Raw genomic sequence first — 57,671 nt, forward strand, 5'->3', positions numbered from 1 at the left:
AGTGGACGCACCTCTGGTGTACCGGTTATGACGCCAGTCGTATCGCCGGGTAGCTAAGTGCGGAAGAGATAACCGCTGAAAGCATCTAAGCGGGAAACTTGCCATAAGATTAGATTTCCCGGGAATTAAATTCCCCTAAAGGTTCGTTGAAGACTACAACGTTGATAGGTCGAGTGTGTAAGCGTAGTAATACGTTAAGCTAATCGATACTAATTGACCGTGAGGCTTGATCCTATAATCTTGAAAATTAAATTTTGATGGTAGTAATTTTACTGCCGTAAAGTTACCTGATATTACAAGTTTTTGCTTGGCGGCCATAGCGCTTTGGACCCACCTTTTCCCATCCCGAACAGAGAAGTGAAACGAAGCAGCGCCGATGATAGTGTGTTTACACATGTGAAAGTAGGTCACCGCCAGGCACCCTATTTCTATACCAACATACAAGTCACTAGAAATATACTGTTTTTTGGTATTTTATTTATTGATAGTGAGTTGTGTTTGTAAAATAAAAAATATTCTTATTTATTTTTTCACTTGGATCAGGTGGTTTTTTGCTGCGTTGATCTTTTAGTTTTCTCATATTTCAATGCCAGTTAAACAACCGGCTGGTAAAATAGAGCAGCTAATTCTTCTTTTTTCAAAAAATAAATTTTATTGGAAAGCATTGATGCCAACGTTGGTTGTTGGTGTCTTTTTTTCCATTTCGGTGGCGTTGGTACCGTTAGTGATTGGGCAGCTGTTTGCTCAAATGACATCTGATGGTAATCAACGTGTGCTGGAATTCCTGCCAATATTACTTGCTGTCCTTTTATTAACAATTATCTTCACGAGTAGCGTCATCGCTTATATTCATGAGCGGCTGCTAAGTAGGATCGTACTTGGTTTGCGTGTGGAGATATTTGAAAAACTGCTGACCCTGCCTCCGGCCTTTTCTGATTTTACAACCGAGATAATTTCTTTATATTTTTTTCAGTCGATTGAAAAACTGTGCCATAGCGTTACGCTGCTGGGACTCAATTTTTCACGAGATTTCCTGATTGCAATTGGGTTATTGAGTGTGATGGTTGGGTTAAATTTGGAAATGTCCTTATTTATTACTGCAATCCTTATTTCTTTTTTTTTAATTCGACAGATATCTTATTTTGATGCTGGCCAGCAAAATAAACTGGAACAGAAGCAACATGAAATATCTGGGAGTATAGCCAAAATATTAAGGCTTCGCCGATCTGTTGATTTGGATAACAGTTACGCACAACAAGTCAGACACGTTCAGAATAGTTTTGATCAATGGCAATCATCTTTGTACATACAATCTAGGCAAAAAAGAATACTGGAATTGTTCTCTTATAGTCTTTTGATAGGGATATTTACGATATCCTTTTACTATTTACTGCAGCAACATACCTTGAACAGGCTGACTATTGAAGATATGGTCGCCTTCGTTACTGCAGGAATCATGCTGGTTTTCCCATTATGGCGGCTTGTTAATAGTAATTTTTTATTAAAACAATGTAATGAAGCATTACAGGTAGTTTTTTCTCTTTTGAACCAGACTTCTGGAACTGTGGAGGATGATTACCATATTATTTGTTTAAATCATTGTAAAGGGAAGTTGCAGTTTGAAGGAATCAGCTTCCAGGGTAGGCAGTCTGATCCCCGGCTTCCTTGCTTTAACCTTGAAATTGCATCCGGGCGAAAAGTTGTATTGATAAATCAGGATCCGGGTATCAATCGATTGTTTGCAGACCTCATTTGTGGTTTTGCGCAACCTTCAACAGGTAGAATTTTGCTTGATGGTAATGATACCAGGCAGATAATTTCATCCGAATTATATAAGCACATTGCCTGGATTTCACCTGACCAGGATTTGTTGAGTGATACGATTGCGGCAAATATTGCTTACGGCAGTTTTAGTTGCAGCAGGGAAATAGCGATAACAGCAGCAGCCCATGCCGGATTGGCAATGGAGTTTATCAGGGAACTACCACAGGGGTTGCAGACTAAAAATGATAACACTTCGCGGATGCTTTCAAATGATCAGCGTCAGCGTATACTTATTGCTCGTGCACTGTTAAAAAACCCAAGTATTGTTATTCTCGATGAAACTACGGCCTATTTTGAAACTGATAATGCTGCTTTATTACAGGCATTGCGAGTATTGCTCAATAATCGTACATCGTTAATACTTTCATCAAGGTCGGTGATGCGTGGCCTTGCTGATCAGCAGTTTGACCCGGGTAATCCTGTTTCCTTATGTACTGCTTGATCGTACTTACCCTGATATTCCGCATATGCTTTGTTGTTGGATGTCGATGTTTTATCGGTAACCTTAAAGGTTTTTCATGAAGTTTTTTTTTGATCTTTTTCCGATAATCCTTTTTTTCATTACCTATAAAGTTTATGGTATTTACAACGCGACTGCGGTTGCGATCGTAGCAACATTTGCTCAAATCGGTTGGGTGTGGCTGCGTTATCGCAAGGTCGACCATATGCTGTGGATGAGTCTTGCAATCATCCTCCTTTTTGGAGGAGCCACCCTGATTTTTCAGGATGAAACTTTTATTAAATGGAAGCCAACAGTCCTCTACTGGCTGTTTTCCACTGTTCTACTGCTGGCAAACCAGATTTTTGGTAAAAATCTGATACGCGTTATGATGAAAGAGCAGGTTAAATTACCAGAGATAGTGTGGACTCGACTCAACATAAGCTGGGTGGTATTTTTTACATTGATGGGGGCGGTTAACCTTTACGTGGCCTACAACTATTCGACTGATACCTGGGTGAATTTCAAGTTGTTTGGTTTTATGGGGTTGATGTTCGTTTTTGTTATTCTGCAGGCAATGCTGTTGGGAAAATATATTGAAAACAAGGATGACCGGTAATCCTAACCATAGATACCCTGATTAGTTATTGCGCGAACTGAATAGTCCTGCAGACAGCTTTCCGTGTAGTCTTTTGCCAGCCAATACGCCAACTTCTTTTGCCGGCCGGCTGATTTGCTGGCAACTTGAGAATGGACGACATTCCCTACCTTGGCAGGGTACCAGAGATCCTTATGCGATATGGGTGTCTGAGGTCATGTTGCAACAGACACAGGTTACAACAGTCATTTCCTACTATGAGCGTTTTATGACGGTTTTTCCGGATGTTGAGTCGTTGGCGGCTGTACCGGTAGAAGACGTGCTTACGTTATGGAGTGGTTTGGGCTATTACTCACGCGGCCGTAATCTACACCGCACTGCATGTATCATTATGGAGCAGCACGGCGGTATTTTTCCACGGGATGCGGCTACACTTCAGCAGCTACCAGGGATTGGCCGTTCTACTGCGGCTGCCATCGCTGCTTTTGCGTTTGGTGAGCGCTGTACGATTCTTGACGGAAACGTCAAACGCATTCTGGCGCGTTATTTCGGTGTCAAAGAATATCCAGGTAAAAAAACGGTGGAAGGGCAGCTGTGGCAGTTGGCAGAAAGCTTGCTGCCCGCCGGAAAGGATCACTACCACCCGATCATTGCATCTTATATACAAGCACTGATGGATTTGGGAGCACTGATCTGCATACGTGGCAGGCCACGTTGTCAATACTGCCCGTTACAAGCAGATTGTGTTGCTTACCAGCATAATCTGACAACTGATTTGCCGGTGCCCAGGCCCAGGAAGGTGCTTCCTGTTAGAGAAACGGTACATTTGATTCTTATCGATGACCGCAAACAAATTCTTCTGGAGAAACGACCTGCTTCCGGTATTTGGGGCGGGTTGTGGTGTTTTCCGGAAATGCCGGTCGATCAGGATAGTACCGATTACTGTGAAAAAAAATTACATGTACGGGCGACAAAATTTACTGAGCTTCCCCGCGTACAGCACACTTTTACGCATTTCAAACTGAGTATTCAGCCACAGTTGTTGCAATCAACGATACATCATCAGTCAGCATGTACAGAGATGAGTGAAAAAAATAATTATATCTGGTTAACAATTGAGCAGGCTTTGCAAAGGGCAATACCCGCTCCGGTTAGAACACTTCTGTTAAAAATACGATCCATAGATGGTAAATAACCCGGCCTTCCAGCAGTGGAAACAGCAGCAGCGCGCCTGTTTACGTAAATTACGGCAGCAGATATCAGCAGAACAGCGTACGCTTTGGAGCGATGCTATTACTGTTGCGCTTACACAAGGATTCCCCCTTCTGGAAAAGCATCGGATCGGGTTTTACTGGCCACATCAGGGTGAATACGACCCTCTCCCGGCGATGACATTTCTGAGAACACGTGGTGCCACGCTTGCTTTGCCGGAAGTCGTTAATAAAGGTGAGCCACTGAGGTTTGTCGAATGGTGGCCGGAAGCACCGATGAAAAAAGATATTTACGGAATTCCATCTCCTGATAACACCCGTGAAATGGTTGTTGACAGTATTATTATCCCGTTGCTTGGTTTTGATGAACGGGGCTACCGACTCGGCTATGGCAGCGGCTATTTTGACCGGACACTGGCTGCACTGAGTCCGCGCCCGCTGACAATTGGAGTGGCATTTGAAATATTTCGGCTGCCAACGATTCATCCGCAGCAACACGATATTCCGATGGATTATATTGTGACGGAGCGGTCCGTTTTACGTCGGCCAGGTTCCGGTGCTGATCTTGTACCGCTGACAGTGGCTGATTGTGCAGCGATAAACAGACCGATCAGGAATTAACCATTTTTGCTGAAAAACTGAGCAGCATTAAGTTTATTCATCATTTCCCCAGCGCGGTATCAGGGTATGTTCTACACCGAGCTGGTCCAGTATGCGTGCAACAATAAAATCAACGATATCCTGAATACTCTCAGGCAAGTGATAAAAACCGGGATTGGCAGGTAATATCACCACACCACTGCGCGCAAGTTTCAGCATATTTTCCAAATGGATGGCAGAAAACGGGGTTTCCCGGGCAACAATAATAAGTTTACGCTGTTCTTTCAGCATCACATCAGCTGCACGCTCGATCAGTTTCTGTCCCAGACCGGCTGCCACGGCCGATAAAGTGCCCATAGTACAGGGACAGATCACCATTGCATCAGCTGGATTGGAGCCGGATGCAACAGGCGCAAACCATTCTTCCCGGCCAAAAACCTTGAGCAGACCCGGTTCAACATTAAAATAGCCGTTTAAGAAAACTTCCGTTTCTTTAGGGCGTGGAGACAGTGTCAGCGCCATTTCCTGTTGTGCTACGATTTGTGCCGCCTGTGAATAGAGTAGATAAACCCGGTGGCCCTGCTTCAGCAAAATCTCCAGTAAGCGAATACCGTATGGCATGCCAGATGCACCAGTCAGGGCAACAGTAATGGTTTTCTTTGTGCGCATACTTTTTTCAGGAAATACGCCGGAAATGGCGCTTTGTTTTATTCGTTATGTGGATCATCAAAACGTTCTGCGGTATTACCCGCCATCTCTGATTCATGTCTGCGGACAAATTCCTGGGTGCTGTCAATTCCTCGCAGTTGCAATATGTAATTTCGAACGGCAGCTTCCACCAGCACTGCCAGATTACGGCCGGCAGCAACCGGGATAATGACTTTACGTATGCTGACGTTCAGAATGACTTCATTGAGGTTGCTCAGTGGCAGCCGTTCGTAAGCATTGATACTGCTGCCAATTGTTTTTTCAAGATGTACGATCAGCTTCATGTTCTTATGCCGGCGCACCGCAGTTTCTCCAAAGATGGTGCGGATGTTCAACATTCCCAGTCCGCGTACTTCAAGAAAATCACGCAGCAGTGGCGGGCACTGACCTTCGAGGGTTTCCGGTCCGATACGATGCAGTTCAACGACATCATCTGCAACCAGCCCGTGTCCGCGGCTGATGAGCTCCAGCGCCAGCTCGCTTTTACCAACACCACTTTCACCCGTGATCATGACGCCCATACCAAGAACATCCAGTAGTACGCCATGACGAGTGACTGCAGGCGCCAGCATTCTTACGAGATATGACTGTAACCCCCAGATAATTTCAAGGCTTGTCGTAACGGACTGAATCAGCGGAATGGACTGTTTATCTGCAAATTGTCTGAGTGCATCTGTGACTGGCGCATTATCTGTCACAATCAGACAGACAAGCTGACTTCCGGCAAGCTGGTTCAGTCGTTTTTGCCGAGAGGCATCATCAAGCTGTTCGAGATAGTCGACGGATGTCTGGTTCAGCACCTGTATCCAGTTCGGGTGGACAAAATTGAGATGACCAATCAGCTCCTGCGCTGAATTGTTTATTTCGAGACTGTCAAGCTGTCTGTCAAAAGCAGCAGGTAACCCGGCCCACTGCAAGCCCAGTTTTTTCTGATTTTCTTCAAATAGCTGTGTGATGCTAACCTGGGACATGTTCTGGTACCCAGTCCGAGATGAGCTGACGAACCTCTTTGGTATTCTGGCCGTGGAGCAGTTTCTCACGGAAATTTTTGTTGCTGAACATCTGTGCCAGCTCGCTCAGTATCAGCAAATGCTGGTCAGTTGCCTTTTCCGGCACCAGCAAAATACAGGCAATGCTGACTGGCAGGCCATCCGGAGCATCAAAAGGAATCGGCTCTTTCATCCTGACGAGTGCGGCAGCAGCTTCACGCAATCCCTTAATGCGGCCATGGGGAATGGCCACCCCTTGGCCCAGTCCGGTTGATCCGAGTTTTTCGCGTGCGAACAGGCTGTCAAATACCTGAGTGCGCGCGATATGCAGGGAATTTTCAAATAACAGACCAACCTGCTCAAATACACGTTTTTTGCTGGTTACATCCAGATCAATAATGATGTTGGATTCCGGCAATAATTGAGCAATGAGATTCATAGATACGCAAACCCCTTGGAAATCAGGCGGTATAAAAACATTGAACGGGAAACGGGGCCGGTTATTTGACTTGTATTACTGTCTTCCATGCTGTACCAGCACAGCCCGAGCAGCTGGAGGATATTGTGCCGGTATTACCCCGTTATATTGTTCCAGCATGGCTGCTGGGTTTTTGGCAGATAAGCGAGGCGTGATATTTTACTCGGATTGTTCAAATTCCTGATCTTTTAATCCACCATGGTTATCACGTCGATCAATATTTTTTTCCTTGTACTTGAGGATCTGGCGATCAAGTTTATCTACCAGACTGTCAATGGAAGCATACATATCGAGACCGTCCGCTTCCACAAAAATTTCTTTTCCCCGAAGGTTAACTGTAACTTCAGCTTTTTGCTTGAGCTTATCGACTGAAAGGATCACGTTGATATCAATAATATGGTCAAAATGACGTGTAATCCTCTCAACCTTGGATAAAACGTAGTCGCGCATGGCCGGTGTAATTTCTACATGATTGCCGGTGAGGTTCAGATTCATTCTTTCTCCTTATTCCTTATATGAGAGGATCGTATTCAAAGATATTTCAGGGAAGTGCCCGGCAGATTGTTGAAGATGACTATTCCTGCTGTATTTCTCAACAGTCTGCTAGAGCATTTTGCGTAAATTAGTCGGGGGAATATGCATGAACTCCCGATATTTTGCAACCGTGCGGCGAGCAATCACAATACCTTGTTGCGCCAGTATTTGTGAGATTTGACTGTCATTGAGCGGTTTCTTGCGATTTTCATCCTGGATCAATCGCTTGATTAGCCCGCGGACAGCGATAGCTGAATGGGCTTCACCCGTTTCTGCCGGGATATGACTGCCAAAAAAATATTTGAGCTCAAAAATACCATGTGGTGTCCATATATATTTCTGGGATGTGACACGAGAAATGGTCGATTCATGCAGCTCAAGCATTTCAGCAATTTCGCGCATAACCAGAGGGCGTATGGCTGTTTCCCCCTGCTCCAGGAAAGCGTGCTGGCGATCGACTATCGCCTGACTGACCCGCAGTATCGTAGCTGTTCGCTGATCAAGATTTCTGACCAGCCAGCGGGCTTCTTTCAGCTGGCCCATCAGCATCGAAGTGGCCTCACTGCGATGGCGTTTCAGGATGCCCGCATACAAGTCATTGATGCGAAGGCGCGGAACCGAACCAGAATTAAGTTGCACTACCCAGCTGTTATCTGATCTGGCCACAATCACATCAGGGATGACGTGACGTGCTGTGGTCACATTGAAATCATCACCAGGTTTGGGGTTAAGTTGAGTAACCAGCTGATAAATCGATTGCAGGCAGGCTTCATTGCAGCCAAGCACCCTCCGGAGTAACGGAAAATTTTTAGCAGCGAAATTTTCCAGATGCGTATTTACCAGTTTAAGCGCTTCGTCCCGCAGTGGCGTGTTGTCTGGTAATGCCAAGAGCTGCAGGGACAGACACTCACGCAGATTGCGAGCACCTACGCCCGGGGGATCCAGTTGCTGAACGTAATCCAGGGCAGATTCCAGATCATCAACACTGATTTCCAGTTCAGCCGGGAGCAGCCCCGCAAGCTCTCCCAGATCTTGAGACAGATAGCCATCATCATCGAGACTGTCCACCAGGAGTTCTGCAATTTTCTTTTTGCGTTCATCGCATTGTCCTAAACTGATTTGTGCAAGCAGGTGTTCACGCAGACTGGTGGGGTGACTGATTAACCGGGAGAAATCCTGATCTTCATCTCCCCCCTGCCTATGGGTATCGAAAAAAAGTTCCTGGTCAGCGTGTATCGGTTCATCTGGCCAATCATTCTGGAGATCTGTCTCTTTCCCGGTTTCTGCGATGCCATCGGTTTCTGCTGCCGCAGATAATTCCGGAGCGGATAAGGAAGTATCCTGCCCATCAGTTTCATAGCTTTCCCGATCTGCTCCCTCATCCAGTTCGAGCAGGGGGTTTTCCTGGACAAGACGTGTGATTTCCTGGTTAAGCTCAAGCGTGGACAGTTGAAGCAGTCGGATAGATTGCTGTAACTGTGGCGTTAGTGTTAATCCGGCATGAAGCCTGAGCTGCAGAGTTGGCTTCATGGTTCAGAGCCTGAAATTTTCACCGAGGTAAACTTCCCTGACACGCTCATCTGTGATGATTTCAGCAGGGGCGCCACTTGCCAGTACGGTTCCGCCGCTGATGATATAAGCGCGATCACAGATTCCCAGTGTTTCCCGAACATTGTGATCCGTGATTAGTACACCGATGCCACGTAACTTGAGGAAACTGATGATGCGCTGAATATCCATGACGGCGATTGGATCTACTCCGGCAAAAGGTTCATCCAGCAGAATGAAGCGTGGCCGGGAGGCCAGTGCCCGGGCAATTTCAACCCGTCGCCGTTCGCCGCCGGATAAACTCATTCCCAGGCTGTCACGCAGATGGCTGATATGCAGATCGTGCAACAGCTCATCGAGATACTGCTGAATTTCATCCTGCTGCAGGTTTTGTAATTCCAATACGGCCAGGACGTTTTCTTCCACTGTGAGTCGGCGAAAAACAGAAGCCTCCTGAGGAAGATAGCTCAACCCAAGGCGGGCACGCTTATGAATGGGCAACTGGCTCAGGCTGTGCTCATCCAGAAAAATTTCCCCGCCATTTAGTGGAACCAGTCCGACCACCATATAAAAACAGGTCGTTTTTCCGGCACCGTTGGGACCAAGCAAACCAACGACCTCGCCACTGCGAACGGAAAAAGATACATCCGTTACCACTTTGCGGGCCTGATAATTTTTTTTCAGATTTTCAGCACGTAATTCACTCATATGTCTGAGCCAACCGTAGTTCAGTCCCGGACAGGCTTATTTTTCGTCTTCAGTAGAGGGTTGTTTTGCTTTGGGCTGAATCACAGCACGTACGCGATGATCAGATTTTTTGTCGTTTTCCGGCTGCGGCTGACCCAATACCTGGAAAAAATCACTCGCAATATCGTAGGAAATGTAGTCGCCTTCTACCTCATCAGTGCCGCGTTTCAGACGGGCACTGCCGAACAGTTCTATTTTGTCGGTTTTGTCGTCATATTCCGCCCGCTTGCTCCATGCTTCCACATATTCATTGACACCATCCCGTTTCTGCCGGTAGCTGACCAGATCACCGTACGCTGTGGCGTGCCGGTAACCGGTTGTGTCCTCTTTCATGATGACTTTGTCTGCCCGTACAATCAGTGTTCCCTGGGTCATGATGACGTTCCCAATGAAAACACTGGTCCGGAATTCTCCTTTACGCTTGTAATCCTCTACCGTGGCACGATCCGCCTCCAGGTGAATCGGTTTGTCGCGATCAGCGCGTTCAGCTGAAACAATGGCTGGCAAAAACAGAAGGAACAAACTTAACAGCGTGCTTAAAACCTGCATAAACCGGTGCTCACGAAAATTAAATAAAAAAACCTGTCCGTCTTCTGTCTGGTCCGGGAAAACAAAATTATGCGGGTGAAGTCAGCCGTTAACGGTTTGTACGTGGTGTGCGGTCATCATGTGCAGTAACCCTGGACTGAAGCAGAATCTCTCCAGTCTGATTATTTACGAACAGTCCAACGGCACTAGCAGTACTGTTCATTCTGATTACGGTAACAGGCTGATCAGTTTTAGCAATATCTGTATCCGGGATCACATGCAAAAAATCGGTCAGCATCGTTACTTTATCCTTATCCTCGTCTTTTCCTCTGATAATAATCACATTTTTGCGCAGAAAAATATCATTGCTGCCCTCGGTCAGCTCGGCCTGATCGGAGGTGACTCTGAGCAAAGGTTTATCCGGTTCAACGCTGATAAGGCTGACATGCTCCAGCTGTGAGATATCTCCCGCCGGATAATGAGTCAGTTTATCCGCAGAAAAAAAACGATTGGCCTTCAAATCGTGATTAACCTGTACGCCATTCATGTTTTCGATAATGTAGTCCACTTCCAGTTGCGAATGACTGTCCTGTTGCGGATTCGGGTGCTGCAAATTGCTGTCCAGCCAGAGTGTGAGCAAGAGTAAAACGACCAGCCACACGGATGGCCTCAGGAAAAATGAGCGCCCCATGTTAAAACATCGCTTGCCTGGAGTTCGTTACGAACATAGATTGTTTTTTCGGTTATTTCCGGATGGATAATATGACTGGAAAGAGGCAACACACTGTTAATACGCTGTTTTCCAGGATTATAACAGAACCCTGCTCACATAATGGTTATGACACCCGTGACTTGTCTCTGCTGTTTTACAGCAAACTGTAAAAAGATTGGCACAATTTCATTTTTACAATTTGCACTTTATGCTTGAATAAGCGTTCCAATGTGATTATGGTCATCATTTACGATAAATAAAGTAAAGCTGGGTTGACAATGCAAGCAAATGCCACTGATTTTGAAAATTACGAGTTACTGCAGGACGATGTATGCGCCCGGCGGGTGATTGCGGCTAAAGAGAAACTTGGGAAGCGTGCCATCATACTGGCACATCATTATCAGCGTGCAGATGTTTACCGCCACGCTGATTTGACCGGGGATTCACTCAGGCTTTCTTATCTTGCCGCGCAGACCGACGCCGAATTTCTGGTTTTTTGCGGGGTGCACTTCATGGCCGAGGTGGCAGATATTCTTTCCGGCCCGGAGCAGATTGCCATATTGCCTGACCTTTCTGCCGGTTGTTCCATGGCGGATATGGCCAATCTCGCCAAGGTGGAGCGCGCCTGGCGTGAGCTGGCAGAAGTGCTGGATCCGGATGCACTGGTAACCCCTGTTACCTATATCAATTCCAGTGCCGATCTGAAGGCTTTTTGCGGTCAGCATGGCGGTATTGTCTGTACTTCCAGTAATGCTGTAAAAATTTTGCAATGGGCGTTTTCCCGGCGTGAAAAGGTCTTGTTCTTTCCTGATCAGCATTTGGGGCGCTGGAGTGGCTACAAGCTGGGTCTGACACCGGAGGAAATGCCGGTATGGGATTTTGACGAGCCCATGGGCGGACTGACATCTGAACAGATTGAAAAAGCCAAAATTCTGTTGTGGAAAGGACATTGTTCAGTTCATCAGATGTTCCAGCCGCAGCATATTCTCCGTTTCCGTAACCAGCACCCGGACGGACTGGTTATTTCTCACCCCGAATGCAGCTTTGAGGTATGCAAGGCATCCGATTATGTCGGTTCGACCGAATACATCATCAACACCATCCGGGAAGCAAAAGCCGGTACCCGCTGGCTGGTCGGCACCGAACTGAATCTGGTCGGGCGGATTGCCGGGGAATTCAAAGCAGAGGGGAAAATCGTCCAGTTCATGTCGCCAATGGTATGCATGTGCTCAACCATGGCGCGGATCGATCCGCAGCATCTGGCCTGGTCACTTGAAAACCTGGCAGAAGGACATGTCGTCAACCAGATAAAAGTGCCAGAGCCACAGGCCGGCCTGGCTAAACAGGCACTGGAAAAAATGCTGGAGGTTTCAAAATAATACCTATGCCCGGCGCCTTTCCTGATCTCGATAAACCGGTTTTTTTGCCTGAAAACGGGAAGAAGCATGAGGCCGGGCGGGTACTGCACATCGCAACTTACAATATTCACAAAGGGCTGTCGTTTTTCAATCAGCGTGTGATTCTGCATGAATTGCGCGATCAGCTGCGAAACCTGAATGTGGATATCGTTTTTTTGCAGGAGGTGGTGGGAGAACACGTGCTGCACGCTACCCGTTTCCAGGATTGGCCGAAGAACGCCCAGTATGAATTTCTGGCAGACTCGGTATGGTCAGATTTTGCTTATGGAAAGAATGCGGTTTATGACCATGGCCACCACGGTAATGCCATTCTCAGCCGTTTTCCCATTGTGAGCTGGGAAAATGAAGATATTTCGGCGCATCGTTTTGAAAGTCGCGGATTGTTGCATTGCAAATTGATTATTCCCGGCTGGAAAGACACACTGCACTGCATTTGCGTCCATCTCGGGCTGTTCAGACAGGGCCGCAGCCAGCAGCTGGATGCAATCGAAAGGCGTATCCGGCAGCTGGTGCCTGCACAAGCACCTCTGGTTGTCGCCGGAGATTTCAATGACTGGCGCGGTGCTGCAAATCCGCTGCTTGCCAGTCGCCTGAATCTGGTTGAGGTGTTCCAGCATACGCATGGAAAGGCAGCGCGCAGTTTTCCTTCCGCTTTACCGTTGCTGCGCCTGGATCGGATTTATATTCGAGGGTTTCAGGTGAAAAATGCCCGGATTTTTCATAATCGTCCCTGGTCACGTATTTCTGATCACGCCGTACTGTCGGCCAACATCGTGCGTACATGAGCTGGCCTGATTTTGTTGAAGGCAATCAGATAACCTTATTACATTCCGGCGTTGAGTATTTCCCGGCGCTGGAGTCCACCATTGATTCCGCCAGGCAGGAAATTCATCTTGAAACCTATATTTTTCAGCTTGATGAAACCGGTACCCGTATTGCCACTGCGCTGAAACGGGCGGCACAGCGCGGGGTGGCTGTTCATCTGCTGATTGATGGATTCGGTTCTCTCGGTTTACCCGGACAGGCAATTCGGGAGATGCTCGAAGCCGGTGTGCGCGTGCTGGTTTATCGGCCCGAATTTTTCTCGTTCCGGTTCAGGCGGCACCGTTTGCGTCGCATGCATCGCAAGCTGGCGGTAATTGATGCAAAAGTGGCATTTGTGGGCGGTATCAATATCATTGATGACTGTTATGAGCCAGATGCGTTATTTCCCCGTTTTGATTACGCGGTTCAGGTTGCCGGCCCGCTGCTGGAAAAAATTCATGCTGCAGCCAGACATCTGTGGATGCTGGTTGCATGGGTTTATTTCAAAAAACGCTGGACCAGGGGTTCGCCGGTCACCGCAGGACATCAGCCAGCCGGGCATCAGCGTGCAGCATTCGTCATCCGGGATAATTTACGTAACCGGCGCAGTATCGAGCGCTGTTATCTCAAATCAATTGCGGCTGCGCACCGGGAAATCATTCTGGCCAATGCCTATTTTTTGCCTGGCAAGCGTTTCCGGGAAGCGCTTGTTCGAGCGGCACAGCGCGGGGTTTCGGTCATGCTGTTATTACAGGGAAAATCAGAATATCGCCTGCAGCATTACGCCATGCACGCCCTCTATGGCCACCTGCTGAATGCCGGTATCCATATCTATGAATACCGTCGAGGCTATCTTCATGCCAAAGTGGCAGTTATCGACGGAGTCTGGTCTACGGTTGGCTCTTCCAATATCGACCCGTTCAGTCTGCTGCTGGCCCGTGAGGCCAATGTCATCGTCAGCGATCCGATATTTGCTGCCGGGTTGCGCAGCAGTTTGCAGCAGGCGATGGCAGAGTCTCACCCCATTTCGCGATATTCCTGGAAAAACCGGTCGCGAATCAGGCGCGCACTAAACTGGGCATCCTACTACTTTCTGCGTATCCTGCAGGGGTTACTGGGTTATCGGCGGGAATAACAGATAAATACTGTTTTGCTCTTGTTTTTCAATCTTTCATCAAAGCTGGAATCATCTCCAAGTGTATAATTTACCGCACATAAGAATTACATCCAGGCATGATCCGTAAATTTCTGCACCGTATTTTTTCCTTCAGTTCCAATGAATCTGTAACTGCCGGGCCGGTATTCCGCACTATCGGATCCGAGCAGCATGGCATTGCACGCAGCCGTATCAGCCCCGGTTCATTAAAAGTTGCCACAACCCTGCAACAGGCGGGCTATTCTGCATATGTCGTGGGAGGGGCTGTTCGTGACCTGCTGCTGGGATTGAAACCCAAGGACTATGATGTTGCTACCAATGCTACACCCGAAGAGGTACGCGCTGTCTTTCGCCACTCTCGTATCATTGGTCGCCGTTTTCGTCTGGTGCATGTTATCAGTCGGGGTGAAACTGTTGAGGTGTCCACTTTTCGCGGCAAGGTGTCGGATAATGCGGCGGTAGCGAAAAACATGCGGGCTCATACTGATGAGACCGGACGGCTGCTGCATGACAATGTTTTTGGCAGTCAGGAAGAAGATGTCAGACGTCGTGATTTCACTATCAATGCCCTGTTTTACGATCCGGGGACAGAGGAGATTATTGACTACCTCAATGGCTTTGAGGATGTCAAAGCAAAACGGCTGTGCATCATCGGGGAGCCGGAACAGCGTTACCGGGAGGATCCGGTGCGCATGCTGCGTGCGGTACGTCTGGCCGCCAAGCTCGATATCCGGATTGATGACAAAACTGCCGCGCCCATTGGCGATCTGGCGCCACTGCTGCTGAATGTGCCGCCAGCACGGCTGTTTGATGAAATGCTGAAGCTGCTGTTTTCCGGTCATGCACTGGCTGCTGTAATTGATCTGCGTGCTCGCGGTCTGCATCACGGATTGCTGCCAATACTGGACGTCATTCTGGAGCAGCCTCTGGGTGAACGGTTTATTTCGCTGGTGCTGAAAAATACGGATGAACGGGTACGGCAGGATAAACCGGTTTCACCGGGTTTTTTATTCGCGGCATTACTGTGGCATGAGGTATTGGCGGTGTGGAATACCCACCTGCAGGCGGGTGAAAAAACGACCCCTGCACTCCATAAATCAATGGGAGAGGTGCTTTCTGCCCAGCGCAGCAGGCTGGCCATACCACACAGGCACGATAGTATTATTTACGATATCTGGTCGATGCAGCCAAGGTTTCAGGCAAGAGCCGGGCGTAAGCCGTTCCGTCTGCTGGAGCACCCGCATTTCTCGGCTGCCTATGATTTCATGTTGCTGCGTTGTAAAAGCGGGGAGATTGACGAAGAGCTGGGGCAATGGTGGCAGATATTCAAAGATGCTGACAATGCCAGTCGTGAAGCAATGCTGTTACAGGAATCACCAGCCGGACGCCGCCGGAAACGCCGCAGCCGCAGTAAACCGGCTGGCGAGAAGGTGGAGGCGGGACCGGCGGAATCAGCTGATCAGGAAATTTCATGACAGCCCGTTTGCATTCCCAATCCGCCAGCCAGGTTTTCGTCGCGCTCGGCAGTAACCTGGAAAATCCGCTTTCCCAGGTCAGACGCGGGGTTATGCTGTTGGCCGCACTGGAAGAGTCGCATCTGGTAAAACGTTCTTCTCTGTATCGCACCGCCCCGATGGGGCATACGGACCAGCCGGATTTCATCAACGCAGTCGTACAGCTGGAAACGTGTCTGACACCGCATCATCTGCTCGATGCTTTACTGGAAATTGAGCAGGCCTGTGGTCGTGTGCGTACTTTTCCCAATGCTCCCCGTATCCTTGATCTGGATATTCTGTTATTCGAAAACCTGCAACATGACGATGCCAGCCTCGTTCTGCCACACCCGCGCATGCATGAACGGGCCTTTGTGCTGCAGCCTCTGCTGGAAATTGCGGCAGATTGTGTGATTCCGGGGCGAGGTTCAGTGGCGGCATGTCTTGCAGCATGTGCGGGTCAATCACTGGAGTGTATTGCATCATCATGAATCTTGAGCGTTGTCGCTATATCGTTATTGAAGGCCCGATCGGAGCAGGTAAAACCAGCCTTGCCCGCAACATGGCAACCCGGCTGAATTATTCACTTGTGCTGGAGCAGCCGGAAGCGAATCCATTTCTGGAAAAGTTTTACCGGGACATGCCGCGCCATAATCTGTCCACACAATTGTTTTTCCTGGTCCAGCGCATGCAGCAATTACGATTGATGGAGCAGGAGAATAGTTTTTCACGTTCAGTGGTGAGTGATTTTCTGTTCGAAAAAGACCAATTGTTCGCTGATGTCACACTCAGTGAACCTGAACATGGCCTTTACCGGCAGATACGTGAACATATGCCGATTAGTGCGCCTAAACCTGATCTGGTGATTTATCTGCAGGCAGCCCCTGAAATTCTGATCAGACGGATCAAACAGCGCGGTAATGTACTCGAGCAGCGCATATCAGAAGATTATCTGCGACGCCTGACCGAGCGGTACATGTATTTTTTTCACGAATATGATGAGGCCCCGGTCATGATCATCAACAGCGAGCATATAGATCTGGCACACAACCTCGCTGATCTTGATCTGCTGCTGACACGCATTGACCAGATGCGCAGTGCACGCGAATATTTCAATGTCAGGGCCGGTTGATTGATGGGACAGCCAGACATCAGGCGGATGACGATCTCGACCTTGCAGCAAGCCTGTCAGCAGGGAGGGAGAATCGCTGCACTGACCTGCTATGACGCAACGTTTGCTTCCGTGCTGGATGAAGCGGGAGTAGATGTGCTGCTGGTGGGAGATTCGCTCGGAAACGTGATACAGGGACAATCCAGCACCCTGCCGGTAACGCTGGATGAAATGATTTATCACGTCCGGTGCGTGGAGCGCGGTACTCGCAGGGCATTTATCATGGCGGATATGCCTTTTGGCACGTTCCAGATTTCGCCGCAGGAGACGTTCGGGAACGCGGCCCGGTTGATGGCTGCCGGTGCGCAGATGGTCAAGATCGAAGGGGGACGGAATATGGCGGAAACAGCCGGATTCCTTGTCAGCCGCGGGATTCCGGTCTGTGCGCATATCGGACTGACACCACAGTCTGTTCATCAGCTGGGGGGGTACAAGGTTCAGGGAAAGACAGTAAATGGCGCCAGACAGTTGCGCGAAGATGCACTGCTGCTGCAGGAAGCCGGTGTATCTATGCTGTTGATGGAAATGGTTCCTGCTGCACTGGGCGGGGAAATCACCCGGTCGCTTTCCATTCCCACTATCGGTATCGGAGCGGGTGCAGCGTGTTCCGGGCAAGTGCTGGTACTGCACGACATGCTGGGTATCAGTCCCGGTTCTTTGCCGCGTTTCGTCAGAAATTTCATGACAGGTGCTGACAGTATTCAGACTGCTGTCAGAAATTATGTGGAGGCTGTCAGGCTTGGAGAATTCCCTGCACGTGAGCATACGTTCTGACAGGTTCAAAGCGGATCATTCACATGGAAATCATTGCTGATATTGCATCATTGCGCGCACGGCTGAAGTATGAAACTTCAGTTGCTTTTGTGCCCACCATGGGCAATCTGCACGCCGGGCATGTATCACTGATCAGAATTGCACAACAGCACGCCCGTTGCACGGTTGTCAGTATTTTTGTCAATCGTCTGCAATTTGCACCACATGAAGATTTTGACCGTTATCCCCGTACCCGGTCGAATGATTGCCGGTTGCTGGAAGAAAGCAGTGTGGATGTCGTCTTTATGCCGGATGAGCAAACACTCTACCCTGTTTCGCAGGAGTTTCAGCTATTGCTCCCGGTGATGGCTGAAACGCTGGAAGGAGTGTATCGGCCCGGTTTCTTTCGTGGTGTGGCAACGGTGGTGCTGAAGCTGTTGAATATTGTGCAGCCTCATGTGGCCGTATTTGGTGAGAAAGATTATCAGCAGCTGCAGATTGTTCGCAGAATGGCTGATCAGCTGAACCTGCCCGTGCAGATTATTGCGGGTGAAACAATACGGGCAGGAGACGGGCTGGCGCTCAGCTCACGCAATCATTATCTTGATGCAATTCAGCGGCAGGAGGCAGTGGAACTGGCCCGTCACCTGCGGCAGATCAGGGATAGCATCGCCTCTGGTGAGCGGGATTTTCCATTGCTGGAGCAGCTTGCAATTGAAAAACTGAGCCAGCGCGGCTGGATGGTTGATTATATTGCCGTGCGGCAGCAAGACACGTTACTGCCAGCCTCTGCGGATGATTCCAGGCTGGCCATACTGGGTGCGGCACGGCTGGGTCAGATTCGTCTGATTGATAATTTTCTGCTCATGCTGCAGTAATCATCCTAAAAACCCCGGTTGACTGCTTTGTTTGTTGCCTTAACAGCATGACAATTTTCAACTTTATTTCCATTTTCGTATTCACTTCATAACCATACCATCTTGCCCATTTCCAGAGGGTGGGTGAGTAACGGGTGGTAGGGGTATACGCGCAGGTAATATTGCTGTCTGCCGCACAGCTCCGGTACATGGTTCAGTTCGAACTGGTGTTCATTCGGGCCGAGCGTGCCGGTACATTCCAATCGAAAGTGCTTGAACTGATTGAGCCGGGTTTTGTTGTACTGCCGTGAAAGCAGCAGTTCCACCACAACGTCTTCAGGTTGCAGGCCGTTCAGTTTTACTGCGAGCCTGAAACCCAGTGCACCGCCAAATTCGAGCTGTTTTTCAGGTGTGTCGAGCCGTCGCAGGCTTACACCATTCCACGCCACATTGATTCTTGCTTTCCAGGCAGCAACGTTTTTAGCAACGGCAAAATTATCCTGGCTGTAACCGGCACCTTGCCGGCTCGCAGGGGTATAAAATTTTTGCACATACTCACTTACCATGCGACCGGTTCCGTAGCGCGGCAGCAGGGATGCCATCGAGTTTTTAGCCATTTTGACCCATTCAACCGAATAGCCGAACTTGCTGTGGCTGTAGTAAAGCGGAATAACCTGATCCTGCAGAATTTCGTAGAAAGACCGACTTTCTTCAGCATCTCGCTGTGCATCTTCTGTGGCTTCAGAAACAGGTTTGATTCCCCAGCCGTTTTTGCCGTCAAAACCTTCTCCCCACCAGCCATCCAGTATGCTCAGATTGAGCGTGCCATTGATGCCTGCTTTCATGCCGGATGTTCCGCTGGCTTCCAGCGGGTAGATCGGATTGTTCAGCCAGATATCCACGCCCGATACCAGTCGCCGGGCAAGGCGCAGATCATAGCCTTCCACCAGCAGAATGCGCCCTCTGAATTCCGGCATGTCAGCAACCTGGTGAATGTGCCGGATCAGGCTTTGTCCGGGCAAATCTGCCGGGTGAGCTTTTCCGGCAAAAATCAGCAGTACCGGTCTGACCGGATCAAGCAGAAGTTTGCGTAACCAGTCGAGATTCTGAAACAGCAGGGTGGCACGTTTATAGGTGGCAAAGCGGCGCGCAAAGCCCAGTGTCAATATATTCGGATTGATCGGGTCGGCAAATTTGAGCAGGCGTTCCAGATGTGCTTCGGAGCCGTGATTCCGTAAATTCTGTTCAGCCAGCCGTGCGCGGATACCGTAAAACATTTGTGACTTCAGGCTTTGCCGCACGCTCCAGAAGATATGGTCGGGAATCTCGTGAATGCGTGACCAGAATTCGGGATCATGCTGCTTGTATCGCCATTGAGGGCCAAGACGGCGATCAAACAGATCCACCCATTCCTGCGCCAGGAATGTCGGCACATGGACGCCATTGGTGACATAACCAATCGGATTTTCTTCCGGTTCGATCTGTGGCCACATATCCTGGCAAATACGAGCCGAGACATCCCTGTGGATTCTGCTGACTCCGTTGTGCATGCGTGACATGCGAATGGCCAGCGCGGTCATGTTGAAATCATGATTGTTTGCGGTATGGCCCAGTGCCAGGAATTCTTCCCGGGAAATTTTCAGTTCATGATAGAGCGCTTCGAAGTAGAGCTGCATCATGTCTTCGGGAAAATGGTCATGACCTGCCGGGACAGCGGTGTGGGTGGTAAAAATGGTGTTGACCGCAACCGCTTCCGCGGCACTGGCAAAATCCAGTCCCTGTTGCACCAGTTCACGGGCGCGTGCCAGCATCATGAAGGCGGCATGGCCTTCGTTGCTGTGCCAGACCGTGGGTTTAATACCCATTGCCCTTAACGCAGCCACGCCTCCTATGCCCAGAACGATTTCCTGCTCGATACGCATGGTTTTGTTTCCACCGTAAAGCTGGTGGGTAATCAGGCGATCATATTCAGCGTTGTCCGGTAAATCAGTATCCAGCAGATATAAACTGACATGGCCGATTTGTGCCCGCCATACCTTGGCGGTTACAACACGGCCGGGGAAACGGATTGGCACGTGAACTTCAGAGCCATCATCATGCAGTGCCGGCTTTACCGGCAAATCCTCGAAATCTGAATCACAGTAAACAGGCTGCTGGTTGCCCTGGCCATCAATCGTCTGAAAAAAGTAACCTTGCCGGTAAAGCAGCCCTACCGCTACAAAAGGCAGGCACAAATCACTTGCGGCTTTGCAGTGATCGCCTGCCAGAATACCCAGGCCACCGGAATAAACTGGCAGACTCTCATGAAAACCGAACTCGAAACAGAAGTAGGCTACCTGATCGCGTGCTTCAATTCCGTTGTGGGTCTGGTAGCGGGAAGGTTCCGAGTGATAGGAGTCATAAGCGGACAGGACGCTGTTGTAATGGCTGAGAAAAGTCAGATCCTCTGCTGCCTGAAGCAGTGATGATTCATCCACCCGTCTGAGAAAAGCCTTGGGACTGTGTCCAACCGCTTCCCACAGTTGCGGATCAAGCCAGGAAAACAGGGCGCGGGTGGCCCGATCCCAGCTGTACCAGAGATTATTCGCCAGTTCTTCCAGGCGGGCCAGCCGCGCGGGAATTTTGGGGCGGACAGTCAGGGTAAATGTGGTGCGTTGTGCCATACGTTTTTGTCTCCCGGTACAGATGAAATTCAGATTTTTCAGATATTGAACAAGTGCTGGCGGTAGTACTTAAGCTCTTCTATTGAATCGTAAATATCAGCCAGAGCCTCATGTTTGCCCTGTTTGCTGAATCCCTGGACAATTTCCGGTTTCCAGCGCCTGGCAAGTTCCTTGAGCGTGCTGACATCCAGGTTGCGATAATGAAAATAAGCTTCCAGTTTCGGCATGGATCTGGCCAGAAAGCGTCTGTCCTGACAAATGGAATTGCCACACATGGGTGACGTGCCGGCCGGGATATGAGGTTCCAGGAAGGCCAGCATGCGCGATTCCACTTCGGGTTCGTTCAGCGTTGAGGCTTTGACCTTGTTGATCAGGCCGGATTTGCCATGAGTGGATTGATTCCATTTATCCATGCCGTTAAGAATGCTGTCTGTCTGGTGAACAACCAGCACAGGTGATTCTGCCACCGTATTGAGCTGTGCGTCCGTGATAACCAGCGCAACTTCGATAATCCGGTCTGTGCTTGAATCCAGGCCGGTCATTTCCATGTCTATCCAGATGAGGTTGTTATTGTCTTGTGCCATAATTCAAAATGCCAGTTGCGTGAATTTTCAGAATTGGATTGTGTCACACACAAGTATACCCGTCGTGTTCGGTCTGTTTTTCTCTGTTTTTCCGGTAATCAGAAGTGAAGAATGAAATGCCGGCCGAGTGACATTTCAGCAACATAACTTTTCAGGTTTTTTATGCACACGTTTACCCTTGTTTTCTTTCTTGCGCTGATAGTAACGACAATGGTGCAGTTATGGCTGTCCGCCCGGCACATACGTCATATAACGGCATATCGCAGCCGGGTTCCGGATGATTTTGCCGCACAGATTGATTTATCTGCTCACCAGAAAGCGGCAGATTATACCTGTGCCAAGGTACGCCTGAGCTACCCGGGTATCCTGCTTCACGCCGGTTTGTTGCTGGTACTTACATTGGGTGGAGGACTGGAGTGGCTGTCCGGTTTCTGGGCTGACCGGTTCAGTGATTCGCTGTGGCACGGGATGGTGCTGATTTTCAGCGTCGTGGCGCTGCTGAGCGCAATTGAAATCCCCTTTAGTTATTATCGTACTTTCGTAATAGAGCAGCAGTACGGGTTTAACAAAATGACCCCGGGCATGTTTTTTACCGATCTGGTCAGACAGTATGCGCTGGGTGCGCTGCTGGGTGCGCCGCTGCTGCTGGTCGTACTGTGGCTGATGGAAAAAGCGGGGGATAACTGGTGGTTTTATACCTGGCTGATCTGGATGGGTTTCAATTTGTTCTTGCTGGCGGTTTATCCCAACTGGATTGCGCCGCTGTTCAACAAATTCTCGCCGCTGCAGGATGATTCACTCAAGACCCGTATTGAAAAGCTGCTGCAAAAATGCGGTTTCGAATCCAGCGGGCTGTTCGTCATGGATGGCTCACGTCGCAGCAGCCATGGCAATGCCTATTTCACCGGTTTTGGCAAAACCAAGCGAATAGTGTTCTTTGATACGCTGCTGAGCCGTTTGGAAGCGGAAGAAATCGAAGCGGTACTGGCGCACGAACTGGGGCATTTCAAGCGTCGCCATGTCATCAAGCGGATTGTGCTGTCGTTTGCGGTCAGCCTGCTGTTCCTGTGGATACTGGGCTATCTGATGCAGCAACCGTGGTTTTATGAAGGGCTGGGAGTGCATGTGGCTGCTGTACCTGCAACCGCCATGGCGCTGTTGCTGTTTTTCCTGGTGATGCCGGTATTTACTTTTCTGCTGCAGCCGCTGTCCAGCATTTTGTCACGTAAACACGAGTTTGAGGCAGATGAGTATGCGGCCAGTCAGGCTTCCGCTGCAGATATGATCCGGGCGCTGGTCAAGCTGTATCAGGATAATGCGGCTACACTGACCCCTGATCCGCTGCATTCGGCTTTTTATGATTCACACCCGCCGGCAGCAATTCGTGTTGCGCATCTCAGAAAAATAATGACAACAGGAGCCACAGCATGACTCAGGTTTGTGATTTAACGGATCGAACATGCAAACCGTGCGAGGGTGGAATTCCGCCGCTGGGCAAAGAAGAAGCTGAAAATCTGCTGAAACAGCTGGAACAGGGCTGGCAACTGGCAGACAGTAAAATCAGCCGGGTTTTTTCCTTCAAAAACTATTATCAGACCATGGCTTTCGTTAATGCGGCGGCCTGGATTTCCCATCGAGAGGATCACCACCCCGACATGACAGTGGGCTATAACCGGTGTCAGGTCGAATATACGACACATGCCATTGGCGGATTGTCAGAAAATGACTTCATCTGTGCTGCAAAAATCGATGCGCTGTTCAAACTTTGAGTGTCGGGTCCGCTAAAAGGAAAAAGGCCGGTGCAGTCCTGACCGGCCAGGTTGTAGCCGCTTACGGCCGCCATTTTGAAGTGGAAACAGCACCCGGTACCATTTACTCCTGTGTTGTACGTGGCAAGAGGAAGGGAATCGTATGCGGCGATCACGTTGAAATACTGTCTGTTGCCGGTGATCAGGGCATCATTGAAGCCACATTGCCGCGATCCAGTCTTTTTTATCGTAGTGAAATTTTCCGTGAAAAGCTGATTGCAGCCAACGTTACGCAGCTGATTTTTGTGCTGGCGGTGGTTCCAACCTGCAATCCGGAACTGCTGGATCGTTGCCTGATCGTAGCTGAAAATCAGGGAATCAAGCCACTTATCCTGCTGAACAAGGTTGATCTGATTGACCGGGATGCGCAGAAACAGACTGTTGCCCGCAATTTGTTGTTCTACCGTGAACTGGGTTATCCCATGCTCGAAGTCAGCGCAAAAGCTTCTGTTCAACCCCTTGTTCCATTCCTGAATGGGCAAACCAGTTTGCTGGCAGGGCAATCCGGTGTGGGTAAATCAACACTGCTCAATGCACTTGTTCCGCTGGCACAGCAGGCAACTGCAGAAATTTCTGATGCACTCGATGGCGGGCGGCATACCACTACCCACGTTCGCCTTTTTCATCTCGATGCAGACAGCAGCATCGTTGATTCACCCGGCTTTCAGGAGTTTGGCCTGCAGCAGCTGGATGAAAACGCGCTGGCATGGGGATTTATCGAATTTCGTCCCTTTTTGCAACAGTGCAAGTTCCGGGATTGCCGGCATGTTTCAGAGCCGGGCTGTAGATTACTGCAGGCGGCACAGGAAGGTATCTTTGATTCACGGCGAATGGCCTGTTACCACAAGCTGGTCAAAAACCTGCAAAAATCTTCACCCGGGTGGAAGTAAGTGAAAGGATCTTGCCGGCCCTGGCATTACAGACAGTCGGTATAAAAACCCGGCAGGGTGCTGCTGTTTCTTTTTCTGTCAGCTTTTATTCCCGGTAATCTCTGCACGACCATGCGGGGCTCGTGCAGAGGTTTCTTTATTATTCCAGACCGATCAGCTCCACATCAAATACCAGTGCGGCATTGGGCGGGATAACACGCCCGGCGCCCTGCGGGCCATACGCCATTGAAGAAGGAATAACCAGCGTGCGTTTGCCACCCACCTTCATTCCCAGTACGCCCTGATCCCATCCTTTGATCACTCTCCCCGCGCCAAGCATGAACGCGAAAGTATCGCCCCGATCATAAGAGCTATCAAATTTTCTGCCTTTGTGGCCCTCAGCTGCTGCATCGTACAGCCAGCCCGTATAGTGCACCTTGGCCGTTTTGCCAATATCGGCTTCCTCACCTGTGCCCACCTGGGTATCTGTTTTTTCCAGTGTGGTGACATCTGCTGCATTTGTGTGGTGCGATGCTGCCGGTTCTTCGGCCGCTTGGGTGTTCATGGATAAAGCCAGCCACCCTGAGAGTGCAAAACTCAATAATTTTTTTGTGTCGATCATTATTACCCCTGAAAAATATTGTTGACGACCTGGTAGTCCGGCGATTTTGGTAGCCGGGTAAAATTTACTTGCCCGGCATCCTGCTGCCCGGCAACAGGAATAATAAAGCAATTTTCCCTGCCCAAGGGCCAGGTTAATAACGTCCGGATCAGGCAAAAGTTCCGGTTTTGCGCTGTTCGATAAGCGGCAGCAGATTTTCTGCGGGTACAGGCGGGCTGAACAAAAATCCCTGAACGTGATGGCAATTTACCTTGTGCAGAAAATCCAGCTGTATTTGTGACTGAACACCTTCGGCACATATTTGCAGGCCCATATTCCTGGCCAGCGTGATGATGGCTGCAATAATGGTGGATGTATCAGACTGGCTGGCAATGCCCTGAACCAGTGCCTGGCTAATCTTGATGGTATCAATGGGCAGGCGTCGCAGATGGTTAAGGGAAGAATAGCCTGTGCCAAAATTATCCATCACAATGTGAATGCCCATTCTTTTCAGTTCATTCACAATTTTGATGCTTCCTTCAATATCCTGCATCAGGACAGATTCGCTGATTTCCAGCCCCAGCCTGGCAGGATCAAGCCCTGTTGCCTGTAATGCTTCGGCAACATGATTGATTAACTGCAATTGATCCAGCTCTATGGCGGAAATGTTGACTGCAATAAACCGGGGTCCGTGTCCGCTGTCCTGCCAGAATTTAGCCTGTCTGCAGGCTTCGTGTATGACCCATTTGCCAATTTTGACAATAGAGCCGGATTCTGGCGCAAGTGCGACAAATTTATCCGGTGAAAGCAGCCCCAGCTCAGGATGCTGCCACCGGACCAGTGCTTCAGCTCCAATAATGCTGCCGGTTTGGGTATGGACTACTGGCTGGTAGTACAGCACAAATTCCTTTTCATCAATGACGCGCTGCAGTGATTGCTCGATTTTTATTTTCTGCGATGAAGCCTCGCCAATCTCTCTGGCATAAAACCTGCACGTGTTGCGCCAGATTCTTTTAGTGAAGGATAACGTGCTCTCAGCGTTGGCAAGCAGCACCTCAATATCCTGGCCATCGCGCGGGTAGAGGCTGATGCCGATATTTGAAGTGAGATAAAATTCCAGCTGATTAACAGTGAATGGTGTCGTAATCAGTTCCAGTAACTGGTTGGCAAAGGCCTGTACCTGATCGGTATTCACGAAACCGGTTTTGAGGACGGCAAAATTACCCCCTTCAATACGTGCCTGGATACAAGTCTTGTCAGAGTAAATGGATAGCCGGCTTGCCAGCTGCTGTATCAGGTTGTTGCTGAGACTATAGCCATACTTACTGTTGATGTGCGACAGGCGGTTGATATTGATGAAATAAACGGCGGCAACCAGGCTGTCATTTATGTTATCCGGCAGCATGGACGCTGCTTTTTCGTAAAAGAGACTGTGTTTGGGCAGGCCGGTCAGCTCATCATAATAGGTCATGCGGTAAATATGGCTGTCAGCCTGGCGTTTTCTGCGCTTCAGGTCGAGATATTCCAGTGCACGTTGAATCGCCAGCATAAGCTGCATGGAATGCCCTTTTATCACGCAGTCATTTGCCCCGTTTCGCAATACGGAAAGTACTGCCTGCTCATCCATTTCAGATGTGTACAGAATAAAAGGAATGATCTGATGACGAATTTCCAGCAGATCCAGCACCTGCACGGCATCAAACCCGGCCATCGCGTATTCGGCAATGACTGCATCCCAGTTGGAGGCATCCAGTGCTGTCTGGACATCAGACAGGCTGTTTACACATTGACAGGTGAGCTGTATCCCATTGCAGGCAAAATCGGCAGATAACTGTGCTGCATCAGCATCAGAATGGCCAATAATCAGAAGTTTCAGTTTTCCATACGTCATGTTATGTTTTTCCGACCAGTTTCTTCTGGTATCGGCCTGACTGGAGAAAACTTTATCTGACAGCGATACCCGCTGCTTTTTTGCCGGTTTTTACGCCTTTTTATCTGTAACGTCCATCAGCAACAGCGCTATAAGGGCCTTTTACCGCTGCGCGGGCGCCTGGAAAATCAGTGACGGCGTCGTTGCCATGGTAAACATGGTAAAGACAGATGGTTCTGTCAGAAAAATTTACATTTTTCCCCTCTCATTCTCCCTATAAAAATTTAATAAAATCAATCGGATACTATTGTGGCATGTTTCATGCTTTTACTAAAGCAGGTGATTCGTTTTAATGAAAAGGAAAATTATGAAAAAGAAATTATTTAAGGAAGCAATAGCAACCTCAGCCGCTGTATTAGTAATGATGAGCGCTTCAGTTGCCCAGGCTGGGCCTGTTTATCAGGTTGATACATTATTAGGTTCTGCCAGATTGAGTAACTCTGGTGATGCAACCGAGCTCGCTTGGATAAAACAGGTAACGGGCGATAGCACCCTGACAATGAATTTTAAAGTTGAAAGTGGCTTTACTGTAAATACAGATGACAATGAATCAAGGTATCTTGACGTTGCGCCGGGTACACCAGGCTTCTTTATGCTGAAATTGGGTGTCCCTGGAAACTCGGCTTTAGCTGATCATTATGTTTTCAAAAATATAGAAGATTTGACCAAGCTTGTATGGACAAATGAACAGGTAAATTTCCTGACAGGAGGAAATTGTGGCCTTAATGGAGCCCCTGATAGCTGTAATATTGGGCGCTTGAGCCATTATGTGGGTACAGGTAATATTGGGGGTGGCAGTGAAGGACCCAATGAAGTACCGGAACCTGCCAGCATGCTGCTGTTTGGTGCCGGGTTACTGGGTTTGGGTCTGAGCCGTCGCCGCAGGCTGGCCTGATTGTAAACTGACAGTTACCAATAAAAACGCCGGTTATCCGGCGTTTTTATTGGGGTTTTTTATTAGGCACACTTATCTTTCCTGCTTCCTGTTTCTCCCATTCATTCTCCGTTGTCTTTACGAAATGACGAGGCCGATGAAGCAATCCAGAGCACAACGCTGTCGAAAAATTTTACAGAATTCGCAGCGTCCCGGTTACACGGCTAATTAACTGGATCACCACGTCACGTTGCTCTTCGTAATGACGGGAAACGGCGTCATTATGACTGCCGCAGGCGTGAAACAATCCAGCTGAGCCATGACTTGAAGATCAGTCTGCCGTGCGGCGTAATTTTTCCAGTCGACTCAGTTCAAAGTGTACGAATGCGAGTGCTGTAAAGGTGGGGGAAAAAAAATTCAGGAAGGGTACAAATTGCAGCAGGCCGGTTAAAAGTCCGAGGCCCCAGCGCGCAGGTCGGTTGGCAGATGACAGTTTGTTCAGTTCGGTACTGTCAGCGTGTTCTGAAAGGGCATCGTAGAAGAACAGCCGCTGGTTCAGGTAGGCTGCAGCCAGCAAAGGGGCCAGCAGACCGATTCCGGTGAACCATAAAGGAATAGTGGCTATCCAGAGAATGAAGAAAATGACGATTGCTGAAATGACGTTGCGCAAGCTGCCGGCTACGGTGCCGCCCCGCATTCTGGCCAGATCAGGGTAGTAGCGTTTTGCGACAAAATTGACCAGTGCCGGCATGGTGACCAGTGCCGTGATGACCAGGCTGGTGGTGATCGCCAGTGTGACAAACAGGATGATATTGATGAGATTCTCCATACTGTCAGCGACGGCCTGCAGGCGAGAGGATTCCAGCCAGTTTTGCAGTGTGTCGGCCGGGATGATGGTTAATACCCAGCCGGATAACGGCGTCCAGAGGTACATGCCGATCAGCCACCAGGAAGCGGCGGATACCAGCATTGGCCAGCTCCACAGCCATAACATGCGAGGGTTGAACAGATTCACCATGGCGCGTGAGAGCGCACTAAACAATCCTGCCATCAGACATCTCCCGGATCAGATAATTAAGTAATTTAAGCAATAGTTGATTGAACCTGAAAACACCAGCCATTGTCCCCCGGCTATGTGTTTTTTCAGGACGGCGTATACTGGGTGGCGTGTGAAACCTTTATCAGAAGGCGTGGCCTAACAAGACAGCATACAGGCGTACGGGTTTGGGCAGAAATTTATCATGGATAAGGGGGGCTGAGTGAAAAGGCTAAGCTGGTTTGGTTTGTCTCTGGTTCTGGCCGGCATGACAGGAAGCAGTATTTCCTGGGGACATAGCCGTGGGTATTCGCATGGATCTCACAATCATTACCGTGACCATTATTCAGGCAGGCGAAATTTTTCTCTGGGTATCGGTCTGGCAAGCACTTACGGTGCTTATGGCCACTACAGTTACCCAGTTGGAATTTATGGAAATTTTAACTACGGGCGGCCCTATTCCTATTACCGCCAGCCATATTACCGGCCATACAGCTATCCTGACAGCCATTTTTACTGGCCCGCTTATCCTCCTGTTGTATATCCTCCGGTTGTGGTTGTTCCGGCTGATCCACCGGTTTATATCCAGCAGCCCGTGCGGCCGGCCCCTCCCCCGGCGCCTGCTGTTACCCGTTACTGGTACTATTGTGAAAATCCCGCTGGCTATTACCCGGATGTGGAACGTTGCCCCGGTGGCTGGATAAAAGTTCCTCCCCAACCCGCCCAATAATGCAGGAGTATGTAATGCGCTATTTTTCCAGATTGATTGTGCTTTCAATGGCAGTTTCACTTGCGGCGTGTGTACATGTGCCGCTTGGGCCCAGCGTGATGGTGCTTCCGGGGGCTGGCAAGAGCTTCGATCAGTTTCGTAACGATGATTATTTATGCCGCCAGTTTGCCAGTCAGCAAACCAGTTATGAAACACCGAGGAACTCAGCTGCTTCCAGCGGTATGGAAAGTGCTGCTATTGGCGCTGCTTTGGGAGCTGCTGCAGGTGCAGCACTGGGTGGCGGGCGTGGAGCGGCTGTGGGGGCGGGGTTGGGGTTGCTCGGAGGCGGGCTGGCGGGCAGCGGTACGGCACAATCTTCAGGTTCCATCAGCCAGGAGCGTTTTGATATCGCCTATATCCAGTGCATGTATGCCAATGGCCATCGTGTGCCGGTTCCCGGTGGCCTGGCAGAAGGGGTGGGGGGAAATGTCAATCAGGGAAATATGCCCTATCCATCTTCTTCCTCCGGCAGATATATCCCGCCGCCTCCCCCGGGTTATCCGCCAGCCCCCCCGCCTTATTGAGGCATGACGTTTGCAAATCCCGGTGCAGGTAATTACATTGATTTAATGTGTTAAAATCCGGGGGCGGGTCTTCCGGGCAAGGGCGGGTTTACTTTTTCCAACCGATTGCCGGAAGTTTTCGCTTCAGGAAATATTGTTTTAATGAACTTTAGTCAAGGAGAAACACGTGGCATCAAAAGCTATTTTCTATCATGCGGGTTGTCCGGTTTGTATATCAGCTGAGCATACGATTGCTGATGCGATTGACACTTCAAAATATACCGTTGAGAAAGTGCATCTGGGAACAGATAAAGCACGTATCGCCGAAGCTGAGAAAGCCGGTGTGAAGTCGGTTCCGGCACTCGTTATTGATGGCACGGCATTCCATATCAATTTTGGTGCGGGTATTGCTGACCTGAAGTAATGATGATGCAGTTGGCAAAACGCCAGCGTTAACAGAGTACGTTACTGCTTGCATCTTAAAGGGGTCTTGGAAGGAAAAGACCCCTTTTTGTTGGTACTGTTATTTTTGTGCTGTTATTTTGAACGTTCCAGCACGGCGGCAAAGAAGCCATCAGTATTGTGGTGAAGCGGAGAGAGCTGTAAATATTCACCGGTATCTGGCAGGTTGATTTTTTGCTGTGCAAGCAGTTCTCCACAGTGGTGTGCGGAAAACTGCGGGTGATCTGCCAGAAACTGCCCGATAATCTGCTGGTTTTCTTCCGGAAGCGGGCTGCAGGTAGCATAAACCAGGCGCCCCCCGGGCTTGAGTAAACTGGCAGCTGCTGTAAGAATGGCTAACTGCTTCTTTTGTAATTCTTCAATACTTTCCGGACTTTGCCGCCATTTCAAATCGGGGTTGCGGCGCAAAGTGCCAAGTCCGCTGCAGGGCGCATCTACCAATACCCGATCAATTTTGCCAGCCAGCCGTTTCAGCTTGATATCCCGCTCACTATCGATACGTTGCGGGTGCACGTTTGACAGCCCGGATCGCTTGAGGCGCGGTTTAAGGTTGTTGAGCCGTTTCTCGGAGACATCAAAAGCATACAGGCGCCCGTGTGAATGCATGAGTGCTCCCAGCAGCAATGTTTTGCCGCCTGCTCCTGCACAAAAATCCACTACCATCTCACCGCGTTTGGGGGCAAGCAAAAACCCCAGAATTTGACTGCCTTCGTCCTGTACTTCGATTTTTCCGGACAGAAACAATGTATTCCGGTTAATGGCGGGTTTTCCGGTAACGCGAATGCCAACCGGGGAAAAGGGGGTAGGCTGTGCTTCGATTCCCTGCTGTTCCAGTTCATCCAGTACTTCCTCACGTCCGGCAAGCAGACTGTTGACGCGAAGATCCAGCGGTGCTGGCTGTTGCAACGCCTGACCCATGCGTAAAATTGCTTCATCTGACCAGGATTTTTGTAATTTTTCCACCAGCCATTCCGGAAACTCCGCACGGATGAAAAGCGGCTGTTCTTCCAGCTTAACAGCTTTGATTTGCTGGATCCATTTCACCTCAACTTCCCGGATGAGCGGGGCCAGTTCCCGCAGATTCATACCCTGAAATCTTGTCAGATAAGCCAGTACCAGTTCACGGGCGGTTGCTTTACCAACCAGTTTTTCCAGAAAATAACGGCGCCGCAACAGGCCGAACACTGTTTCCGCAATCATGCTCCGGTCGTTTTGTCCCAGCAGGGGGTGATCCTGAAAAAATTGCCGTAACAGTACATCGGCAGGGGCGGGCAGGGGTAATACTTTACGCACGGCAGCAATCAGTAATTTCAGTTGTTCAGGAGTGAGTCGCATAAATGATCAGTTTGAATTACCGGGTGGTGTTGTTTGCGGGTGTGTAGTCGATTTTTGTGACAATACGATCAATTTCCAGTCCATCTTTTTCGGTGGAAATAATGCGAACAGGCAGCAGATGATGTGCGGTGGCCAGCCAGATTTTTTTTCTGGATGGATTGTCCTGATCCTGCTGTTTTGTCAGCACGATCGTAGAAAGTTTACCCATGGGGGTATCCAGCAGCTCGCGGGTAACGGTGTAATGGTTTTGCTGCAGGATGCGGTAATCAGTTTCATGCACGACCAGTGTCTTGCCGGGTGGTGGAGTGAACATGAAATGGTAACCAAAGCTTAATTCATCGAGTGTCCCGTTCGGCAGATTTTGTACTATTTCCAGGCCTTTACGGCGGTAAATAATATGTTTTCCGCTCCAGTCAAATTCGACTTCACGTGCCGGTTTTCCGCCACGCTGATCAGTAAAGCGCAATGGTTTCATCCCTTTGCGCGGCATGATTGTTCCTTCGCTGTGGCGGTGAATGCTGCCGCGCTTGATCAGCCTGAGCAATCCGCTGGCTGAAGCCTCGCTGTTGATAGCGTAGTGCTGAACGCCGTTTTCCTTCCGCAGGAGCAGTGTTTCGTGCGCTTTACCCTGCCCGATGCTGCCATTGAGGGTGTACTCGATATCAATACGTTCAGGCAGATTTTCCGCCCGGGCGGCAATACCTGCCCATAAGCACAGCACGAGGGTTAACAGTCGTTTCATAATTTGATTTCGGGTGAACATAAAACTGTCTGCCCATCACTGGCTGATGAGATTTCGACACGATTTCCCGTCAGGGCAAGTTGCCCCTGCAGAAACCAGCGCACTGCCTGCGGATAAATACGATGTTCCTGTGCGAGCACTCTGGCGGCAAGTGTTGCAGACGTATCTCCGGTTAACACGGGTACGGCGGCCTGAATAATGATCGGGCCGTAATCCAGTTTCGATGTAACAAAATGCACCGTGCAGCCGTGGATTCTGACGCCTTCCTCCAGCGCACGTTCGTGAGTGTTCAGCCCGGGAAATGCCGGAAGCAGAGAAGGGTGAATGTTGATTAGCCGGCCCTGATAATGATCTACAAAAAATGTCGACAGGATGCGCATGAATCCCGCCAGCACGACCAGATCGGGCTGGTAGGTATCAATGATTGCGGCCAGTGCGGTATCAAAAGCTTCCCGGTCGGGGAAGGTGCGGTGATTGATTGCCTGGGTCGGAATGCCGTGTGACCGGGCAAACAACAGTCCTTCTGCTGTCGGGTTGTTGCTGATGACCGCTGCGACCGGCAGACCGGCTTCCAGTAGCGCCCGCATATTGCTGCCGCGTCCGGAAATCAGGATAACCACTGACGCCATGACACTTTCCTTCAAATGATAATAATCGGTGCGGTTCCCGGCTGGCGGGACTGGATGGTACCGACCTGCCATACGGTTTCTCCGGTATTGCGCAGGATTCTGGCGGCGATCCCGGCATGTTCCGGTGCAACAATGACAATCATACCGATACCACAGTTGAAAACGCGCTGCATTTCTTCTTCAGCAACGTTACCGTGCTGCTGCAGCCAGTCGAACAGAGGAGGACGCACCCATGTGCTGCGATCAATGTGTGCCGTGACATCGTCGGGCAGAACGCGCGGGATATTTTCCAGCAGCCCGCCGCCGGTAATATGTGCCAACCCTTTGACGGGCAATTCGGCCATCAGCGCCAGCAGGGATTTCACATAAATACGGGTAGGCATCAGCAGTGCATCAATCAGGCTGGTTTCGCCCAGCCGGGTATCGGGCTGTACTGCATTGAGCTCAAGAATTTTGCGAATCAGTGAAAAACCGTTGGAATGCGGGCCGCTGGAGGCAATGCCCAGCACGACATCATTTGCCCTGATGCCGGAGCCGTTGATAATCTGATCTTTTTCCACGACACCGACAGCGAAGCCGGCCAGATCATATTCCCCTTCAGGATACATGCCGGGCATTTCTGCGGTTTCTCCCCCGATCAGCGCACAACCGGCATCCTCACAGCCGCGGGCAATTCCCTGGATCACCTGTGCGGCAGTGTCCACATCCAGTCTGCCGCAGGCAAAATAATCCAGAAAAAACAATGGCTCGGCACCCTGCACCAGGATGTCATTCACACTCATTGCCACCAGATCAATACCAACGGTTGCGTGCCGTGCGTATTGAAAAGCCAGCTTGAGTTTGGTGCCGACCCCATCGGTACCGGATACCAGCACCGGCTGACGATATTTTTTGGGAACTTCGAATAATGCGCCAAATCCGCCGATTCCTCCCAATGCTTCCGGGCGGAGTGTCCGCTTTGCCAATGGCCTGATAATTTCCACCAAACGGTTGCCGGCATCAATATCAACACCGGATGAGCGGTAGGAAATCGGGTTTGTGTCTGGGGGTGAGTTGGGGGAAGTCAAGTTGAGTTCTCGCAGGGTTAAGGCTAGAGTGCAGCTTTTGAAGCGTGATTTTACCGTAAATGAACGATAAATATTCCCAGGATTCCCGCTTTCTCTGGTATCTGGCAGTGATTGGCACGATCAGCGCGCTGATCTACCTGCTCAGCCCGATTCTCACCCCTTTCCTTCTGGCAGCAGTCATTGCCTATATCTGTAATCCGCTGGTTACCTGGCTCGAAGCCAGAAAAATCCCCAGAACGCTAAGTACAATTTTCGTCATGCTCATGACAATGGGAATATTTATTGCCATGGTGCTGATTCTGTTTCCCCTGTTTGAAAAAGAAGTGGCACGGCTGATTGAACAGGTTCCGTTTTTTCTGGATCTGGTGAAAAACCAGTTTATTCCCTGGCTGGAAAATAATTTCAACATCGAGCTTCAGATTGATATTGCCTCCCTCAAAGAGATGCTGGCGGAGCACTGGAAAAGTGCTGGCGGCGTGGCTGCGCAGGTGTTGCCATCGCTGAAAAGTGGCGGCCTGATCCTGCTGGCGTTTCTGATGAATCTGGTGCTGGTGCCGGTTGTGCTGTTTTACCTGTTACGGGACTGGAACAACCTGGTTAAACAGGTGGGCGAACTGATTCCCCCCGTCTGGCAAAAACAGGTTTTCAGCCTGGCGCGGGATACAGATAGCGTACTGGCTGAATTCATGCGTGGAGAAACAGCGGTGATTACCATCATGAGTGTTTATTATGTGACAGGGTTATGGCTGGTCAAGCTGGAGTTTGCTTTACCGATCGGGCTGATATCCGGAATCCTGGTATTCGTCCCCTATTTGGGAACCATTACCGGACTGGCACTGGCGACCTTTGCCGCCATTACGCAATTTCAGGACGGGAGCGGCGTACTGACTGTCTGGGCGGTGGTGGGAACAGGACAGTTGCTGGAAAGTATGCTGATTACGCCCCGGCTGGTGGGGGAACGTATCGGTCTGCACCCGGTGGCGGTGATCTTTTCATTACTGGCGTTTGGCCAGCTGTTTGGTTTTATCGGGATTTTGCTGGCATTGCCGGTCAGTGCAGTTTTGCTCGTCCTGCTCCGGCATTTGCATGCGCAATATATGGAAACGATGAAAGAGTGAAAATGCGTACCGTTCTGGCTGTTTTCACTGTTACAACGCTTTCAGGCTGTTTGTCTCCGATTGCACTGAATCGGGCGGTGGAACTTTACGATCAGGCTGCCATCCAGTCGGAATCAAAGCTGCTTCTGGTCAACCTGGCGCGTGCACAGCACCACGAACCGATCCATTTCACGCGGGTTTCAAGTATTGCAGCAACATTCAGTTTCAGTGCGAACGCAGGCGCCACACCGGCGCTGACCGGAGAGCGTGGCGGCCTGCTGGCTCCTGTTTTTGGTGGCGGGGTTTCAGAAAATCCTACTTTCAGTATTGATCCGATTGCAGGTGATGAATTTACCAAACGCCTGCTGACCCCCTTCAGTCAGCACAAGCTGATGCTCCTGCTGCGCCAGCACTACGATATTGACCTGATGCTGCGAATGATGGCCCAGGAAGTTCATTTGCATGATCCCGAACCCTATCCTGCGGCCCGGGGTATACCACCTGCTGCTGACGGGCGGGGACATCATCCGCGCAGATTGCACTGTGATGCAAAAAAAGAGGATTGGGAGGGTGGGGGCAGGAAGGCAGGCAAATCTGATCGAATTGCAGCAGACCGGCCTGCTCCGGATTTTCAGCTTACCCGGGAGCAGGAGCGCCGGATGCGTTACCGGCAGCACGTTCATCAGACCCGAGCGACTTATCGCAATAATCCATCAGATCGTGTCGGGTATGAAACATTTCGGCGCATCGTCCTGCACCTTTCAGCAATCCAGGATCAGAAAAAACTGTATGCCGAACCGCTGGTATATGAACGCAGCTGGGAAATTGCAGATAGCAGTGTTTCGGCTGAAGGACTTTTTTATGCCATCGAAAATGATTTTGCCGTAAACCATGACCGGGAAAAGCATACCTATACACTGAGCAAACAGCTGCCTGGCCCCATCCTTATTACCAATTATGACCCTAATATTCTTTGCTGTGAGGAACGGGCTGATCTGGACGATCTGATCAATCCGTGGATCGAAAATGATGTTGCTTTTGATATCCGGCCAGGCTATCCGGGTGGAGAATGGCCGATCCGGGGTACATTCCGGCTCAGAAGTTTTCATACGATCCTTAATTTTCTCAGCCATGCGCTGGGAGAGGAAAAAGAGTACTACGTGGAAAAAGATCCGCGTACTCCGCCCATTACCGGAAATGAAAATCCCGTGCAGACCCTGGGAATGATTGTTACCGGTAAATTGCCGGATGGTGTTGATATATTCGCCCGTTCACACGGCAAGTATTACGCAGTGGATACGACAGGCGCGGATGCACACTGGAACCGGAATGCTTTTCAGCTGCTTTATGTTTTATTCCGGATGACAGTAACCGACACCAAACCGCCGGGTATGCCAATCACGATTGCAAAATAAAGATCCTGCCCCGGCAAACTTCATGAAAGCGGTATTCTCCCGCCAATAATCTGGCGGCAGGTTACTCGTGTAAAATCATGGTTTTTATTCGACGGGCAAATTCCAATGCTGCAATTTTGCGGGCGCAATGCGCTTTCTCTCTTTCGTCTGGAACGTCTGCTTCACTCAGTTCAGGCAATCGTACCGCAAATTTCTGCCATTACTGCTGATTACCGCTACTTCTGCCAGGCCGGGCGTGATTTGACGCCGGACGAAATCAGCCGGTTGCAGCAGCTGCTGGATGCCGATGAAACCGGAGTGCAGCCTTCTCCGGACAGTGAACTGTTACTGGTTGTCCCTCGTCCCGGCACGATTTCTGCCTGGTCTTCCAAAGCCACTGACATAGCCCGTTGCTGCGGTCTGAACAGCATCGAACGGCTGGAGCGCGGTATTTCCTATACGCTTCACTGCCGGATGACACCGTTGCCGGAGCAGATTTCACAAATTGGCGCCTGTTTGCATGACCGCATGACTGAAGTGGTGCTGTGCTCATTGTCAGAAGCAACCGTCCTGTTTCACCATTCCGAACCGGGTGCACTGGGTGAAATTGATATAACGGGCAGAGGAAGGGACGCCCTGTTGCAGGCCAACCGGGAAATGGGGCTGGCGCTGTCGCCCGATGAAATTGAGTATCTGCTGGCGTATTTCGCCCGCATTGAGCGTAACCCGACCGATGTTGAGCTGATGATGTTTGCGCAGGCCAATTCGGAGCATTGCCGCCACAAGATTTTCAATGCTGACTGGGTAATTGATGGTGTTCCGCAGCCACATTCGCTGTTTGGCATGATTCGGCATACGCACCAAAGCCATCCCCGGCACACGATTGTGGCCTACTCGGATAATGCTGCGATTCTGGAAGGGGAAACCATTGAGCGGTTTTATCCCGGACGGGGGAACAGATACGGATACGAACCGGAGTTCACTCACTGGCTGGTCAAGGTAGAAACACATAATCATCCGACAGCGATTTCCCCTTTTCCGGGTGCTGCAACCGGTGTGGGAGGAGAAATCCGAGATGAAGGGGCAACCGGTTCTGGTGCGAAACCCAGAGCCGGCCTGACCGGATTCAGTGTTTCCAACCTGCGTATTCCCGAAGCGATCCAGCCCTGGGAAGCGGGTGATTATGGCAAACCGGGGCATATTGCTTCCGCACTCGACATCATGCTGACTGCCCCGATTGGTGGTGCAGCATTCAGCAATGAATTCGGCCGCCCCAATCTGGCAGGGTATTTCCGTACTTATGAAGTGGAAGTCAGCGGCCAGATGCGCGGCTACCACAAACCCATCATGCTGGCTGGCGGCATCGGCCAGATTTCTGCCTCGCACACCGTGAAAGAACCTTTCCCGCCAGGCACCTTACTGATCCACCTGGGTGGGCCGGGCATGGCAATCGGGTTGGGGGGCGGTGCGGCATCCAGCATGGATGCCGGCACCAATGAAGAAGCACTCGATTTCAATTCGGTGCAGCGCGGTAATGCTGAAATGCAGCGGCGTGCGCAGGAAGTGATCGATCGTTGCTGGCAACAGGCCCGTAATGGGCAGCCCAATCCGATTCTGGCTATCCATGATGTGGGTGCGGGCGGGCTTTCCAATGCTTTGCCGGAACTGGTGCATGGCGCTGAACGCGGTGGCCGGTTTGATCTGCGTGCAGTGCCTTCCGATGAACCGGGCATGTCACCCATGCAGATCTGGTGTAACGAATCACAGGAGCGTTATGTGCTGGCCATTCATCCGGAATCCCTTCCCCTGTTCCAGGCAATCTGCGAACGTGAGCGCTGCCCCTTTGCCGTGGTAGGTGAGGCGCTGGCAGAGCCGCAACTGATTGTGACTGATGAATGCTCGTCCATCCGTCCGGCAGATATCCCTTTACCCGTATTGCTGGGCAAACCGCCCAGAATGGTACGCGATGTACAGCGTATTTCCCCTGCACCTGCCCCGCTGGATAAAAGCATTATCCGCTTGCAAGAGGCTGCCAGTCGCGTGCTGCGCTTGCCTGCCGTGGCGAATAAATCCTTTCTGATCACAATTGGTGATCGCAGCGTTGGCGGTCAGACGGCACGGGATCAGATGGTTGGCCCGTGGCAGGTGCCGGTGGCCGATGTTGCGGTCACAACCAGTGGTTTTCAAACGTATCTGGGAGAAGCGTTTGCACTGGGGGAACGCACGCCGCTGGCGGTGATTAATGCTGCCGGCTCGGCACGCATGGCGGTGGGAGAAGCCATAACCAATCTGGCTGCTGCTGCGATTGCTGATCTGGGGATGGTCCGGTTATCTGCCAACTGGATGGCGGCAGCCGGCCACCCGGGTGAGGATGTGGCGCTGTACGACGCTGTGCGCGCCGTGGGAATGGAATTGTGCCCCACCCTGGGAATCAGCATTCCGGTAGGCAAGGATTCGTTATCGATGAAAACAGCCTGGCACGATACACAGCAGATGCGGCAGAAAGAAGTGGTTGCCCCGCTTTCACTGATTGTTTCTGCCTTTGCCAAAATATCCGATGCACGCAAGACGCTTACACCGCAATTGTGCACGGATAAAGGCGAAACCGGGCTGATTCTGATTGATCTTGGCAAGGGCAGGAATCGGCTGGGTGGGTCAGCACTGGCACAGGTTTATGCTCAATCGGGCAGTGATGCCCCTGATCTGGAAAATCCGGCACAGCTCAAAGCCTTTTTTGATGCCATTCAGATACTCAATAGTCGCGGATTGCTGCTGGCTTATCACGATCGTTCCGATGGCGGTCTGTTCGCCACCTTATGCGAAATGGCCTTTGCCGGACATTGCGGTATCAGCATCACACTGGATCCGCTGATCTCCGGCATGGCGGATGATGCAGATGAACAGGTGCTATCGGTCTTGTTTAACGAGGAGCTTGGTGCTGTTATCCAGATCGGGGCTCGCCACCATGATGCAGTAATGGCAGTTCTGGCGGATGCAGGATTGCAGCAGGTGAGCCACGTTATTGGCAGCCCGAACCAGCGAGATCAGCAGGATAACCGACAGGATGTTATTCGCCTGATGTGTGGCAATAAAGTGGTCTTCCAGGAAGAACGTGCGGTGTTACAGCGTCTCTGGTCGGAAACGAGCTTCCATATGCAAAAATTGCGGGATCATCCCGAATGCGCCCGCCAGGAATTTGACCGGATTCTGGATACGGATGATCCGGGGTTGTATGCGCAGCTGACGTTTTCACTCACCGATCCTGTTTTTGTGCCGAATCTGCTTGTCAGCCGTCCGGCAGTTGCTGTTTTGCGTGAGCAGGGCGTAAACGGCCATGTGGAAATGGCAGCAGCGTTTGATCGTGCCGGGTTTGATGCCGTGGATGTGCACATGAGCGATATTCTGTCCGGGCGAGTTGCGCTGTCTGAATTCAAAGGGCTGATTGCCGGTGGTGGATTTTCTTACGGTGATGTACTGGGTGCAGGCCGTGGATGGGCGCAGTCCATTCTGTTCAACGACCGGGCACGGGATGAATTCGCCGCATTCTTCTCCCGCACGGACACCTTCGCGCTGGGTGTATGCAATGGCTGTCAGATGATGAGCCACCTGCAGGCAATCATTCCGGGAACAGCGCACTGGCCACGTTTTGGACGTAACCGTTCCGAGCAGTTTGAAGCGCGTTTCGTCATGGTTAGAATCGGGAACAGCCCTTCCCTGTTTTTTGACGGCATGACCGGCAGCGCTATGCCAGTTACGGTTGCGCATGGTGAAGGCTATGCACAGTTCCGTGATAATGAACAGCTGCTTGCGGCTCGGGCCTATGTTGCACTGCAGTTTGTCGATAACCGGGGTGTACTGACGGAAACTTATCCGCTGAATCCTAACGGCTCACCCGCAGGTATTACCGGTCTGACTTCGACCGACGGCCGGGTAACCATCCTGATGCCGCATCCCGAACGGATTTTCCGTACCGTTCAGCATTCTTGGCACCCCGACGACTGGCCAGAGGATTCACCCTGGATGAGAATGTTCCGGAACGCCCGCAAATGGGTGGACTGATTCGGGGTGATAGGTTTTATTACCCGTTTTTACTGATTACCAGGAAAAATAACCATGATTGATTTCAGACCGGGCTGGCGATTAGCCATAAGCAGTTTGCTGTTGCTGGGAGGGGTAACCGTTATTTCCAATGTTTCTGCCCGGGCCGGATCGGAAAAAAAGCCTGACACCAGTGAACAGGTGATACAAAACCAGTCACAGAACCAGTGTGTGCCGGTGGCAGACTGGGTGGTTCCCGGCAGGGGAGAGGTAACTCTGGCCAGTGTGCTGGCTTCAGTGAAAGACAAATCAGTCGTGTTGCTGGGTGAAACCCATATCAACCCCGAACATCATCGCTGGCAGTTACAGATGCTGGCTGCTTTGCATGCGGTACGTCCGGATATGGTGATTGGCTTTGAGATGTTTCCACGACGGGTGCAGAAAGTGCTGGATCAATGGGTGGCGGGTGAACTGACAGAATCCGAATTTTTATTGCGTTCAGAATGGCAGTCTGTCTGGAGTACCGATGCCGGTTTGTATCTGCCCCTGTTCCATTTTGCACGAATGAATCGTATCCCGATGCGCGCACTCAACATCGATATGCACTTGCGGCAGGCTGTTACGGCAAAGGGATTTGACAGTGTGCCGGAAAAAGACAGGGAAGGTATCACCCGTCCCGCGCCACCTGTGCCGGAATACCTGGAATTTCTGCTGCCAATTTATCAGCAGCATAATCGCACCAGCCATAAAACGGCCGGTAATAAGCAGAAACCTGGCCTGTATGATGCGGATTTTCTGCGATTTGTTGTCAGTCAGCAGTTATGGGACCGGGCAATGGCACAGGAAATTCATGCCACGCTGAACCGGTATGACAGGCATAAGAAGCCGCTGGTAGTTGGCATTATGGGATCCGGGCATATTTTTGGAGGATTCGGGGTTCCGCATCAGTTAAAAGATCTGGGTGTGAAAAAAACGGGTTCATTGCTGCCATGGGATACCGGTCGATCCTGTAAATCGCTGGTTGAAGGCTATGCTGATGCGGTATTCGGGCTGGCCCCGTTTGCTGCGGAACCAGGTACGTCTTCGCATCAGCGCCTGGGTATCGGTTTTGAGTTCAGTAAAAAAACCGGTGGAGCACTCGTGCTGCAGGTTGAGCCAGGCAGTATTGCTGAATCTGCCGGACTGCAGGCTGGCGATGTGATTCTGGGAATGGCTGGCAGTGCAATCAGGGAAAGCGGCGAGGTTGTCGCTACGGTTAAACGTCAGGCGCCGGGCACCTGGCTGCCGCTAAAAGTATTGCGGGAAGGTGTAACGATTGAAGTTATCGCAAAATTTCCGCCATTAACCCGATAAGATAACCGGATATCAGGCCTTTTCCTGCAATGATTTGTAAAGTGTGAAATCCAGCTGGTGCCGTTGCAGCAGCTTGTAAAACTCGGTACGGTTACGCTTGGCCAGTTTGGCTGCCTGAGTCACATTACCAGATGTGATCTTCAGCACCTTGACCAGATAATCTCTTTCAAACTGCCTGCGGGCATCTTCAAATGAGGTCATCTGTTCTTCATCCTTGTGCATGGCGTCGCGAACCAGCTCACCGGAAATAAGCGGAACGGCACTCATGACGACGCTTTGCTCAATGACATTCATCAGCTGGCGAATATTACCGGGCCAGGAAGAAGCCAGTAAAAAGCTGGTTGCTTCTGGAGAAAACCCGTTAACCTCCTTTTGATGCTTCTCCGCAAATACGCGCAGAAAATGATTGGCCAGCAGGGGGATATCCTCATTGCGCTGGGCAAGTGAGGGGATCGACAATCCCACTACAAACAGCCGGTAGTACAGATCTTCACGAAAATTTCCCTCCTCGATTTCGGATTTCAGATCCCTGTGCGTGGCGGAAATAATGCGTACATCAATCGGAACCGTTTGTGGGGAGCCTACTGGCCGGATAACCCTTTCCTGCAGCGCATGCAGCAGTTTTGCCTGGAGCAGTAAAGGCATATCGCCAATCTCGTCCAGAAATAAACTGCCTCCTTCGGCTTGCTGAAATAATCCCTTGTGATCCCGCACCGCACCGGTAAAAGCCCCTTTAGCATGGCCGAACAGTTCGGATTCCAGTAACTGTTCCGGAATGGCGGCACAATTGATGGTGACGAACGGCTGATCACAACGCCGGGATGCCTGGTGGATGGCACGGGCAAACAGTTCCTTGCCGACGCCGCTTTCACCGGACAGCAGTACGCTGGCATCTCCTTGGGCTACCCGGTCTACTTTGGCCAGCAGATCTTCCATGACCGCACTTTGGGTAATGATGGCTTTACGCCATGAAGATACCGGCTCCTTTCCGGGAAGCGTCTCAACGGCTGGTGCCATATCAATCGCACGTTCCACCTGGCTCAGCAGGATTTTTGGATCGTAAGGTTTGGTGAGGTAGCCAAAAATTCCGCGTTGTGTTGCTGTGACCGCATCCGGAATGGTGCCGTAAGCCGTCAGGATAATGACCGGCAGTGTGGGAATGTTGCGATGAATGTGATCAAACAGTGCCATCCCATCCAGACCACCCATTTGCATGTCGCTGATAACGAGGTGCGGGCGGGAAATGTCAAGATAATTGATTGCTGCTTCGGCACTGTCCGCAAGCATGGTTTCATAGCCGGCAGCAGTCAGGCGGATGGAAAGCAGCTCCAGCAGATCCCTGTCATCATCCACTAAAAGAATTTTTTTGTTTTGCGTCATTTTATGTACGGGTCAAAGCGTATTTTTACGCATCAGGTGTTTTTCAATATTTTTAATTGCGTTGATTTTACTCTTTAATGTTTTGATTTCTGCTTCGGATGAATGTAATTTTTCAGTCAGATTTTCGATTTGCACTTTCGCAGCCCGCTGCTGTTTGAGTAACGTTACCAGCAGTTTTTTGAAGGCTATCGTATCCGGTGCGGAGGGTTCAACCTGTTCAGGAAGTGTTTCCATCAGTTTCAGCGCCCCTTGTGTGGTTTGAAAGCCGGTGTTTGGCAAGGTCAGCAACAGCAGCAATTTAAGCCGCTGCTGTATATCGGTACTTTCCCGATAGTGGCTGTTTGCATATTTGTATTCTTTCAAAAGTGCGGCTTTAGACATGCCTTGCAGCGAATCATAGTAATGCATCAGTTCACTCAGGCTGTTTTCCGACTCCCGGATGATATGGATTTCCTCCCTGACAGGCACCTGTACGGGTTGGGCTGGCGGATGCACACACCCTGCCAGCACTGCGGACAGAACGATCAGTCCTGTTATCACCAGACTGATCCGATACCCTGCCATCCGGATCAGGCTTGCCGGAATCCTGCTGAACGTGTCTTTTGGCAGCATTGGCAGTTTTGGTAACTTTGGCAGGTATGGAGCGGACAGAATCAGGGTATTCGGGAAGGGGGTTGATAATTTGAGAATACTTGTCATGTTATAGATTCAGAATGATTAAGGGGTAACGTTAGCCGGAAATGGGCGCCGTGTTTTCCGGCCTCCTGGATAAGCTCGATATTTCCGCCGTGCGCAATTGCATATTCCTTTGCAATTGCCAGACCCAGGCCGGTACCTCTGACAGAGCTTTCAGACGGCGTATTGCGGCCCTGGTAAAAAGGTTCGAATATCTGGTTTCCATCAATACTATCCACGCCCGGGCCAGCGTCTTGTACGTCGATTTGCACATTGTCGCTATTGTACGACGCCACTATCTCAATAAGACTGCCTGCCGGAGAAAATTTGATTGCATTGGAAAGCAGGTTATCAAAAATAATATCCAGTTTCTGCTTGTCACATTTCAGGGATAACTCCGGGCAATCCAGCCTGATTTTGAGGTTTTTGCTCAGAACAGAAAGATTTTGTGCCTGTATCACCGAATGAATGATCTGCTTCAGGTTAACGTGTTGTTTAACGAGCGTGATAATTTCTGCCTGAAGTGCACTGAAATTCAGCAGATCCTCAATCCGTCTTTGCAGCTGCATGCTGCCGGTATGGAGGATTCCTGCGATAAGCTGCTGTTTTTGATTGAGTTCTCCCGTAACACCTTCCGCCAGTAAATCTGCACCTTCACGAATAGCGGTCAGTGGTGTTTTTAATTCATGAGAAATATGACGAAAGAACTGTATTTTCTGGCTTTCCAGCTTGAGCAAACGCTGCCGCAGCCAGTTCAGCCGTTCCCCGATATAAACGAGGTTTTGCGGCCCGTTGACACGAATAGACTGAGTAAGATCACCCCGGCCCATTTGCGCAATGGCTTCATCGATCTGGCGAACCGGGCGAGCAATGAATACAGATAAACTCAGCGCAAGAAAAATAACCAGTGGAACCAGGGTCAGTAATTCCCATTCGACCAGGGAGCGGGTTTGTGTGGCAATTTCATCCATACTCCCCACGTTTTGCTCGATGATATGGAAACTGTTGGTGGAAAATTCCTGCGTCAGTGAGAGCAGCATTGCAAAACGTTCAAGCAGATACTGCAGTTCCTGCGGATGCTCTTTTAAGCTCAGCATTTCCCTGAAAAGGCTGAGTTCGAGCAAACGCATTTTTTCTAACGGCAGTTGCTGTTCCGGGCGGGTGGAAATAGCAGCAAGATGATTGGTAATGTTTTCAAACTTGGTATGGGCGAGAAAATAGCCTTCCAGCAGGGAAGCATCATCCAGTACCAGCGCATGCTGTACACTTCGCTCCATTGCCATGATCTCACCGATGATAACGCTGATGCCATTCGTGATTTGTGTGGCCTGGTAGATGTTGTTCCGGCTTTGTTCGGATAACTGATCAATGCGCACGGCGCTGTATATCAGCGCGCCGATCAGCGGCAGTCCGACAATGAAAAACCCCATTAAAATCCAGGACAGAAATGATTTCGGCTTATATCTGGACCCGGTTTTCCGGCGTGTTTGCTCGGGTGATGAAACATCGGTAGAAATTTTCATAGTGCAGGTTTACCTTTCATGCAACCTGGGCGAAAATACCCGGGTAAGAAGCCTTCGGCCATTTCTCCGGTTTTTCCGCAGTGTCCGACTTCCCTGAATTCCAACAAATAGTGATTTTACCCCTCATGTTGTTGATGATTGATAATTACGATTCCTTTACCTATAACCTGGTGCAGTACCTGGGTGAGCTGGGCGAGGAAGTCATGGTTGTTCGAAATGACGAAATTACACTGGAAGCCGTTCAGCAGCTGAATCCTGCCGGTGTTGTCATTTCACCGGGCCCGTGCACGCCCGATGAGGCGGGTATTTCGATAGAGCTGATCAGCCGGTTTGGCGGAAAGGTTCCTATATTGGGCGTATGCCTGGGTCACCAGAGCATTGGCCAGGCTTTTGGCGGGAGAATTGTACGTGCCGGAAAAGTTATGCATGGTAAAACTTCACCGGTTTTTCATGATGGCAAAGGTGTCTTCCAGGGGATGCCAAATCCATTCACGGCGACCCGCTACCATTCACTCGTGATTGAACGCTCGAGTATACCCGACTGTCTTGAAATTTCTGCCTGGACTGAGGATGGCGAGATCATGGGCGTGCGGCATCGCACATTGCCTGTTGAGGGCGTGCAGTTTCATCCCGAATCGGTTTTAAGTGAACATGGCCACCAGCTGCTGGGTAATTTCCTTCAAGGTAACCATATTCAACCGTCTTCTTCGAATCTGTGTAACGCGTGAACCCGCAGATAATTCTTGCCCGAATTCTTGAGCAGCGTGAAATCCCTTACGAGGAAATGGTTGAGCTGATGCGCGCGATCATGTCGGGAAATGTATCGCCGATCATGACAGCCGCCCTGGTTGCCGGGTTGCGCATGAAACGGGAGAGTATCAGTGAAATCAGTGCAGCTGCTCAGGTCATGCGCGAGCTGGCTGTGCGTATCGAAGTGGCTGATTCGGGTCATCTGGTCGATACCTGCGGCACCGGCGGGGACGGACGCAGCACTTTCAATATTTCAACCGCTTCTGCTTTTGTAACCGCTGCTGCAGGTGTACAGGTCGCCAAACACGGCGGCCGCTCCGTTTCCAGCAAAGTGGGCAGTGCGGATGTGCTGGAAGCTATCGGCATTAACCTTAATCAGACACCCGATCAGATTGCCCAATCCATCACCGAAGTCGGTATCGGTTTTATGTTCGCTCCCAATTTTCACCATGCCATGAAACATGCGGCCCCTGTTCGGCGCGAATTGGGCGTGCGTACGATTTTCAATATCCTGGGGCCGCTGACCAATCCGGCAGGTGCTAAAAATCAGTTACTGGGTGTATTCAACCCTGATCTGACCAGCGTGCTGGCACAAGTGCTGCTGCGATTGGGAAGCCGGCATGCCATGATCGTGCACGGCAGTGACGGGCTGGATGAAATCACGATATCCGGCCCGACCAGAATCGCCGAGCTCAATGCAGGCAAAATCCGGGAATATAGTGTACAACCGGAAGATTTTGATCTGGAACGCGCCGATATCGCATCGTTGCAGGTGGACAGCACGGAAGAGGCCCGGAATATGCTTTTATCCGTACTGGATAATCGTTCCGGCCCCGCCAGGGATATTGTTCTGCTTAATGCTGGTGCTGCCATTTATGTCGCGGGAAAAGCGGATTCCTGGATTCAGGGTGTGAAAATAGCTCGCGATATGCTGATCAGTGGTGCTGCAAAACAGAAAATGCAGGCGTTGATTGAATTTTCCAATCGGTTAACAGATTAGTTTGTATGTCAGATATTCTTGATCGCATCCTTGCCGTAAAAAAGCAGGAGATCACAGCTGCCAAAGTAAAAAAATCACTGGAAGAAATCCATAAAGAAGCAGCAGGCATGCCTGCTCCGCGTGATTTTTTCCAGGCGATATACCGGCGGGTCAGCCGGAACCGGGCTGCCGTCATTGCAGAAATTAAACGGGCCAGTCCAAGCAAGGGCCTGCTGCGCGGGCGTACAGAAGCTCATGTAATACAGGCAACAGGGTACACGGGAAATTCTCCTGAACAGAATGTGATTCCAGAAGATTTTGTTCCGGCAGAAATTGCGGCCGGTTATGCCAAAAATGGCGCAGCCTGTTTGTCCGTCCTGACAGATGAACTGTTTTTCATGGGAAGTGCCGATTTTTTACAGCAGGCACGCGCAGCATGCGATTTGCCAGTACTGCGCAAAGATTTTTTGCTGGATGAATATCAGGTTTATGAGGCGCGCGTGATGGGGGCAGATTGTATTCTGCTGATTGTTGCTGCATTTCTTTCACCGGTTTTCCAGCAGGATGCCACTATCCATCAGGGTGACAGTGCACTGGAACGGATGCGTAAGCTCGAAGCCATCGCACAGGCGCTGGGGATGGCAGTGCTGGTGGAAGTACACGATGCGGATGAGCTTGATCTGGCGCTGCAGCTGACAACATCGCTGATCGGGATCAACAATCGTAATCTGCGGACTTTTGAAACAACACTGGATACTACGCTGCAACTGGTTAAACGTATTCCATTCGGGAAAATCGCTGTTACCGAAAGCGGTATCCGCACACCTGCCGATGTGGAAATGATAATTTCCCGCCATGTTTATGCTTTTCTGATTGGAGAAACATTCATGCGCGCGCCGGATCCGGGCACTGCGCTGGCAAACCTGTTTACAACCAACCTGGCGTAAGTTGTGTCATGCCTTCAACCGGAGAGTACCTCAGCCTGGCTGAAGCAGGAACAATTACGCTGTCAATCCACTAAAAGGAGATCTTTATGCGTTTTAAGAAACAACTGGCAAATGGTTTGAGTGGCCTGATCCTTTCGGCAGTTATGGCTGGCAGTACACTGGCTGCCGGTGTAGCCGAATTTAACGACAAGGGTGAACTGCTGTTACCGAAAAACTACCGTGAATGGGTGATGGTTGGCACTCAGGTAACACCCAATGAGCTGAATGACGGGAAGGCACCTTTTACTGAAATCAGAACAGTTTATGTCGATCCGGAAAGCTATGCCCACTGGAAAAAAACAGGTGAATTCCGGGATGGAACAATGACCGTGAAGGAGCTGGTCAGCGTGGGGGATCGTAAAGGCCCGGGCAGTGGTAACGGCTATTTCATGGGGGATTACATCGGCCTGGAAGCGTCTGTCAAAGATTCCGGGCGCTTTGCGGGTGAGCCGGGTAACTGGGCTTTCTATATTTTCTATGTTCCCGGCACTCCGCTGGTTGCTGCAGCTAAAAACCTGCCCACTGCTGATTGCGCTGCCTGTCACAAGGAAAATGCGAAGACAGACATGGTCTTCACACAATTTTATCCTGTGTTACGTGCCGCCAAGGCAACCGGTGAATCCGGTGTAGTCGCACCCAAGTAAATAACAGATACAAATTTGGCAAGCAGCAGGAGTATTGCGGTAACCCGATAGTTGCATTACCGCAGCGAAATACTCCTGTTTTTTTCCTTCGTTCTCCCCGCAGCTACGGCCAGTTACAGCCTGGTGATAAAATGCTGGCATTATGGCCAACATTACTACCCGTAAAATTCCCGCCGATGCATACGAGATACTGAGTGCACATGGCCTGCCATCCGTACTTGCACGTATTTTTGCTGCTCGCGGTATAGCTCACCCGAGCCAGCTTGAAACCACTTTTTCCCGAATGGCTTCGTTCGAGCAACTGAAAAACAGTAAACAGATTGCCGTGTTACTGGCCGATGCCATTGCCGCACAAAAGCGTTTACTTGTGATTGCGGATTATGATACCGATGGAGCCACTGCCTGTGCCGTTGCCCTGCGCGCGTTGCGCCAGTTTGGCGCCATGGTGGAATACCTTGTACCCAATCGTTTTGAATACGGCTATGGATTGACACCGGAAATCGTGCGCCTGGCCGCTGATCGGATGCCTTCTCCTGATATCCTGATTACAGTGGATAACGGTATCGCCAGTGTGGAAGGCGTAGAGGAAGCCAACCGTCTGGGGATGCAGGTATTCATCACTGATCATCATTTGCCGGGTGACCGGCTGCCGGATGCAGCCGTCATCGTCAACCCCAATCAGCCGGGATGTCCTTTTCCTGACAAGCATATCGCCGGTGTTGGTGTAATTTTTTATGTCATGCTGGCGCTGCGGGCAGAATTGCGTGAACGGGATGCTTTTGCCGCAGCCGGTAAAGAGCCCAATCTCGCCAGCCTGCTTGATCTGGTTGCGCTGGGTACGGTTGCCGATGTAGTCAGGCTGGAAGGAACCAATCGCATCCTGGTACAACAGGGGTTGCAGCGCATTCGTAACGGGTTTTGTTGTGCCGGTATTCATGCTTTGTTCAAGGCAGCCGGGCGAGACTTCCGCCGTGCCGCTGCTTATGAGATGGGATTTATTCTTGCACCCAGACTGAATGCCGCCGGGCGGCTGGATGATATGTCACTGGGAATCGAGTGTCTGCTGACGGATGACGAATCACGTGCACTGCGCCTTGCCGGTGAACTGGATGAGCTGAACCGCCAGCGTCGCGAAATCGAGTCCGGTATGCGTGATGAGGCAATGGATAAACTGGGCGGCGTAATTGATTCCCTGAATTTGCCCGATACGCCGGCAAATAACGATGGCCAGTCCGTTTACAGCTTGTGCCTGTATGACTCCGGCTGGCACCAGGGTGTCATTGGTCTGATTGCTTCACGTGTCAAGGACAGGCTGCACCGGCCAGTGATCGTTTTCGCCCGGGGTGGCGATGGTGAGATTAAAGGTTCCGGCAGATCGATCTTGAGCCTGCATCTGCGTGATGCGCTGGATCTGGTTGCCAAGCGCTGTCCCGGGCTGATCATTAAATTTGGCGGCCATGCCATGGCTGCCGGTCTGACAATACACGAACAGGATTTCGAGCTGTTTCGCACCGCATTTGAGCAGGTGGCACAATCCCTGCTGACACCGGCTGATCTGATACAGGTAATTGAAACTGACGGTATGCTGGAAGAGGCGGATTTGACTCTGGAGCTGGCGCAATATCTGTCGGATCAGGTATGGGGGCAGGGTTTTCCTGAACCCAGTTTTAATGGCTGTTTTCGGGTTGAGAATCAGCGTATCGTCGGGGAAAAGCACCTGAAGCTGAAATTGCGAAAAGCCGGTACCGCACAGGTGTATGACGGAATTTTGTTTTTCTGTGCTGAACGACTGCCCGCCGAAATTGATGCAGTTTATCGGGTGCAGGTGAACGAATACAATGGAAGCACACGGATGCAGTTATTGCTGGAACACTGGTTTGCATCGGGCCAGGCGCAGTATGGATGATCTGTTTCTGCTCTCGCAGGAGCGCGGTTATCTCGCCCGGTTTGCCACCAGTCTTGCTATCGGTTTGCTGATTGGCCTGGAACGTGAACGCAGTCCATCAGCCAGGGCAGGGCTGCGTACCTTTGCGCTGGTGGCCATGTTTGGCACACTGGCTGCCATGCTGTCGCATAAGGCGCAGACGCCATGGCTGCTGATCTGCGGTTTGTTACTGGTTGGCATCATGGTGATTGCCTCTTATCGGGACAGGCGGGACCTGCCGGAAGATCCCGGTACCACCACGGTAACCGCTGTACTTATTTGTTACGGGTTAGGCGCCATGGTGTGGTATGAAGAGTCAAGGCTGGCTGTCATGCTGGCAATCATCACAACCATTTTGCTGTATTTCAAAACTGAATTGCAGGGTATCTCACAAAACCTGACCCGCAAGGATCTGATTTCAATTTTGCAGTTCGCAGTGCTCAGTTTCATCATCCTGCCGATTCTGCCTGACAAAAATTATGGACCTTTCGATACCTTTAACCCCTATCAGGTTTGGCTGATGATCGTGTTGATCTCGGGGGTCAGTCTGGTGGGCTATATTGCCCTGCGTTTTATTGGCCAGCGCCATGGTGCGGTTTTGCTGGGTATTTTGGGCGGACTGGTTTCCAGCACAGCCACTACACTGGTGTTTACACGCCGTAACGTGGATAAGCCTGATATTACCAGCCTGGCTGTCGTTGTGATTCTGCTGGCCAATCTGGTTATGCTGGTTCGGCTGGCGCTGATTACTGAAATGATTTCTCCGGAAATTTTTCCTTATCTGCTGCCGGTTCTGGGAGGAGGGTTTTTTCTGGGGCTGATTGCCTCATTGTTCTGGTGGCGCACATTCAGCCAGCAGCAAACCGTTCCCATGCCCGATACCAAAAATCCGGCAGAACTGACTACTGCCATCGGATTCGGCCTGATTTATGCGGTTGTTTTATTTTTTAGCGGATGGCTGTCTGATATTGCCGGCAGCAGTGGATTGTATGCCGTGGCGGTTATCTCAGGTCTGACCAACGTAGATGCAATCACGCTGAGCAGTTTGCGTTTGCACGGGCTTGGCAGGCTGGAAATCGTGGAAGTGGTCACTGCAATTACGCTTGGGATCATTGCCAACCTCATTTTCAAACTGGGGCTGATTTTTTTTACAGGTAACACGGTGCTGACCAGGCGATGCTTCGCGGGGACAATCGCCATTATTACCGGCCTGGCAGGCGCACTTTTCACAGCCACTTATTTGTCATATTTCTGAGCAATTCACACCTCGTTTGTAAAATCATGTTATCCAGATCCAATTCATTTTCTGCGGAGCAGTTACGGCATTACGCCGGTTTTGAAGGTTCCGGTGATGCCTGTGCACTGGCCCGACTGGCAAAACAGGATCAGACCGGGCAGATGCTGGCCGTTATCACGGCTAATGCGCTGGATGCGCAACGATTACTGGGAGAAATTCCATTTTTTGCGCCGGATTTGCGCGTAAGTCTGTTACCGGATTGGGAAACACTGCCATACGATATTTTTTCGCCTCACCAGGATCTGGTTTCGGAGCGTCTGGCCACGTTTTACCAGATTACACACAATGCCTGCGATGTATTGATCGTACCGGTTACGACGGCGTTGTACCGGATGCCGCCGCGGGAATTTCTGGCAGCACATTCATTTTTTGTCAGCCAGGGCAGCACGCTGGATTTGCCGGTATTCCGCAACCAGATGTCACTGGCGGGGTATTCCCATGTATCGCAAGTGCTTTCACCGGGGGAATACAGTATTCGCGGAGGGTTAATCGATCTGTTTCCGATGGGCAGTTCGCTCCCTTATCGTATTGATTTATTCGATGACGAAATCGAATCAATCCGTACCTTCGATGTGGATACCCAGCGCAGTATTTATCCGGTCAGGGAAATCCGGCTGCTGCCGGCACGGGAATTTCCGCTTGATGAAGGTGGGCGCAGCCGGTTCCGTACCGGTTTCCGCGAGAAATTCGAGGGTGATCCCACACGTTGCAGGCTTTATCAGGAAATCAGCAAAGGTAATATTCCGGCCGGTATCGAATACTATCTGCCGCTTTTTTTCGAACAGACCGCCACGTTGTTCGATTATTTGCCGCAACCTTCCCGCGTGTGTCTGCATGGGAGTGTTGCCGCCACTATTGATAACTTCTGGCAGGATACTCGTTCACGCTACCAGTTGATGCGCGGCGATCCGGATCGGCCTCTGCTTTCTCCAATAGATCTGTTTTTGCCGGAAGACCGGTTTTATGGTCATCTCAAATCCTATGCCCGCATTGAAATACAGCCCGGGCAGCAGGCAGATGCTGACAGATCTTTCACTCGCGCTCTGCCTTCTGTGCACGTGGACCGTCGTGCTGCCAATCCCATTGAGCAGCTGACCACTTTTGTGAATACGTTTACACAGAATGGCGGGCGGGTTTTGCTGCTGGCAGAAAGCATCGGGCGGCGCGAGCTTATGGCTGAGTATCTGCGTGAATATGGCCTGCAACTGAAACTGTGCGAAGATTTTGCAGCATTTCAGTCGGATACTGCGCCCTGCATGCTGAGTGTCGCCCCTTTGTATGGCGGCTTTATTCTGTCTGAAGAAAATCAGGCACTGGTTACTGAAAATGAGCTGTATGCCGCGCATGTGCGTGGACAACGTGCGCGCGAAGCCCGCAAAACCACATCAGCTGATTCCATTTTGCGTGATCTGTCTGAAATTAAACCCGGCAGCCCGGTCGTACATGAACAACACGGTATCGGGCGTTATCTCGGGCTGGTCAATATGGAAATGAGTGGAGACGGTTCCGGCCAGTCCAGTGAATTTCTTGCTCTGGAATATCAGGGGGGGGACAAGCTGTATGTGCCGGTCACACAGCTTCATCTCATCAGCCGCTACAGTGGTGCAGCACCAGAAGCAGCCCCTCTGCATAAACTCGGAAGCGGTCAGTGGGAAAAAGCCAAGCGCAAAGCAATGCAACAGGTGCGTGATACGGCTGCTGAACTGTTGAATCTGTATGCGCTGCGCGCTGCACGTACAGGCCATACATTTCGTTTCAGCCAGCATGATTACAATGCCTTTGCTGATGGCTTCGGTTTTGAGGAAACACCGGATCAGGCTGCTGCCATTAATGCTGTCATTCAGGATATGGTGTCCGGCAAACCGATGGATCGGCTGATTTGCGGTGATGTCGGTTTTGGTAAAACGGAAGTTGCCTTGCGGGCAGCCTTTATCGCGATTGCGGATGGCAGGCAGGTGGCGGTACTGGTCCCAACCACACTGCTGGCAGAGCAGCATTATCAGAATTTCTCTGATCGTTTCGGGTTGATTGCCGAACAGTGGCCGGTGAAGATCGCCGAGCTTTCACGTTTTCGTTCTGCCAAAGAACAGTCTGAAGCACTGAAAAGCCTGGAGCAGGGAACGACTGACATTATCATCGGCACGCATAAGCTGATTCAGGACAAGGTTAAATTCAAAAACCTCGGACTGGTTATCATCGACGAAGAACATCGTTTCGGGGTGCGCCAGAAAGAGCAGCTTAAAAAACTTCGTACCGAAGTGGATGTACTGACACTGACGGCAACACCGATTCCGCGTACTCTGGCGATGTCACTCGAAGGATTGAGGGATTTTTCAGTGATTGCCACTGCACCGCAGCGGCGGCTGGCGATCCGGACATTTGTGCACCCTTATGCAGAAGGAATCATTCGCGAAGCCTGTTTGCGCGAGCTGAAACGGGGTGGCCAGATTTATTTTCTTTATAACGAGGTCAGTACCATTCAGAACATGTATACCAAACTGGCCAAACTGCTGCCGGAAGCCAGAATCAGCATAGCCCACGGGCAAATGCGGGAAAGCGAGCTGGAACATGTCATGCGCGACTTCTATCAGCAGCGTTTCAATCTGCTGCTATGTACGACCATTATTGAAACGGGAATTGATGTACCTACCGCCAACACGATTATCATTCACCGTGCCGATAAATTTGGACTGGCACAGTTGCACCAGCTGCGCGGCAGAGTTGGCCGTTCACACCATCAGGCGTACGCTTATCTGCTGACACCGGAAAAGGCTACGCTGACTGCACAGGCGATCAGGCGGCTGGAGGCTATTCAGGCTATGGAAGAGCTTGGCTCCGGGTTTTACCTGGCCATGCATGATCTGGAAATTCGTGGTGCAGGGGCAGTGCTGGGGGATTCACAAAGCGGTGAAATGCAGGAAGTCGGATTCAGCCTGTACAGCGCACTGCTGGATGCGGCAATCAAGTCGCTGAAAGCCGGTCACGAACCGGATATGCAGCAGCCTTTAGGTGTTTCCGCCGAGATCCGGCTGCATGTACCGGCATTACTGCCGGAAAGTTATTGTGGTGATATTCACGAGCGGCTGATTCTATATAAACGTATGGCGGGTTGTAACAATGAGGCCGAGCTGAACGAAATTCATCAGGAACTGATCGATCGCTTTGGTTTGCTGCCGGATCCTGCCCGTGCATTACTGGACAGCCACCGTTTGCGTATTGAAGCCAGGGAATTGGATATTACGCGCATTGATGCCGGCCCGGACAATATTCAGGTGCAGTTTGCGCCTGATCCCCGGGTTGAAGCTGCCAAAATTATCCAGCTGATTCAAAGTGGTAAAGAATACGGCCTGGCGGGACCTGACCGCTTGAATATCCGGCTGCAGATAGCGGATGTGAGTGAGCGGGTTAAGAAAATCAGAAAGTTGATGGCACTGCTGAAAAACTGAAGCGGGCACGCAGATAAAACCGGTAACTATTGCCCGTAGGTTGTTTCTTTATCGAAATCCTGCCAGATATAGGAAGGGTGGACCGTTGATTGCGTGGGGATAAAGAAAGTTGCGGCATCCAGTACGCCAAATACGGTACGGCCAATCGTATGCATAATGCCAGTCACAAAACCGATGGTCAGTCCGTAGGCAGCCCCATCACGCCGGCTGGTAAGAATGATGGTTTTAGGAAGTTCAACAAAGCCGGTAGCAGCATTGGTAATGCCATTGACCAGCTTTTCACTCGCTGTAACCGGGTAGCTTTGCACCATATTGTGCTGTGCCGTGGCTGTTTGTGAAAGTGTGCAGAAAAACACCAGAAAGATAACTGACGTGATCAAAGTTTTCATGATTGGCGTTCTCCTGACCCTGTTGGTGTATTCGACGGAAAGGATAGCGGGATTCGTAACGACAAATCCTGTCAGCGCTCCAGTTTGTCCAGCTTGCTTGAAACAGATGCCCATTCATCCGCATCCGGCAGCGCATCTTTCTTCTCAATAATGGGCTCCCAGATTTTTGACAGTTCTGCATTAAGTGCAATGAATTGGCGCTGATCGTCAGGTACATCATCTTCCGCATAAATTGCTTCTACCGGACATTCCGCTACACACAATGTGCAGTCGATACATTCATCCGGATCAATCGCCAGGAAATTGGGACCTTCCCGGAAACAATCCACAGGACATACATCTACGCAATCGGTGTATTTGCACTTGATACAGCTCTCGGTTACTACATAAGTCATAATGATATTCCTTTAGCGACACTATTCTTAACAGACCCGTGATTCTATCAGAATCCCGGTAAATTCTGCTACATACACCGGGGACTGGACGGTATCTCCGGTACCGGCATCCTGCAGCCGGCCGCATCCTGCTGACGTTGTTTTGCTGTAACTGTCAGATCATTCCCCTTCAAAACCGGAAGGAGGAACATAACGGCGCGGGGCCGGTATGTTTTTAACAGAATGTTGTCGTTTTGAGAAAGATCGGCTACCCTTAAAGCTGTTTCTACTGTGGCCGGTAGTGTCAAAGTTGTCACCATGGATTTTGCTGCCAGCTGGTTGAAATTACTTCAGGCTAGGGTTCCGGCTTTGCAAAAAGTGTCTGGTCCGAGAGCCTGAGGCTTCGAAGTGACGAAGCTCCACGGAGGGATAAAAGCCCGGGAGGTTGCATAGTGCCGAGTGCATTATCGATTTAGGCTATTTTCCGACAATCTGGAGGTTCGCATGTGCTGTCTGCTTTTCCACCTTTTCTGCTATTCCTGCCTTTATTTCCGGCTTTATTCCGTATTCTCTGTTTCCTTCGCTCAGGGCCCGCCCCTGCATATCGGTTGCAATCTGTGTTTATTTCCGTCTGTTTGATCAGGCCAAATCCGCAGTAAGGAGAATTCATGTTTACCAAAATTTTGATAGCCAATCGTGGTGCGATTGCCTGCCGTGTTATCCGCACTTTGCGCCGTATGGGAATTGGCAGCGTAGCGGTTTTTACCAAAGCGGATGCGCTGTCACGCCATGTGCTGGATGCAGATGAGAGTGTTTGTATCGGTGAAGGGCTTGCCGGTGAAAGTTATTTGCGTGCTGACAAGATACTGGAAGTGGCACACCGTACCGGTGCCCAGGCTATCCATCCCGGGTATGGGTTTCTGAGTGAAAATGCGCTGTTTGCCGAACAATGTGCTGCAGAAGGGATCTGTTTTCTTGGCCC

General features: G+C 50.6%; 53 protein-coding genes, 2 rRNA genes and 1 riboswitch (1 of these 56 running past the window's edge). Of the genes, 33 read left to right on the plus strand and 22 right to left on the minus strand.

The window, feature by feature from the left end; translation table 11 throughout:
• The 6 genes from IT527_RS08605 to IT527_RS08630 all read left to right on the plus strand — a co-directional run.
• Positions 1 to 234: ribosomal RNA gene (locus tag IT527_RS08605) — 23S ribosomal RNA — on the plus strand; the annotation flags it as partial.
• A gap of 72 nt (positions 235 to 306) precedes the next feature.
• Positions 307 to 419, plus strand: a 5S ribosomal RNA gene (gene rrf / locus IT527_RS08610).
• Between the two features lie 167 nt (positions 420 to 586).
• Positions 587 to 2,266, plus strand: a complete 1,680-nt coding sequence (locus tag IT527_RS08615) for an ABC transporter ATP-binding protein (RefSeq protein ID WP_292968126.1) — start codon at positions 587 to 589, stop codon at positions 2,264 to 2,266.
• A gap of 76 nt (positions 2,267 to 2,342) precedes the next feature.
• Positions 2,343 to 2,882, plus strand: coding sequence for a septation protein A (locus tag IT527_RS08620; protein WP_292968127.1), 540 nt, complete (start codon positions 2,343 to 2,345; stop codon positions 2,880 to 2,882).
• A 73-nt stretch (positions 2,883 to 2,955) separates the two neighbouring features.
• Positions 2,956 to 4,056: an A/G-specific adenine glycosylase gene (gene mutY / locus IT527_RS08625; protein WP_292968128.1), complete on the plus strand. Its 1,101-nt coding sequence runs from the start codon at positions 2,956 to 2,958 to the stop codon at positions 4,054 to 4,056.
• Positions 4,046 to 4,693, plus strand: a complete 648-nt coding sequence (locus IT527_RS08630) for a 5-formyltetrahydrofolate cyclo-ligase (protein WP_292968129.1) — start codon at positions 4,046 to 4,048, stop codon at positions 4,691 to 4,693. The genes mutY and IT527_RS08630 overlap by 11 nt, the downstream gene beginning before the upstream one ends.
• 33 nt (positions 4,694 to 4,726) lie before the next feature.
• Here the strand turns inward: IT527_RS08630 and IT527_RS08635 are convergent, their stop codons facing one another.
• The 8 genes from IT527_RS08635 to lptC all read right to left on the minus strand — a co-directional run bounded on the left by IT527_RS08635 (position 4,727) and on the right by lptC (position 10,895).
• The gene (locus IT527_RS08635; protein WP_292968130.1) at positions 4,727 to 5,341 is read right to left on the minus strand and encodes a flavin prenyltransferase UbiX; all 615 of its coding nucleotides are present in this window, start codon (positions 5,339 to 5,341) and stop codon (positions 4,727 to 4,729) included.
• A 38-nt stretch (positions 5,342 to 5,379) separates the two neighbouring features.
• A complete protein-coding gene (gene hprK, locus IT527_RS08640; protein ID WP_292968131.1) occupies positions 5,380 to 6,351 on the minus strand; it encodes an HPr(Ser) kinase/phosphatase in 972 nt (323 codons plus the stop codon).
• Entirely contained in the window at positions 6,338 to 6,808 is a 471-nt protein-coding gene (locus IT527_RS08645; protein ID WP_292968132.1) for a PTS sugar transporter subunit IIA, read from the minus strand. The genes hprK and IT527_RS08645 overlap by 14 nt, the downstream gene beginning before the upstream one ends.
• Before the next feature lie 198 nt (positions 6,809 to 7,006).
• Positions 7,007 to 7,342, minus strand: coding sequence for a ribosome-associated translation inhibitor RaiA (gene raiA, locus IT527_RS08650; RefSeq protein ID WP_292968133.1), 336 nt, complete (start codon positions 7,340 to 7,342; stop codon positions 7,007 to 7,009).
• A 108-nt stretch (positions 7,343 to 7,450) separates the two neighbouring features.
• Positions 7,451 to 8,911 (minus strand): RNA polymerase factor sigma-54, encoded by a 1,461-nt coding sequence (locus tag IT527_RS08655; RefSeq protein ID WP_292968134.1) that lies wholly within the window; start codon positions 8,909 to 8,911, stop codon positions 7,451 to 7,453.
• Between the two features lie 3 nt (positions 8,912 to 8,914).
• Complete coding sequence (lptB, locus tag IT527_RS08660; protein ID WP_292968135.1) at positions 8,915 to 9,637, minus strand: LPS export ABC transporter ATP-binding protein; 723 nt, start codon at positions 9,635 to 9,637, stop codon at positions 8,915 to 8,917.
• Between the two features lie 36 nt (positions 9,638 to 9,673).
• Positions 9,674 to 10,225: a lipopolysaccharide transport periplasmic protein LptA gene (lptA, locus tag IT527_RS08665; RefSeq protein ID WP_292968136.1), complete on the minus strand. Its 552-nt coding sequence runs from the start codon at positions 10,223 to 10,225 to the stop codon at positions 9,674 to 9,676.
• An 88-nt stretch (positions 10,226 to 10,313) separates the two neighbouring features.
• A complete protein-coding gene (lptC, locus tag IT527_RS08670; RefSeq protein WP_292968137.1) occupies positions 10,314 to 10,895 on the minus strand; it encodes an LPS export ABC transporter periplasmic protein LptC in 582 nt (193 codons plus the stop codon).
• A 299-nt stretch (positions 10,896 to 11,194) separates the two neighbouring features.
• On the opposite strand from lptC, the gene nadA reads away from it, so the two are divergent.
• The 8 genes from nadA (at position 11,195) to panC (ending at position 18,589) form a co-directional block, all read left to right on the plus strand.
• On the plus strand, positions 11,195 to 12,295 hold the full coding sequence (gene nadA, locus IT527_RS08675; protein ID WP_292968138.1) for a quinolinate synthase NadA: 1,101 nt from the start codon (positions 11,195 to 11,197) through the stop codon (positions 12,293 to 12,295).
• Positions 12,296 to 12,300: 5 nt separating this feature from the next.
• Positions 12,301 to 13,119, plus strand: a complete 819-nt coding sequence (locus tag IT527_RS08680; protein WP_292968139.1) for an endonuclease/exonuclease/phosphatase family protein — start codon at positions 12,301 to 12,303, stop codon at positions 13,117 to 13,119.
• Positions 13,116 to 14,273: a cardiolipin synthase ClsB gene (clsB, locus tag IT527_RS08685; protein ID WP_292968140.1), complete on the plus strand. Its 1,158-nt coding sequence runs from the start codon at positions 13,116 to 13,118 to the stop codon at positions 14,271 to 14,273. Before IT527_RS08680 ends, clsB begins: the two co-directional genes overlap by 4 nt.
• Before the next feature lie 98 nt (positions 14,274 to 14,371).
• Positions 14,372 to 15,769, plus strand: coding sequence for a polynucleotide adenylyltransferase PcnB (pcnB, locus tag IT527_RS08690; protein ID WP_292968141.1), 1,398 nt, complete (start codon positions 14,372 to 14,374; stop codon positions 15,767 to 15,769).
• A complete protein-coding gene (gene folK / locus IT527_RS08695) occupies positions 15,766 to 16,278 on the plus strand; it encodes a 2-amino-4-hydroxy-6-hydroxymethyldihydropteridine diphosphokinase (RefSeq protein WP_292968142.1) in 513 nt (170 codons plus the stop codon). The genes pcnB and folK overlap by 4 nt, the downstream gene beginning before the upstream one ends.
• Positions 16,275 to 16,919, plus strand: a complete 645-nt coding sequence (locus tag IT527_RS08700; RefSeq protein WP_292968143.1) for a deoxynucleoside kinase — start codon at positions 16,275 to 16,277, stop codon at positions 16,917 to 16,919. Before folK ends, IT527_RS08700 begins: the two co-directional genes overlap by 4 nt.
• A gap of 3 nt (positions 16,920 to 16,922) precedes the next feature.
• On the plus strand, positions 16,923 to 17,732 hold the full coding sequence (gene panB, locus IT527_RS08705) for a 3-methyl-2-oxobutanoate hydroxymethyltransferase (RefSeq protein WP_292968144.1): 810 nt from the start codon (positions 16,923 to 16,925) through the stop codon (positions 17,730 to 17,732).
• A 23-nt stretch (positions 17,733 to 17,755) separates the two neighbouring features.
• Positions 17,756 to 18,589: a pantoate--beta-alanine ligase gene (gene panC, locus IT527_RS08710; RefSeq protein WP_292968145.1), complete on the plus strand. Its 834-nt coding sequence runs from the start codon at positions 17,756 to 17,758 to the stop codon at positions 18,587 to 18,589.
• A gap of 86 nt (positions 18,590 to 18,675) precedes the next feature.
• Here panC and glgP read toward each other — a convergent pair whose 3' ends face one another.
• Together glgP and orn are read right to left on the minus strand one after the other, a co-directional pair.
• The gene (gene glgP / locus IT527_RS08715; RefSeq protein WP_292968146.1) at positions 18,676 to 21,231 is read right to left on the minus strand and encodes an alpha-glucan family phosphorylase; all 2,556 of its coding nucleotides are present in this window, start codon (positions 21,229 to 21,231) and stop codon (positions 18,676 to 18,678) included.
• Between the two features lie 38 nt (positions 21,232 to 21,269).
• Positions 21,270 to 21,815, minus strand: a complete 546-nt coding sequence (gene orn / locus IT527_RS08720) for an oligoribonuclease (protein WP_292968147.1) — start codon at positions 21,813 to 21,815, stop codon at positions 21,270 to 21,272.
• A 162-nt stretch (positions 21,816 to 21,977) separates the two neighbouring features.
• On the opposite strand from orn, the gene IT527_RS08725 reads away from it, so the two are divergent.
• From IT527_RS08725 to rsgA, 3 genes are read left to right on the plus strand one after another with little or no spacing between them, the layout of a single operon-like run.
• Positions 21,978 to 23,246: a M48 family metallopeptidase gene (locus IT527_RS08725; protein WP_292968148.1), complete on the plus strand. Its 1,269-nt coding sequence runs from the start codon at positions 21,978 to 21,980 to the stop codon at positions 23,244 to 23,246.
• The gene (locus IT527_RS08730; RefSeq protein WP_292968149.1) at positions 23,243 to 23,584 is read left to right on the plus strand and encodes a 4a-hydroxytetrahydrobiopterin dehydratase; all 342 of its coding nucleotides are present in this window, start codon (positions 23,243 to 23,245) and stop codon (positions 23,582 to 23,584) included. Before IT527_RS08725 ends, IT527_RS08730 begins: the two co-directional genes overlap by 4 nt.
• Complete coding sequence (rsgA, locus tag IT527_RS08735; protein ID WP_292968150.1) at positions 23,581 to 24,513, plus strand: ribosome small subunit-dependent GTPase A; 933 nt, start codon at positions 23,581 to 23,583, stop codon at positions 24,511 to 24,513. The genes IT527_RS08730 and rsgA overlap by 4 nt, the downstream gene beginning before the upstream one ends.
• Positions 24,514 to 24,652: 139 nt before the next feature.
• Here rsgA and IT527_RS08740 read toward each other — a convergent pair whose 3' ends face one another.
• Positions 24,653 to 25,057, minus strand: a complete 405-nt coding sequence (locus IT527_RS08740) for an FKBP-type peptidyl-prolyl cis-trans isomerase (protein ID WP_292968252.1) — start codon at positions 25,055 to 25,057, stop codon at positions 24,653 to 24,655.
• Between the two features lie 205 nt (positions 25,058 to 25,262).
• Positions 25,263 to 26,984, minus strand: coding sequence for a GGDEF domain-containing response regulator (locus tag IT527_RS08745; protein ID WP_292968151.1), 1,722 nt, complete (start codon positions 26,982 to 26,984; stop codon positions 25,263 to 25,265).
• Between the two features lie 331 nt (positions 26,985 to 27,315).
• On the opposite strand from IT527_RS08745, the gene IT527_RS08750 reads away from it, so the two are divergent.
• Entirely contained in the window at positions 27,316 to 27,918 is a 603-nt protein-coding gene (locus IT527_RS08750) for a PEP-CTERM sorting domain-containing protein (RefSeq protein ID WP_292968152.1), read from the plus strand.
• A gap of 310 nt (positions 27,919 to 28,228) precedes the next feature.
• Here IT527_RS08750 and IT527_RS08755 read toward each other — a convergent pair whose 3' ends face one another.
• A complete protein-coding gene (locus tag IT527_RS08755) occupies positions 28,229 to 28,948 on the minus strand; it encodes an EI24 domain-containing protein (protein ID WP_292968153.1) in 720 nt (239 codons plus the stop codon).
• A gap of 208 nt (positions 28,949 to 29,156) precedes the next feature.
• Between IT527_RS08755 and IT527_RS08760 the strand changes: the two genes are divergently transcribed.
• The 3 genes from IT527_RS08760 to IT527_RS08770 all read left to right on the plus strand — a co-directional run bounded on the left by IT527_RS08760 (position 29,157) and on the right by IT527_RS08770 (position 30,629).
• The gene (locus IT527_RS08760) at positions 29,157 to 29,663 is read left to right on the plus strand and encodes a hypothetical protein (RefSeq protein ID WP_292968154.1); all 507 of its coding nucleotides are present in this window, start codon (positions 29,157 to 29,159) and stop codon (positions 29,661 to 29,663) included.
• A gap of 14 nt (positions 29,664 to 29,677) precedes the next feature.
• Positions 29,678 to 30,226, plus strand: a complete 549-nt coding sequence (locus IT527_RS08765; protein ID WP_292968155.1) for a glycine zipper family protein — start codon at positions 29,678 to 29,680, stop codon at positions 30,224 to 30,226.
• A 166-nt stretch (positions 30,227 to 30,392) separates the two neighbouring features.
• Positions 30,393 to 30,629, plus strand: a complete 237-nt coding sequence (locus IT527_RS08770) for a thioredoxin family protein (protein ID WP_292968156.1) — start codon at positions 30,393 to 30,395, stop codon at positions 30,627 to 30,629.
• Positions 30,630 to 30,742: 113 nt separating this feature from the next.
• On the opposite strand, the gene IT527_RS08775 is transcribed toward IT527_RS08770, so the two are convergent.
• The 4 genes from IT527_RS08775 to purM are packed head-to-tail and all read right to left on the minus strand — an operon-like array spanning position 30,743 to position 34,440.
• Positions 30,743 to 32,002, minus strand: a complete 1,260-nt coding sequence (locus IT527_RS08775) for an RsmB/NOP family class I SAM-dependent RNA methyltransferase (RefSeq protein ID WP_292968157.1) — start codon at positions 32,000 to 32,002, stop codon at positions 30,743 to 30,745.
• A 16-nt stretch (positions 32,003 to 32,018) separates the two neighbouring features.
• Positions 32,019 to 32,744 (minus strand): DUF3108 domain-containing protein, encoded by a 726-nt coding sequence (locus IT527_RS08780; protein WP_292968158.1) that lies wholly within the window; start codon positions 32,742 to 32,744, stop codon positions 32,019 to 32,021.
• Positions 32,741 to 33,373: a phosphoribosylglycinamide formyltransferase gene (gene purN / locus IT527_RS08785; protein WP_292968159.1), complete on the minus strand. Its 633-nt coding sequence runs from the start codon at positions 33,371 to 33,373 to the stop codon at positions 32,741 to 32,743. Before purN ends, IT527_RS08780 begins: the two co-directional genes overlap by 4 nt.
• 11 nt (positions 33,374 to 33,384) lie before the next feature.
• Entirely contained in the window at positions 33,385 to 34,440 is a 1,056-nt protein-coding gene (gene purM / locus IT527_RS08790; RefSeq protein WP_292968160.1) for a phosphoribosylformylglycinamidine cyclo-ligase, read from the minus strand.
• Positions 34,441 to 34,499: 59 nt separating this feature from the next.
• Here purM and IT527_RS08795 point away from each other — a divergent pair, with 59 nt between their 5' ends.
• From IT527_RS08795 to IT527_RS08810, 4 genes are all read left to right on the plus strand, one after another.
• Entirely contained in the window at positions 34,500 to 35,558 is a 1,059-nt protein-coding gene (locus IT527_RS08795; protein WP_292968161.1) for an AI-2E family transporter, read from the plus strand.
• A gap of 2 nt (positions 35,559 to 35,560) precedes the next feature.
• Positions 35,561 to 36,952: a hypothetical protein gene (locus IT527_RS08800; RefSeq protein ID WP_292968162.1), complete on the plus strand. Its 1,392-nt coding sequence runs from the start codon at positions 35,561 to 35,563 to the stop codon at positions 36,950 to 36,952.
• A gap of 105 nt (positions 36,953 to 37,057) precedes the next feature.
• Positions 37,058 to 40,990: a phosphoribosylformylglycinamidine synthase gene (gene purL, locus IT527_RS08805; protein ID WP_292968163.1), complete on the plus strand. Its 3,933-nt coding sequence runs from the start codon at positions 37,058 to 37,060 to the stop codon at positions 40,988 to 40,990.
• 54 nt (positions 40,991 to 41,044) lie between these two features.
• A complete protein-coding gene (locus tag IT527_RS08810) occupies positions 41,045 to 42,322 on the plus strand; it encodes a ChaN family lipoprotein (protein ID WP_292968164.1) in 1,278 nt (425 codons plus the stop codon).
• Positions 42,323 to 42,334: 12 nt separating this feature from the next.
• Here IT527_RS08810 and IT527_RS08815 read toward each other — a convergent pair whose 3' ends face one another.
• The 3 genes from IT527_RS08815 to IT527_RS08825 are packed head-to-tail and all read right to left on the minus strand — an operon-like array spanning position 42,335 to position 45,900.
• Positions 42,335 to 43,702: a sigma 54-interacting transcriptional regulator gene (locus tag IT527_RS08815; protein ID WP_292968165.1), complete on the minus strand. Its 1,368-nt coding sequence runs from the start codon at positions 43,700 to 43,702 to the stop codon at positions 42,335 to 42,337.
• A 12-nt stretch (positions 43,703 to 43,714) separates the two neighbouring features.
• A complete protein-coding gene (locus IT527_RS08820) occupies positions 43,715 to 44,401 on the minus strand; it encodes a hypothetical protein (protein ID WP_292968166.1) in 687 nt (228 codons plus the stop codon).
• On the minus strand, positions 44,398 to 45,900 hold the full coding sequence (locus tag IT527_RS08825; protein ID WP_292968167.1) for a HAMP domain-containing sensor histidine kinase: 1,503 nt from the start codon (positions 45,898 to 45,900) through the stop codon (positions 44,398 to 44,400). The genes IT527_RS08820 and IT527_RS08825 overlap by 4 nt, the downstream gene beginning before the upstream one ends.
• A gap of 125 nt (positions 45,901 to 46,025) precedes the next feature.
• Here IT527_RS08825 and IT527_RS08830 point away from each other — a divergent pair, with 125 nt between their 5' ends.
• The 7 genes from IT527_RS08830 to mfd all read left to right on the plus strand — a co-directional run bounded on the left by IT527_RS08830 (position 46,026) and on the right by mfd (position 55,926).
• A complete protein-coding gene (locus IT527_RS08830) occupies positions 46,026 to 46,628 on the plus strand; it encodes an aminodeoxychorismate/anthranilate synthase component II (protein ID WP_292968168.1) in 603 nt (200 codons plus the stop codon).
• Positions 46,625 to 47,650, plus strand: a complete 1,026-nt coding sequence (trpD, locus tag IT527_RS08835; RefSeq protein ID WP_292968169.1) for an anthranilate phosphoribosyltransferase — start codon at positions 46,625 to 46,627, stop codon at positions 47,648 to 47,650. Before IT527_RS08830 ends, trpD begins: the two co-directional genes overlap by 4 nt.
• Positions 47,651 to 47,655: 5 nt before the next feature.
• A complete protein-coding gene (locus IT527_RS08840; RefSeq protein ID WP_292968170.1) occupies positions 47,656 to 48,576 on the plus strand; it encodes an indole-3-glycerol phosphate synthase TrpC in 921 nt (306 codons plus the stop codon).
• 86 nt (positions 48,577 to 48,662) lie between these two features.
• Positions 48,663 to 49,259, plus strand: coding sequence for a cytochrome P460 family protein (locus IT527_RS08845; RefSeq protein WP_292968171.1), 597 nt, complete (start codon positions 48,663 to 48,665; stop codon positions 49,257 to 49,259).
• Positions 49,260 to 49,401: 142 nt separating this feature from the next.
• On the plus strand, positions 49,402 to 51,165 hold the full coding sequence (recJ, locus tag IT527_RS08850; RefSeq protein ID WP_292968172.1) for a single-stranded-DNA-specific exonuclease RecJ: 1,764 nt from the start codon (positions 49,402 to 49,404) through the stop codon (positions 51,163 to 51,165).
• Complete coding sequence (locus tag IT527_RS08855) at positions 51,158 to 52,438, plus strand: MgtC/SapB family protein (RefSeq protein ID WP_292968173.1); 1,281 nt, start codon at positions 51,158 to 51,160, stop codon at positions 52,436 to 52,438. Before recJ ends, IT527_RS08855 begins: the two co-directional genes overlap by 8 nt.
• A 26-nt stretch (positions 52,439 to 52,464) precedes the next feature.
• A complete protein-coding gene (gene mfd / locus IT527_RS08860) occupies positions 52,465 to 55,926 on the plus strand; it encodes a transcription-repair coupling factor (RefSeq protein ID WP_292968174.1) in 3,462 nt (1,153 codons plus the stop codon).
• Positions 55,927 to 55,952: 26 nt separating this feature from the next.
• On the opposite strand, the gene IT527_RS08865 is transcribed toward mfd, so the two are convergent.
• Both IT527_RS08865 and fdxA read right to left on the minus strand, forming a co-directional pair.
• Positions 55,953 to 56,315 (minus strand): exosortase system-associated protein, TIGR04073 family, encoded by a 363-nt coding sequence (locus tag IT527_RS08865; protein WP_292968175.1) that lies wholly within the window; start codon positions 56,313 to 56,315, stop codon positions 55,953 to 55,955.
• Positions 56,316 to 56,386: 71 nt separating this feature from the next.
• The gene (fdxA, locus tag IT527_RS08870) at positions 56,387 to 56,710 is read right to left on the minus strand and encodes a ferredoxin FdxA (RefSeq protein WP_292968176.1); all 324 of its coding nucleotides are present in this window, start codon (positions 56,708 to 56,710) and stop codon (positions 56,387 to 56,389) included.
• 323 nt (positions 56,711 to 57,033) lie between these two features.
• Positions 57,034 to 57,135: riboswitch (guanidine-I (ykkC/yxkD leader) on the plus strand.
• A gap of 222 nt (positions 57,136 to 57,357) precedes the next feature.
• Here fdxA and uca point away from each other — a divergent pair.
• Positions 57,358 to 57,671 carry the start of an urea carboxylase gene (uca, locus tag IT527_RS08875; protein ID WP_292968177.1) on the plus strand. The gene runs 3,322 nt beyond the window's last position, so the window shows 314 of its 3,636 coding nt (coding positions 1-314); its start codon is at positions 57,358 to 57,360; its stop codon lies off the right edge, out of view.

The sequence above is a fragment of the Nitrosomonas sp. genome (genome assembly GCF_020852615.1).
In the GTDB taxonomy this organism is placed as follows: Bacteria; Pseudomonadota; Gammaproteobacteria; order Burkholderiales; family Nitrosomonadaceae; genus Nitrosomonas.

Excerpts from the sequence above, each read along its gene's own strand:
- fdxA (WP_292968176.1), bottom strand. The coding sequence starts at position 56,710 with ATGACTTATGTAGTAACCGAGAGCTGTATCAAGTGCAAATACACCGAT.
- IT527_RS08775 (WP_292968157.1), bottom strand. The coding sequence starts at position 32,002 with ATGCGACTCACTCCTGAACAACTGAAATTACTGATTGCTGCCGTGCGT.
- IT527_RS08680 (WP_292968139.1), top strand. The coding sequence starts at position 12,301 with ATGCCCGGCGCCTTTCCTGATCTCGATAAACCGGTTTTTTTGCCTGAA.
- IT527_RS08820 (WP_292968166.1), bottom strand. The coding sequence starts at position 44,401 with ATGACAAGTATTCTCAAATTATCAACCCCCTTCCCGAATACCCTGATT.
- IT527_RS08615 (WP_292968126.1), top strand. The coding sequence starts at position 587 with ATGCCAGTTAAACAACCGGCTGGTAAAATAGAGCAGCTAATTCTTCTT.
- raiA (WP_292968133.1), bottom strand. The coding sequence starts at position 7,342 with ATGAATCTGAACCTCACCGGCAATCATGTAGAAATTACACCGGCCATG.
- IT527_RS08865 (WP_292968175.1), bottom strand. The coding sequence starts at position 56,315 with ATGAAAACTTTGATCACGTCAGTTATCTTTCTGGTGTTTTTCTGCACA.
- IT527_RS08780 (WP_292968158.1), bottom strand. The coding sequence starts at position 32,744 with ATGAAACGACTGTTAACCCTCGTGCTGTGCTTATGGGCAGGTATTGCC.
- nadA (WP_292968138.1), top strand. The coding sequence starts at position 11,195 with ATGCAAGCAAATGCCACTGATTTTGAAAATTACGAGTTACTGCAGGAC.
- IT527_RS08620 (WP_292968127.1), top strand. The coding sequence starts at position 2,343 with ATGAAGTTTTTTTTTGATCTTTTTCCGATAATCCTTTTTTTCATTACC.
- glgP (WP_292968146.1), bottom strand. The coding sequence starts at position 21,231 with ATGGCACAACGCACCACATTTACCCTGACTGTCCGCCCCAAAATTCCC.
- IT527_RS08730 (WP_292968149.1), top strand. The coding sequence starts at position 23,243 with ATGACTCAGGTTTGTGATTTAACGGATCGAACATGCAAACCGTGCGAG.
- IT527_RS08700 (WP_292968143.1), top strand. The coding sequence starts at position 16,275 with ATGAATCTTGAGCGTTGTCGCTATATCGTTATTGAAGGCCCGATCGGA.
- IT527_RS08630 (WP_292968129.1), top strand. The coding sequence starts at position 4,046 with ATGGTAAATAACCCGGCCTTCCAGCAGTGGAAACAGCAGCAGCGCGCC.
- recJ (WP_292968172.1), top strand. The coding sequence starts at position 49,402 with ATGGCCAACATTACTACCCGTAAAATTCCCGCCGATGCATACGAGATA.
- folK (WP_292968142.1), top strand. The coding sequence starts at position 15,766 with ATGACAGCCCGTTTGCATTCCCAATCCGCCAGCCAGGTTTTCGTCGCG.
- panC (WP_292968145.1), top strand. The coding sequence starts at position 17,756 with ATGGAAATCATTGCTGATATTGCATCATTGCGCGCACGGCTGAAGTAT.
- hprK (WP_292968131.1), bottom strand. The coding sequence starts at position 6,351 with ATGTCCCAGGTTAGCATCACACAGCTATTTGAAGAAAATCAGAAAAAA.
- IT527_RS08645 (WP_292968132.1), bottom strand. The coding sequence starts at position 6,808 with ATGAATCTCATTGCTCAATTATTGCCGGAATCCAACATCATTATTGAT.
- lptC (WP_292968137.1), bottom strand. The coding sequence starts at position 10,895 with ATGGGGCGCTCATTTTTCCTGAGGCCATCCGTGTGGCTGGTCGTTTTA.
- mfd (WP_292968174.1), top strand. The coding sequence starts at position 52,465 with ATGTTATCCAGATCCAATTCATTTTCTGCGGAGCAGTTACGGCATTAC.
- IT527_RS08830 (WP_292968168.1), top strand. The coding sequence starts at position 46,026 with ATGTTGTTGATGATTGATAATTACGATTCCTTTACCTATAACCTGGTG.
- purN (WP_292968159.1), bottom strand. The coding sequence starts at position 33,373 with ATGGCGTCAGTGGTTATCCTGATTTCCGGACGCGGCAGCAATATGCGG.
- IT527_RS08815 (WP_292968165.1), bottom strand. The coding sequence starts at position 43,702 with ATGACGCAAAACAAAAAAATTCTTTTAGTGGATGATGACAGGGATCTG.
- IT527_RS08750 (WP_292968152.1), top strand. The coding sequence starts at position 27,316 with ATGAAAAGGAAAATTATGAAAAAGAAATTATTTAAGGAAGCAATAGCA.
- IT527_RS08795 (WP_292968161.1), top strand. The coding sequence starts at position 34,500 with ATGAACGATAAATATTCCCAGGATTCCCGCTTTCTCTGGTATCTGGCA.
- IT527_RS08725 (WP_292968148.1), top strand. The coding sequence starts at position 21,978 with ATGCACACGTTTACCCTTGTTTTCTTTCTTGCGCTGATAGTAACGACA.
- pcnB (WP_292968141.1), top strand. The coding sequence starts at position 14,372 with ATGATCCGTAAATTTCTGCACCGTATTTTTTCCTTCAGTTCCAATGAA.
- IT527_RS08845 (WP_292968171.1), top strand. The coding sequence starts at position 48,663 with ATGCGTTTTAAGAAACAACTGGCAAATGGTTTGAGTGGCCTGATCCTT.
- lptB (WP_292968135.1), bottom strand. The coding sequence starts at position 9,637 with ATGAGTGAATTACGTGCTGAAAATCTGAAAAAAAATTATCAGGCCCGC.
- IT527_RS08800 (WP_292968162.1), top strand. The coding sequence starts at position 35,561 with ATGCGTACCGTTCTGGCTGTTTTCACTGTTACAACGCTTTCAGGCTGT.
- lptA (WP_292968136.1), bottom strand. The coding sequence starts at position 10,225 with ATGCAGGTTTTAAGCACGCTGTTAAGTTTGTTCCTTCTGTTTTTGCCA.
- IT527_RS08635 (WP_292968130.1), bottom strand. The coding sequence starts at position 5,341 with ATGCGCACAAAGAAAACCATTACTGTTGCCCTGACTGGTGCATCTGGC.
- IT527_RS08655 (WP_292968134.1), bottom strand. The coding sequence starts at position 8,911 with ATGAAGCCAACTCTGCAGCTCAGGCTTCATGCCGGATTAACACTAACG.
- purL (WP_292968163.1), top strand. The coding sequence starts at position 37,058 with ATGCTGCAATTTTGCGGGCGCAATGCGCTTTCTCTCTTTCGTCTGGAA.
- IT527_RS08840 (WP_292968170.1), top strand. The coding sequence starts at position 47,656 with ATGTCAGATATTCTTGATCGCATCCTTGCCGTAAAAAAGCAGGAGATC.
- panB (WP_292968144.1), top strand. The coding sequence starts at position 16,923 with ATGGGACAGCCAGACATCAGGCGGATGACGATCTCGACCTTGCAGCAA.
- IT527_RS08740 (WP_292968252.1), bottom strand. The coding sequence starts at position 25,057 with ATGAACACCCAAGCGGCCGAAGAACCGGCAGCATCGCACCACACAAAT.
- IT527_RS08765 (WP_292968155.1), top strand. The coding sequence starts at position 29,678 with ATGCGCTATTTTTCCAGATTGATTGTGCTTTCAATGGCAGTTTCACTT.
- IT527_RS08745 (WP_292968151.1), bottom strand. The coding sequence starts at position 26,984 with ATGACGTATGGAAAACTGAAACTTCTGATTATTGGCCATTCTGATGCT.
- orn (WP_292968147.1), bottom strand. The coding sequence starts at position 21,815 with ATGGCACAAGACAATAACAACCTCATCTGGATAGACATGGAAATGACC.
- clsB (WP_292968140.1), top strand. The coding sequence starts at position 13,116 with ATGAGCTGGCCTGATTTTGTTGAAGGCAATCAGATAACCTTATTACAT.
- IT527_RS08755 (WP_292968153.1), bottom strand. The coding sequence starts at position 28,948 with ATGGCAGGATTGTTTAGTGCGCTCTCACGCGCCATGGTGAATCTGTTC.
- IT527_RS08810 (WP_292968164.1), top strand. The coding sequence starts at position 41,045 with ATGATTGATTTCAGACCGGGCTGGCGATTAGCCATAAGCAGTTTGCTG.
- IT527_RS08825 (WP_292968167.1), bottom strand. The coding sequence starts at position 45,900 with ATGAAAATTTCTACCGATGTTTCATCACCCGAGCAAACACGCCGGAAA.
- IT527_RS08855 (WP_292968173.1), top strand. The coding sequence starts at position 51,158 with ATGGATGATCTGTTTCTGCTCTCGCAGGAGCGCGGTTATCTCGCCCGG.